The 57,671-nt window shown below is 57.7% G+C and carries 51 protein-coding genes (2 of these 51 only partly in view); 28 read left to right on the forward strand and 23 right to left on the reverse strand.

The genetic code is table 11. The features are described from left to right. The 5 genes in view from KK102_RS08970 to iolB are tightly spaced (at most 12 nt apart) and all read left to right on the forward strand, a layout consistent with a single transcriptional unit that may run on beyond the window. A protein-coding gene (locus tag KK102_RS08970; protein WP_028014045.1) for an ABC transporter permease crosses the window boundary here: on the forward strand, positions 1-677 show its 3' portion. Its footprint begins 352 nt before the window's first position; 677 of the gene's 1,029 nt are visible here — the last part of the coding sequence; its start codon lies off the left edge, out of view; the stop codon is at positions 675-677. An 8-nt stretch (positions 678-685) separates the two neighbouring features. Continuing rightward, on the forward strand, positions 686-1,819 hold the full coding sequence (locus KK102_RS08975) for a Gfo/Idh/MocA family protein (protein ID WP_032646810.1): 1,134 nt from the start codon (positions 686-688) through the stop codon (positions 1,817-1,819). Positions 1,820-1,831: 12 nt separating this feature from the next. Beyond that, on the forward strand, positions 1,832-3,736 hold the full coding sequence (locus tag KK102_RS08980; protein ID WP_216357409.1) for a bifunctional 5-dehydro-2-deoxygluconokinase/5-dehydro-2-deoxyphosphogluconate aldolase: 1,905 nt from the start codon (positions 1,832-1,834) through the stop codon (positions 3,734-3,736). A gap of 11 nt (positions 3,737-3,747) precedes the next feature. Continuing rightward, on the forward strand, positions 3,748-4,638 hold the full coding sequence (gene iolE / locus KK102_RS08985) for a myo-inosose-2 dehydratase (protein ID WP_126544270.1): 891 nt from the start codon (positions 3,748-3,750) through the stop codon (positions 4,636-4,638). Positions 4,639-4,647: 9 nt separating this feature from the next. Continuing rightward, the gene (iolB, locus tag KK102_RS08990) at positions 4,648-5,472 is read left to right on the forward strand and encodes a 5-deoxy-glucuronate isomerase (RefSeq protein ID WP_216357410.1); all 825 of its coding nucleotides are present in this window, start codon (positions 4,648-4,650) and stop codon (positions 5,470-5,472) included. A gap of 127 nt (positions 5,473-5,599) precedes the next feature. On the opposite strand, the gene KK102_RS08995 is transcribed toward iolB, so the two are convergent. Both KK102_RS08995 and KK102_RS09000 read right to left on the reverse strand, forming a co-directional pair. Beyond that, entirely contained in the window at positions 5,600-6,067 is a 468-nt protein-coding gene (locus tag KK102_RS08995; protein WP_216357411.1) for a DUF6130 family protein, read from the reverse strand. A 49-nt stretch (positions 6,068-6,116) separates the two neighbouring features. Further along, entirely contained in the window at positions 6,117-7,346 is a 1,230-nt protein-coding gene (locus KK102_RS09000) for an MFS transporter (protein ID WP_216357412.1), read from the reverse strand. Positions 7,347-7,443: 97 nt separating this feature from the next. Here KK102_RS09000 and KK102_RS09005 point away from each other — a divergent pair, with 97 nt between their 5' ends. Continuing rightward, positions 7,444-8,334, forward strand: a complete 891-nt coding sequence (locus KK102_RS09005) for a LysR family transcriptional regulator (RefSeq protein ID WP_216357413.1) — start codon at positions 7,444-7,446, stop codon at positions 8,332-8,334. Here KK102_RS09005 and KK102_RS09010 read toward each other — a convergent pair. Beyond that, complete coding sequence (locus KK102_RS09010) at positions 8,331-8,519, reverse strand: YfgG family protein (protein WP_042717858.1); 189 nt, start codon at positions 8,517-8,519, stop codon at positions 8,331-8,333. The genes KK102_RS09005 and KK102_RS09010 overlap by 4 nt on opposite strands. Positions 8,520-8,871: 352 nt before the next feature. Between KK102_RS09010 and KK102_RS09015 the strand changes: the two genes are divergently transcribed. Beyond that, a complete protein-coding gene (locus KK102_RS09015; RefSeq protein ID WP_216357414.1) occupies positions 8,872-11,112 on the forward strand; it encodes a bifunctional diguanylate cyclase/phosphodiesterase in 2,241 nt (746 codons plus the stop codon). Between the two features lie 4 nt (positions 11,113-11,116). Here KK102_RS09015 and ppx read toward each other — a convergent pair whose 3' ends face one another. From ppx to purM, 4 genes are all read right to left on the reverse strand, one after another. Then, a complete protein-coding gene (ppx, locus tag KK102_RS09020) occupies positions 11,117-12,655 on the reverse strand; it encodes an exopolyphosphatase (RefSeq protein WP_126544276.1) in 1,539 nt (512 codons plus the stop codon). 3 nt (positions 12,656-12,658) lie between these two features. Then, a complete protein-coding gene (gene ppk1 / locus KK102_RS09025) occupies positions 12,659-14,719 on the reverse strand; it encodes a polyphosphate kinase 1 (protein ID WP_126544277.1) in 2,061 nt (686 codons plus the stop codon). 207 nt (positions 14,720-14,926) lie between these two features. After that, entirely contained in the window at positions 14,927-15,568 is a 642-nt protein-coding gene (purN, locus tag KK102_RS09030; protein WP_216357415.1) for a phosphoribosylglycinamide formyltransferase, read from the reverse strand. Next, positions 15,565-16,602: a phosphoribosylformylglycinamidine cyclo-ligase gene (gene purM, locus KK102_RS09035; protein ID WP_032643593.1), complete on the reverse strand. Its 1,038-nt coding sequence runs from the start codon at positions 16,600-16,602 to the stop codon at positions 15,565-15,567. Before purM ends, purN begins: the two co-directional genes overlap by 4 nt. A gap of 266 nt (positions 16,603-16,868) precedes the next feature. On the opposite strand from purM, the gene KK102_RS09040 reads away from it, so the two are divergent. From KK102_RS09040 to KK102_RS09055, 4 genes are all read left to right on the forward strand, one after another. After that, positions 16,869-18,299 (forward strand): 6-phospho-beta-glucosidase, encoded by a 1,431-nt coding sequence (locus tag KK102_RS09040; RefSeq protein ID WP_126544279.1) that lies wholly within the window; start codon positions 16,869-16,871, stop codon positions 18,297-18,299. 216 nt (positions 18,300-18,515) lie between these two features. Beyond that, positions 18,516-19,142 (forward strand): uracil phosphoribosyltransferase, encoded by a 627-nt coding sequence (gene upp / locus KK102_RS09045; protein WP_003860560.1) that lies wholly within the window; start codon positions 18,516-18,518, stop codon positions 19,140-19,142. Positions 19,143-19,225: 83 nt separating this feature from the next. Continuing rightward, positions 19,226-20,515, forward strand: coding sequence for a uracil permease (uraA, locus tag KK102_RS09050; RefSeq protein WP_216357416.1), 1,290 nt, complete (start codon positions 19,226-19,228; stop codon positions 20,513-20,515). Positions 20,516-20,610: 95 nt separating this feature from the next. Then, positions 20,611-21,312, forward strand: a complete 702-nt coding sequence (locus KK102_RS09055) for a DnaA inactivator Hda (protein WP_211438414.1) — start codon at positions 20,611-20,613, stop codon at positions 21,310-21,312. A gap of 89 nt (positions 21,313-21,401) precedes the next feature. Here the strand turns inward: KK102_RS09055 and KK102_RS09060 are convergent, their stop codons facing one another. From KK102_RS09060 to celB, 3 genes are read right to left on the reverse strand one after another with little or no spacing between them, the layout of a single operon-like run. Continuing rightward, positions 21,402-22,820, reverse strand: coding sequence for a leucyl aminopeptidase family protein (locus KK102_RS09060; RefSeq protein ID WP_216357417.1), 1,419 nt, complete (start codon positions 22,818-22,820; stop codon positions 21,402-21,404). Beyond that, positions 22,820-23,776: a glycosylasparaginase gene (locus KK102_RS09065; RefSeq protein WP_216357418.1), complete on the reverse strand. Its 957-nt coding sequence runs from the start codon at positions 23,774-23,776 to the stop codon at positions 22,820-22,822. The genes KK102_RS09060 and KK102_RS09065 overlap by 1 nt, the downstream gene beginning before the upstream one ends. 3 nt (positions 23,777-23,779) lie before the next feature. Further along, on the reverse strand, positions 23,780-25,099 hold the full coding sequence (gene celB / locus KK102_RS09070; RefSeq protein ID WP_216357419.1) for a PTS cellobiose transporter subunit IIC: 1,320 nt from the start codon (positions 25,097-25,099) through the stop codon (positions 23,780-23,782). A gap of 147 nt (positions 25,100-25,246) precedes the next feature. Here celB and KK102_RS09075 point away from each other — a divergent pair, with 147 nt between their 5' ends. After that, positions 25,247-26,071, forward strand: a complete 825-nt coding sequence (locus tag KK102_RS09075) for a helix-turn-helix domain-containing protein (RefSeq protein WP_216357420.1) — start codon at positions 25,247-25,249, stop codon at positions 26,069-26,071. Here KK102_RS09075 and arsC read toward each other — a convergent pair. Together arsC and bepA are read right to left on the reverse strand one after the other, a co-directional pair. Next, positions 26,068-26,424, reverse strand: coding sequence for an arsenate reductase (glutaredoxin) (arsC, locus tag KK102_RS09080; RefSeq protein ID WP_126544283.1), 357 nt, complete (start codon positions 26,422-26,424; stop codon positions 26,068-26,070). The genes KK102_RS09075 and arsC overlap by 4 nt on opposite strands. Positions 26,425-26,439: 15 nt before the next feature. Then, the gene (bepA, locus tag KK102_RS09085; RefSeq protein ID WP_010433840.1) at positions 26,440-27,903 is read right to left on the reverse strand and encodes a beta-barrel assembly-enhancing protease; all 1,464 of its coding nucleotides are present in this window, start codon (positions 27,901-27,903) and stop codon (positions 26,440-26,442) included. Between the two features lie 221 nt (positions 27,904-28,124). Between bepA and KK102_RS09090 the strand changes: the two genes are divergently transcribed. Then, positions 28,125-29,189: an AI-2E family transporter gene (locus KK102_RS09090; RefSeq protein ID WP_126544284.1), complete on the forward strand. Its 1,065-nt coding sequence runs from the start codon at positions 28,125-28,127 to the stop codon at positions 29,187-29,189. A 138-nt stretch (positions 29,190-29,327) separates the two neighbouring features. Here the strand turns inward: KK102_RS09090 and bcp are convergent, their stop codons facing one another. Further along, complete coding sequence (gene bcp / locus KK102_RS09095) at positions 29,328-29,798, reverse strand: thioredoxin-dependent thiol peroxidase (protein WP_216357421.1); 471 nt, start codon at positions 29,796-29,798, stop codon at positions 29,328-29,330. After that, entirely contained in the window at positions 29,798-30,367 is a 570-nt protein-coding gene (locus KK102_RS09100) for a glycine cleavage system transcriptional repressor (protein ID WP_042715787.1), read from the reverse strand. The genes bcp and KK102_RS09100 overlap by 1 nt, the downstream gene beginning before the upstream one ends. A gap of 145 nt (positions 30,368-30,512) precedes the next feature. On the opposite strand from KK102_RS09100, the gene dapA reads away from it, so the two are divergent. From dapA to ypfH, 6 genes are all read left to right on the forward strand, one after another. Then, complete coding sequence (gene dapA / locus KK102_RS09105) at positions 30,513-31,391, forward strand: 4-hydroxy-tetrahydrodipicolinate synthase (protein WP_010433831.1); 879 nt, start codon at positions 30,513-30,515, stop codon at positions 31,389-31,391. 16 nt (positions 31,392-31,407) lie between these two features. Continuing rightward, a complete protein-coding gene (gene bamC, locus KK102_RS09110; protein ID WP_126544286.1) occupies positions 31,408-32,442 on the forward strand; it encodes an outer membrane protein assembly factor BamC in 1,035 nt (344 codons plus the stop codon). Positions 32,443-32,551: 109 nt separating this feature from the next. Then, a complete protein-coding gene (purC, locus tag KK102_RS09115; protein ID WP_010433825.1) occupies positions 32,552-33,265 on the forward strand; it encodes a phosphoribosylaminoimidazolesuccinocarboxamide synthase in 714 nt (237 codons plus the stop codon). A gap of 120 nt (positions 33,266-33,385) precedes the next feature. Then, positions 33,386-34,255, forward strand: a complete 870-nt coding sequence (ypfJ, locus tag KK102_RS09120; protein WP_029485160.1) for a KPN_02809 family neutral zinc metallopeptidase — start codon at positions 33,386-33,388, stop codon at positions 34,253-34,255. After that, the gene (locus KK102_RS09125; protein WP_216357422.1) at positions 34,255-36,201 is read left to right on the forward strand and encodes a tRNA(Met) cytidine acetyltransferase TmcA; all 1,947 of its coding nucleotides are present in this window, start codon (positions 34,255-34,257) and stop codon (positions 36,199-36,201) included. Before ypfJ ends, KK102_RS09125 begins: the two co-directional genes overlap by 1 nt. Before the next feature lie 73 nt (positions 36,202-36,274). Beyond that, positions 36,275-36,970 (forward strand): esterase, encoded by a 696-nt coding sequence (gene ypfH, locus KK102_RS09130; protein ID WP_126544288.1) that lies wholly within the window; start codon positions 36,275-36,277, stop codon positions 36,968-36,970. Positions 36,971-37,077: 107 nt separating this feature from the next. On the opposite strand, the gene KK102_RS09135 is transcribed toward ypfH, so the two are convergent. Genes KK102_RS09135 through KK102_RS09145 form a run of 3 tightly spaced genes read right to left on the reverse strand, consistent with a single transcriptional unit; the run spans position 37,078 to position 38,786 of the window. Beyond that, the gene (locus KK102_RS09135; protein WP_000383991.1) at positions 37,078-37,275 is read right to left on the reverse strand and encodes a YpfN family protein; all 198 of its coding nucleotides are present in this window, start codon (positions 37,273-37,275) and stop codon (positions 37,078-37,080) included. A 22-nt stretch (positions 37,276-37,297) separates the two neighbouring features. Continuing rightward, positions 37,298-38,425 carry a succinyl-diaminopimelate desuccinylase gene (gene dapE, locus KK102_RS09140; protein WP_216357423.1) on the reverse strand — a complete coding sequence of 376 codons (1,128 nt, stop codon included), beginning with the start codon at positions 38,423-38,425 and terminating at the stop codon, positions 37,298-37,300. 10 nt (positions 38,426-38,435) lie between these two features. Continuing rightward, a complete protein-coding gene (locus tag KK102_RS09145; RefSeq protein ID WP_126544290.1) occupies positions 38,436-38,786 on the reverse strand; it encodes an ArsC family reductase in 351 nt (116 codons plus the stop codon). 388 nt (positions 38,787-39,174) lie between these two features. Between KK102_RS09145 and ypfM the strand changes: the two genes are divergently transcribed. Beyond that, positions 39,175-39,234 (forward strand): protein YpfM, encoded by a 60-nt coding sequence (gene ypfM / locus KK102_RS09150; protein ID WP_015572204.1) that lies wholly within the window; start codon positions 39,175-39,177, stop codon positions 39,232-39,234. A gap of 106 nt (positions 39,235-39,340) precedes the next feature. Here the strand turns inward: ypfM and acrD are convergent, their stop codons facing one another. Beyond that, positions 39,341-42,454, reverse strand: a complete 3,114-nt coding sequence (gene acrD, locus KK102_RS09155) for a multidrug efflux RND transporter permease AcrD (RefSeq protein ID WP_216357424.1) — start codon at positions 42,452-42,454, stop codon at positions 39,341-39,343. A 142-nt stretch (positions 42,455-42,596) separates the two neighbouring features. Further along, positions 42,597-44,291: a nitrate/nitrite two-component system sensor histidine kinase NarQ gene (gene narQ, locus KK102_RS09160; RefSeq protein WP_216357425.1), complete on the reverse strand. Its 1,695-nt coding sequence runs from the start codon at positions 44,289-44,291 to the stop codon at positions 42,597-42,599. Positions 44,292-44,442: 151 nt separating this feature from the next. On the opposite strand from narQ, the gene aegA reads away from it, so the two are divergent. The 3 genes from aegA to KK102_RS09175 all read left to right on the forward strand — a co-directional run bounded on the left by aegA (position 44,443) and on the right by KK102_RS09175 (position 48,230). Further along, a complete protein-coding gene (gene aegA / locus KK102_RS09165; RefSeq protein WP_216357426.1) occupies positions 44,443-46,419 on the forward strand; it encodes a formate-dependent uric acid utilization protein AegA in 1,977 nt (658 codons plus the stop codon). Positions 46,420-46,486: 67 nt separating this feature from the next. Next, positions 46,487-47,077: a GDP-mannose pyrophosphatase NudK gene (nudK, locus tag KK102_RS09170; protein WP_126544294.1), complete on the forward strand. Its 591-nt coding sequence runs from the start codon at positions 46,487-46,489 to the stop codon at positions 47,075-47,077. 109 nt (positions 47,078-47,186) lie between these two features. Then, positions 47,187-48,230 carry a DUF1176 domain-containing protein gene (locus KK102_RS09175; RefSeq protein WP_126544295.1) on the forward strand — a complete coding sequence of 348 codons (1,044 nt, stop codon included), beginning with the start codon at positions 47,187-47,189 and terminating at the stop codon, positions 48,228-48,230. A 94-nt stretch (positions 48,231-48,324) separates the two neighbouring features. Here KK102_RS09175 and tkt read toward each other — a convergent pair whose 3' ends face one another. Together tkt and tal are read right to left on the reverse strand one after the other, a co-directional pair. Then, on the reverse strand, positions 48,325-50,313 hold the full coding sequence (gene tkt, locus KK102_RS09180; RefSeq protein ID WP_216357427.1) for a transketolase: 1,989 nt from the start codon (positions 50,311-50,313) through the stop codon (positions 48,325-48,327). A 19-nt stretch (positions 50,314-50,332) separates the two neighbouring features. Next, the gene (tal, locus tag KK102_RS09185) at positions 50,333-51,283 is read right to left on the reverse strand and encodes a transaldolase (RefSeq protein ID WP_126544302.1); all 951 of its coding nucleotides are present in this window, start codon (positions 51,281-51,283) and stop codon (positions 50,333-50,335) included. A gap of 246 nt (positions 51,284-51,529) precedes the next feature. Between tal and maeB the strand changes: the two genes are divergently transcribed. Further along, positions 51,530-53,809: an NADP-dependent oxaloacetate-decarboxylating malate dehydrogenase gene (gene maeB, locus KK102_RS09190; protein ID WP_216357428.1), complete on the forward strand. Its 2,280-nt coding sequence runs from the start codon at positions 51,530-51,532 to the stop codon at positions 53,807-53,809. Positions 53,810-53,906: 97 nt separating this feature from the next. On the opposite strand, the gene hemF is transcribed toward maeB, so the two are convergent. Then, entirely contained in the window at positions 53,907-54,806 is a 900-nt protein-coding gene (gene hemF / locus KK102_RS09195; RefSeq protein WP_216357429.1) for an oxygen-dependent coproporphyrinogen oxidase, read from the reverse strand. Continuing rightward, a complete protein-coding gene (gene amiA, locus KK102_RS09200; protein ID WP_126544305.1) occupies positions 54,806-55,681 on the reverse strand; it encodes an N-acetylmuramoyl-L-alanine amidase AmiA in 876 nt (291 codons plus the stop codon). The genes hemF and amiA overlap by 1 nt, the downstream gene beginning before the upstream one ends. Positions 55,682-55,893: 212 nt before the next feature. Between amiA and KK102_RS09205 the strand changes: the two genes are divergently transcribed. From KK102_RS09205 to KK102_RS09220, 4 genes are all read left to right on the forward strand, one after another. Next, positions 55,894-56,319 carry a GNAT family acetyltransferase gene (locus tag KK102_RS09205; RefSeq protein WP_003861292.1) on the forward strand — a complete coding sequence of 142 codons (426 nt, stop codon included), beginning with the start codon at positions 55,894-55,896 and terminating at the stop codon, positions 56,317-56,319. Then, positions 56,306-56,755, forward strand: coding sequence for a DUF2919 domain-containing protein (locus tag KK102_RS09210; RefSeq protein WP_216357430.1), 450 nt, complete (start codon positions 56,306-56,308; stop codon positions 56,753-56,755). The genes KK102_RS09205 and KK102_RS09210 overlap by 14 nt, the downstream gene beginning before the upstream one ends. A gap of 63 nt (positions 56,756-56,818) precedes the next feature. Then, positions 56,819-57,394 carry an RpoE-regulated lipoprotein gene (locus tag KK102_RS09215; RefSeq protein WP_216357431.1) on the forward strand — a complete coding sequence of 192 codons (576 nt, stop codon included), beginning with the start codon at positions 56,819-56,821 and terminating at the stop codon, positions 57,392-57,394. A gap of 92 nt (positions 57,395-57,486) precedes the next feature. Next, on the forward strand, positions 57,487-57,671 hold the beginning of the coding sequence (locus KK102_RS09220) for a Dyp-type peroxidase (protein ID WP_089597869.1). The gene runs 715 nt beyond the window's last position; the window shows 185 of its 900 coding nt (coding positions 1-185); the start codon lies at positions 57,487-57,489; its stop codon lies off the right edge, out of view.

The raw sequence follows: 57,671 nt of genomic DNA on the forward strand, positions 1-57,671 counted from the left end.
TTGGGCTGGGGATTTGTCTGGCGATGGGCACGGCGATTGGCTTCCTGCACGGTCTGGGCGTGACCCGCCTGCGCCTGCCGCCGTTCATCGTGACCCTCGGCGGGATGACCATCTGGCGCGGATTGACGCTGGTGATTAACGACGGTGCGCCGATCGCCGGTTTCGACCCTGGCTACCGCTGGTGGGGGCGCGGGGAGCTGCTCGGTATCTCCATTCCGATCTGGATCTTCGCCATCGTCGCCGTCGGCGGCTATCTGGCGCTGCATAAAACCCGCTGGGGCCGCTTCGTCTACGCCATCGGCGGCAACCCGGAGGCGGCGCGCCTGGCAGGGGTGAACGTCAAGCGCGTGCTGGTCAGCGTCTACGTGCTGATTGGCTGCCTGGCGGGGCTGGCGGGCTTCATCCTGAGCGCGCGCCTGGGGAGCGCCGAGGCGGTGGCCGGGATCTCCTTTGAGCTGCGCGTCATCGCCTCGGTGGTGATTGGCGGCACCTCGCTGATGGGCGGCTACGGGCGTATCGGCGGCACCATTATCGGCTCCATCATCATGGGGATTCTGATTAACGGCCTGGTGCTGATGAACGTCTCGGCCTACTACCAGCAAATTATCACCGGATTAATTATCGTTCTGGCGGTGGCGTTTGATACCTATGCCAAAAGCCGTCGCGGCGCACTGTGAGGATCGCAATGAAAGAGGTTCGTATTGGATTAATTGGCACCGGATATATCGGCAAGGCGCACGCTATCGCCTATGCCCAGGCCCCGACGGTGTTCAACCTGCGCGGCAGGCTGGTGCGCGAGATGGTGGCCGAAGTCACGCCGGAGCTGGCGGCAGCGCGCGCGCAGGCGTTTGGCTTCAACCGCTCCACCGGCGACTGGCGGGCGCTGGTGGCCGACCCGGCGATTGACGTGGTGGATATTTGCTCACCCAATCATCTGCATAAGGAGATGGCGCTGGAGGCAATCCGCCACGGCAAGCACGTCTACTCGGAGAAGCCGCTGGCGCTTAACGCCCACGACGCGCGCGAGATGGTCGACGCCGCGAAGCGGGCCGGGGTGAAAACGCTGGTGGGGTTCAACTACATGAAGAACCCGACGGCGCAGCTGGCGAAGGAGATTATCGCCCGCGGCGAGATTGGCGAGGTGATCCACTTCTACGGTACCCACAACGAAGACTATATGGCCGACCCGCGCTCGCCCATTCACTGGCACTGCTTCAAAGAGACCGCCGGGCTGGGGGCGCTGGGAGACCTGGCGGCGCATATCGTCAACATGGCCCAGTATCTGGTCGGGGAGATCGAGCAGGTCTGCGGCGATCTGAAGATTGTGGTCCCGGAGCGCCCGGCGAAGGCCGGCTCGTCGGACATGGTCGCCGTCGAAAACGAGGATCAGGCCCACGCGATGGTGCGCTTCGCGGGCGGGGCGCAGGGCGTGATTGAAACCTCCCGCGTTGCCTGCGGCCGCAAGATGGGGCTGTCGTACGTCATTACCGGCACGAAAGGCGCCATCAGCTTCACCCAGGAGCGCATGGCGGAGCTGAAGCTTTATCTGCATGACGATCCGGTGAACCGTCAGGGGTTCCGCACCTTACTCGTCGGCCCTGCGCACCCCGACTACGCCGCGTTTTGCATGGGCGCGGGCCACGGGATTGGCTTTAACGATCAAAAAACGGTGGAGGTGCGCGATCTGGTGGACGGGATAGCCGCCGACGCGCCGATGTGGCCTGACTTCGAAGAGGGCTGGAAGGTGTCGCGCGTGCTTGACGCGATCGCGCTCTCGCACCGGGAAGGCCGCTGGCTGAACGTGAACGACATTGTCTGATGAGGTATCAACGTGGAAAAGCAGTTTGATGTGATATGCATGGGCCGCGTGGCGGTAGACCTCTACAGCCAGCAGATTGGTGCCCGCCTGGAAGACGCGTCGAGCTTCGCCAAATATCTCGGCGGGTCGTCGGGCAACGTGGCGTACGGCACCGCGCGCCAGGGCCTGCGCTCGTCGATGCTGGCGCGCGTCGGCGATGAACATATGGGCCGCTTCCTGCGGGAAGAGCTTAACCAGGTGGGCTGCGATACCAGCCATCTGATTACCGATAAAGACCGCCTCACGGCGCTGGTGCTACTCGGCATTAAAGACCGGGACACCTTTCCTCTGATTTTTTATCGCGATAACTGCGCGGATATGGCCATTTCGGCCAGCGATGTGGACGAACGCTACATTGCCTCCGCACGCTGTCTTGCCATCACCGGGACCCATCTTTCTCATCCGCAGACCCGCGAGGCGGTGCTGACGGCGCTGGGCTATGCCCGTCGTCACGGCGTGCGCACGGTGCTGGACATCGATTACCGTCCGGTGCTGTGGGGGCTAACCGCCTTAGGTGACGGCGAAACGCGCTTTATCGCCGCCGATAGGGTCACCCGCGAGCTGCAGGAGGTGCTGCACCTCTTCGACGTCATTGTCGGCACCGAGGAGGAGTTTCACATAGCGGGCGGCAGCACGGATACCCTGCAGGCGCTGGGCCAGGTGCGTGCCGTGAGTGACGCTACGCTGGTCTGCAAGCGCGGCGCCCTCGGCTGCTCGGTCTATACCAGCGCCATTCCGCCCCGTCTGGACGACGGCCTGACGGTGACCGGCGTGCGCGTGGAGGTGCTGAACGTCCTCGGGGCGGGGGACGCGTTTATGTCCGGCCTGCTGCGCGGCTACCTGAACGACGAGGGCTGGGAGCAGGCGTGCCGCTATGCCAACGCCTGCGGCGCGCTGGTGGTCTCGCGCCACGGCTGCGCCCCGGCGATGCCGAGCAAAATCGAGCTGGACGACTATCTCTCCCGCGCCGCGAACGTGCCGCGCCCGGACCTCGACCCGCATCTTAACCATCTGCACCGCGTCACCACCCGCCGCTGCGAGTGGCCGGAGCTGTGCGTAATGGCCTTCGACCACCGCAGCCAGCTTGAGGATATGGCGATGCAGTGCGGCGCGTCGCTTAAGCGCATTCCGGCGCTGAAGCAGCTGATCCTGCAGGCCAGCCGCGAGGCGGCGAGCCGTGCCGGGCTGGAGGGCAAAGCCGGCCTGCTGTGCGACGGCACCTTTGGTCAGGACGCGCTGAACGCGATCACCGGGGAAGGGTGGTGGATTGGCCGCCCCATCGAGCTGCCGGGCTCGCGTCCGCTGGAGATGGAGCATGGCAACATCGGCACCCAGCTTATCAGCTGGCCGCAGGAGCACGTGGTGAAGTGCCTGGTCTTTTTCCACCCGGAAGATGCCCACGGCCTGCGCCTGGAGCAGGAGCAGAAAATCGCCGAGGTGTATCACGCCTGCTGCCGGTCCGGGCACGAGCTGCTGCTGGAGGTGATCCTGCCTGCGACCATGCCGCGCAGCGACGAGCTCTACCTGCGCGCCATCTCCCGCTTCTACAACCTCGGCATTTACCCGGACTGGTGGAAGCTGCCGCCGCTCTCCGCCGACGGCTGGACGGCGCTGAGCGAGATTATCGAACGCCGGGACCCGCACTGCCGCGGGGTGGTGATCCTCGGCCTGGACGCCCCGGCGGAACAGCTGCGCGCCGACTTTAAAGCGGCAGCGGGGCAGGCGCTGGTGAAAGGCTTCGCCGTGGGGCGCACGCTGTTTGGCGATGCCTCCCGCGCGTGGCTGAAGCACGATATTGACGATGCGCAGCTGGTGGCGCGCATCCGGGACAACTACCTGCAGCTTATCGCCTGGTGGCGCGAGCGCGGACACGCATAATGGAGACGACAATGAGTGTACAACTGGGCATTAACCCGCTGACGTGGACGAACGACGATCTGCCTTCTCTCGGCGCGGAGACGCCGCTGGAGACCTGCCTGAGCGAAGGGAAAGAGGCCGGTTTCGCCGGCTTCGAGCTGGGCAACAAGTTCCCGCGCGAAGCGCGCCTGCTCGGCCCCATCCTGCAGCGCCACGACCTGCAGCTGGTCTCCGGCTGGTACTCCGGCCGCCTGCTGGAGCGCAGCGTGGAGGAGGAGATCGCTGCCGTGCAGTCCCACCTGACGCTGCTGCGCGAGCTGGGGGCAAAGGTGCTGGTATTTGCGGAAGTGAGCGGCTGCATTCACGGCGAGCAGCAGACCCCGGTGCACCTGCGCCCGCGCTTCCCGCAGGCGCGCTGGAAAGAGTACGGCGAGAAGCTCACCGAATTTGCCCGCTATACGCAGCAGCAGGGCGTGCAGATTGCCTATCATCACCATATGGGCACGGTGATTGAGTCCGCCGAGGACGTGGACAACCTGATGGCCCACACCGGCGACGCGGTGGGGCTACTGCTGGATACCGGCCATCTGACCTTTGCCGGGGCCGATCCGCTGGCGGTGGCGCAGCGCTGGGCGTCGCGCATCAACCACGTTCACTGCAAAGACGTGCGCGCCGACGTGCTGGCGGACGTTAAAAACCGTAAAACCAGCTTCCTCGACGCGGTGCTGAGCGGCGTGTTTACCGTGCCGGGCGACGGCTGCGTCGATTATCCGCCGATTATGCGGCTGCTGAAGGCGCAGGACTATCACGGCTGGCTGGTGGTCGAGGCCGAGCAGGATCCGGCCATCGCCCATCCGCTGACCTACGCTCGTCTGGGATATAACAACCTGAGCCGCCTGGCGCGCGACGCCGGACTGATTTGAGGAGGTGACATGTCACGTCTGTTATCACGCTGGCAACAGCCGAACGCGGAGGGACGCACCCAGTCCGTCACGCCGGAAAGCGCAGGGTGGGGGTACGTCGGCTTTGAGGCGTATGAGCTGCAGGAGGGGCAGACGCTGACGCTGCCCGCCGTCCGCGAAGAGCGCTGCCTGGTGCTGGTCGCCGGACGCGCCTCCATCAGCACCCCTTCCGCGCAGTTTAACGACATCGGCGAGCGGATGAGCCCGTTCGAGCGCATCAAGCCGTGGGCGGTGTACGTCACCCCGCAGGAGACGGTGCAGGTGAAGGCGCTGACGACGCTTGAGCTCGCGGTCTGCGCCGCGCCGGGCAAGAGCACCTATCCGACGCGGCTGATTGCGCCGCAGGATATCGCCGGCGAAGCGCGCGGCAAGGGTCACAACCAGCGCTACGTGCATAACATTCTGCCGGAAGACAAGCCCGCCGACAGCCTGCTGGTGGTGGAGGTGTGGACCAACGAGGGCTGCACCAGCTCGTATCCGAGCCACAAGCACGACACGGATAACCCGCCCCAGGAGACGTATCTGGAGGAGACCTACTACCATCGCCTCAATCCGGAGCAGGGGTTCTGCATGCAGCGCGTCTACACCGACGACAGAGCGCTGGATGAGTGTATGGCGGTCTATAACCGTGACGTGGTCATGGTGCCGAAGGGCTACCATCCGGTGGCGACGATGGCCGGGTATGACAGCTACTACCTCAACGTGATGGCGGGGCCGGTGCGCAAGTGGATGTTCACCTGGGAGGAGGACCACGCGTGGATTAATCACGATTATCCCGCGGATAGGGGCGGCTGAGGCGGCCTTTCTTGTCGGGTGGCGCTGCGCTTACCCGACCTACGAAACCGTAGGCCCGCGCAAGCGCAGCGCCGCCGGGCAACATTGTGCTCACCGCATCCGCCCCGCCTGCTCAACTGACGGGTTCTTAAAAATGGTGGACCGCGGCGTGGGGCGGTACGGTGAATTCAAGGGTTTTGTGGTCGAGCGGCTTATGCGTCGGGTCGGCCAGAATAATCGTCACCTTGTGCTTGCCGGCGGGTAGCCCCACGAGGATCACCGGCTCTCCGCTGGCGTCAGCCCAGTGCCACGGCGCGTCGTCCACCACCACGTGAATGTGCCCGATGCGCGGGGTGACCTTGAGCGCGTCGGGGCCGAATACCGGCTCGATGCGCAGGTTTTCGGCACGGTACTGGATAAACACCGCGCCTTTGCTTAGCGGCCCGGCAAGCGGCGGATCGACGATCAGCTTTGCGGGGGGCTGCGGCTGCGCCAGCGGGGCAACGGCGGCGGGGCCGTTAACGTCCGCAGCGCTCAGGTTGTCCAGCGGTATGGCCCGGGCATGGGCTACAGATGCCAGGACTAGCAGGGGGAAAAGTGCATAGCGACGAATCATCGGTCTCTCCTCATCGGTTCTGAATGGCGACAGGGAAAGAAAACCATTTTTATGTATCGGAGATATTTGCCGGAGGCGGCGTTTTGTACCCGTTTGTCAGCGTGGCGCTTTGGATACAGTGCGATACACTTTGCCTGCCGGGACGGCGCACAATCGCTATCGCCAGCCCGGCAATCACCAGCGTCAGCCCCGTTGATACCCACATTGCTCCCGCGATCCCCAGCGTTTTATTCAGCCACGCATAGGCAAACGGCGAGGCTGCCGCCATCAGCTGGCCGGGGATAAGCAGCATGCCGGTACGGCGGGCATAGCTTTCGGTGCTAAACAGTTCCAGCGGCAGGGTGGCCTTCACGATGGTGACCAGCCCGTTGATGGCACCGTAACCCAGCACAAACCCGGCTGCGCACCAGACAAACTGGAAACTGCTTAGCCCAACCAGAAAGCAGAGCGGCATGGCGAGCGCGGTGAAAAGCGTGAGTCTGAAGGGGGTTAAGCGGGCACCCGCCAGCACTTCCAGCGAGCGAGCAGCCGTCTGGCCGATCCCCCACAGCATGCCGATGGCGACCGGCAGGCCGAAGTGGGCAATAAACTCCGGCAGATGGGTGGACGTGCCGTTCGAGACAAAGGTGATAAGGGCAATGAAGGCGGCATAAAGCCAGCCGTTACGGCGTTCATTGCTTTGAGGCGACGCGGTGGTTTTCGCGGTTACCGTCAACCGCTGGTGGGGAAGCGAGAGAATCAGCGACGCGCTCAGCAGGCCGAAGAGAGCATAGACGCGCAGCGCCTCCTGCCAGCCCATAACCTGAAGCAGAGCATCGCCCAGCGGCCAGAAGACGGCGGAAGCCAGCCCGCCCGCCAGCGTGACGCGTGAGATCGTTCTTCGCGCCTGCTGTCCGTAAAGATTCACCAGCGCGGCGAACAGCGCATCGTACAGCGACAGGCGCATCCCTATACCGGTGACAAGCCAGGCGCAGTACCAGCCAAAAAGCGTCTGGGTATACGCCATACCCGCGCAGCTAGCGGCAATCAGGAGCGTGCCGCTCATCACCACCTTCTTACCGCCAAAGCGGGCTAGCAGGCGGGCGACAAACGGCGAAACCGCCGCCATCACCAGCATCGCCAGCGTCAGGCCAAGGTAAATCTGCGGTAACGACCAGCCCCGGTCGGCTGAAATCGCCAGCGCAAAAGTGCCGGGCATATAAAACGAGATCCCCCAGTTGATGAGTTGATTGCACCCGGCAGCGAGGGCAAGGTGACGAGGCAGGGCAGGTGTTTCCATTGGCTTTCATTCCGTTATGCAGTTGTCCTGAGCATAACGGGCGCGGTATTGTGCTGGCAGGGCCGCAACCTTATGCGCGGTATAAGAGAAACTTTGAATGACGACGCTTAATCTGGGCTATCTCGCCACCTTCCGTCTGGTGATCCAGCGCGGCAGCTTTTCAGCGGCGGCGGATGTGCTGGGCATTTCCCAGCCCGCCGTCAGCCTGCAAATACGCCAGCTGGAGCAGTTTCTGCAAACGCGTCTGGTAGAGCGTACCGGGCGGGGGATTAAAGCAACGGCTGCAGGGCAGGCATTGCTGGTACACGGTGAGCGCATCGAACAGGCAGTCGATGAAACCCTTCGTTCCGTTAGCGCCTTCAGGCACGATGTCAGCGGCACCGTTACGCTTGGTACGGGCGCGACCGCCTGTATTCATCTTCTTCCGCCATTGCTGCAGCAGCTGCGCAGTGACTACCCGCTTTTACGCGTGGGCGTGACGACGGGCAATACGCTCGATATTGTTCGCGCCATTGAAGAAAACCGACTCGATATGGGACTGGTGACGCTGCCCGTCAGCGGGCGGGCGCTGGACGTGATGCCGGTGATGGACGAAGAATTCGTGTTTATCGCGTCTCTGGAGCAGCAGGGGATGTTTACAGACTTAAGGCCTGAGGCACTCCATACGCAACCGCTGATTGCCTTTGAGTCGGGCAGCGGAACCCGGGCATTGATTGACGGCTGGTTTGAGGCAAGTGGTTTAACGATTGCACCGGCTATGCAGCTCGGCAGCATTGAGGCTATCAAACGGATGGTGCGTTCGGGGCTTGGCTACAGCATCGTGCCGAAAATGGCGGTGGAGCAGAGGGCAGACCGTGAAGGATTATGCGTCAGTTCTCTCTCGCCCGTACTGCAACGGCAGCTGGCTGTGGTGATGCGTCAGGATAAGATCCTTAGCAAAGGGATTTCAGGCATTATTCGGATCCTGCAACGGCATCCGGAACGCTAGCGTTCGGGCGTTTCGACGGTCAGGCTGGTTTGCTGCGACTGGATTTTGTCCTGGTGGTGATACCAGGCGCCGATGGAGGAGTAAACAAAGCGGCCAAAGAAAAACAGGAAGCTGATGAGCAGTATGATGCGGGTCATCCGGGTGTTAAATCGGTGTCGTTTGTGCATACGCGTGGCCTGACTCACTGTGTTTTTCCTGGATATGCCCTTCAGGGCGATGCGGATATTAAGGCACAGCGGGAAGAAAGGGTCAATTCTGCGATGTGTAAATAACCGTCAATGTTTACATTAACTGATGTTATTAAAAATAATATATCTATTTATCGTATTGATAAGTTCAGGAAAAAGAGTCTCAAAAATCATAAGAAAGGTTTATTTGAATAAAGTAGTTTGATTTATGTCAACGGTTTCCCTGCGCCGATAATTAAAATCCCTCCTCCACTGCGTCCGTTCCGTGCATTGCCGGACGACGAGTATGTCAGGTTGGATGCCTGTCTTCTTATACCCTCTGGAGCGAAAGGGTTTTAAACGGGCATCTATGAAAATTCTTCCTCTCCTGATACAAAATAAAGATCGCTGGTGGGCTCTGCCGTTTATATTACCCATCACGCTATTGCCTGTGCTCAGTATGGTAAATACCTTCGCGCAGCTGGGCGACGGTATTGTGACACTCTACTATCTGCCTCTCTTTTTCCTGCTTTCACTGATGATGTTTTTTGGTCTGGAAGCCCTTCCCGGGATCGTGCTGGCGCTGTTTTTCCGTTACTACGCGTCTGTTGGGATGTTTGAAACGGTTGCCGGGATTTTCCACTTTATCATCCCTCTGGTGCTCAGCTGGGGCGGTTATCGCGTGTTTGCCCCACGTCGCAATATGACGGCCTATGGGGATATACGGCTGATGGCGCAGCGCACTTTCTGGCAGGTTTTCTGCCCGGCAACACTGTTTTTGCTGCTGTTTCAGTTTGCGGTTTACCTTGGCATCTATGAGAGCCGTCAAAGCCTCGCGGGATTAAACCCCCTTAACATTCGAACGCTCATTAACTATCAGGCGCTGCTGGTCAGCGGGCTGACCGGCGTTCCGCTGAGCTATCTGCTCATTCGCCTGATACGCCATCCCCGCTACTTTAACGGGCTTATGTCACAAATCCGCGCCCAGATAGACAAAAAAGTGACGGCCATTGAGCTGGTGATTTGGGCCATCGCACTGGTGGGGCTGCTTTCGCTGCTGCTGCAGCCGATGAATGAAAACAGCTCAATTTTCAGCACCAACTACACCTTATCGCTACTGATGCCCGTGATGCTCTGGGGAGCAATGCGTTTTGGCTATAAGCTGATGTCGATAATCTGGACGCCGGTGCTGCTGGTGTCGATTCACTTTTTCTACCGCTACATTCCGCTGCACCAGGCCTATGACATTCAGCTGGCCATCACCTCATCCAGCTATCTGGTCTTTTCGTTTGTGGTGATTTACATGGCGATGCTGGCGACACGCCAGCGTGCCGTGAATACGCGATCCCGCAGGCTGGCGCTGCTCGACCCGGTGGTGCACATGCCCAACCTGCGCGCGTTGTCGCGCGAGCTTGCTAAAAACCCCTGGTCGGCGCTGTGCCTGCTGCGCATCCCGGAACTGGAGGTGCTGGGGCGCAACTACGGTGTGCTGCTGCGCATTCAGTACAAGCAGCAGTTGGCGCACTGGATTAATGGCACGCTTCAGCACAATGAGCGGGTCTATCATCTGACCGGTTGCGACCTGGCGGTGAGGCTCAACGCCGAGTCGCATCAGCAGCGTATCGATACTCTGGATGAACATATCAAGCAGTTCCGCTTTCTCTGGGACGGCATGCCCTTGCAGCCTCAGGTGGGCGTCAGCTACTGCTATGTCCGCTCGCCGGTTAACCATCTTTATCTGGTTCTGGGGGAGTTGGGCGTTGTTGCCGATCTGTCGCTCTCGACCAACCATCCTGAGAATCTCCAGCAGCGTGGTGCCGTACATTTACAGCGCAGCCTGAAAGATAAAGTCGCGATGATGAGCCGCCTGCAAAGTGCGCTCGATAAAAACGCGTTTACTCTGATGGTTCAGCCCGTTCGCGGCCTGCGCGGCGATTGCTATCATGAAGTGCTGCTCAGGATGCCAGACGAGAACGGGGAATTAATTTCTCCCGATCGGTTCCTGCCCGTCGCGCAGGAGTTTGGGCTGTCATCACGCGTCGACCTGTGGGTACTGGAACATACGCTACGCTTCCTGGCAGAGCATCGTGACAGGCTGCCCGGTCAACGCTTTGCCATTAATCTGGCCCCTCCAACCGTGTGCAGGGCGCAGTTTCCGCTCGAGGTGAGCCGCCTGCTGACACAATACGCCGTGGAGGCGTGGCAACTGATCGTTGAAGTGACAGAGTGCAGCACTTTCGGCAGCGCGCAGCAGGCGGAACAGACCCTCAGACAGCTGCAAAAAATGGGGGTGCGCATTGCGATTGATGATTTTGGTACCGGCTACGCGAGCTATGCGCGGCTGAAAAGCGTGGACGCCGACATTCTCAAAATCGACGGTAGCTTCATTCGCAACATCGTTAACAACAGTCTGGATTATCAGATAGTGGCGTCGATTTGCCATCTGGCGCGAATGAAGAACATGCTGGTAGTGGCGGAATATGTTGAAACTGAAGAGATACGTAGCGCGGTGCACGCGCTAGGTATCGATTATGTACAGGGTTATCTGATCGGCAAGCCGGTTGCACTTGAATCCTTGCCTGAAGAAGAGGCGTCTCAGGCAGACGCCTGAGACATTACGCCGCGACGTCGGCGCTCTCTTCTTCAATTTTGAGCAGCCAGCCGGTGACCGCTTCCCAGTATTGCTGCTCTTTTTCCAGATCCAGCAGTACCAGCGCGTTCTGGCTAAACCAGTCGTGCGGGAAGCTCAGCGTCCAGTGGTGGTCGTCTGTTTTCAGCTTTAACGTTGGGGGCGTTGTCGTCGCCTGACGCTGGTTATTCAGCAGCACGCCCAGGCGCAGCAGCTGAATAAGCGGCAGGAACTGCTTTTTCTTGAACAGCGTAAAGCGCGGCAGATCGTCGAGCTTGATGGCTTTGCGATGGTAGCGAACCAGGGTGGCCATCATGGTTTGCTGCTCCTGGTTGAAGCCCGGCAGATCGCTGTTTTGCAGGATATAGGCCGAATGGCGATGCATCCCGCTGTGATTGATGTTCAGCCCCACTTCGTGCAGCATCGCGGCCCATTTCAGCAGGGCGGCAAGCTGCGGATGCGCCAGCTTAGGGTTCTGCTCCTGCCACTGATCGTACATCTGCTCCGTGGTTTCCAGTACGCGCTTCGCCTGCTCGCGGTCGATGTTGTACTGGTTTGCCAGGCTCTGGGCGGTGCGGCTGCGAATATCCTGATGGCGGAAGCGGCCCTCCATTTCGTACAGCACGCCTTCGCGCAGGGCGCCGTCAGAGAGACGCAGCTCCTTAATCGCCAGCGCATCAAACACGCCGCACAGGATCGCCAGCCCCGGTACGAAGACCGATTTCCGCTCATCGGACAGGCCCGGCAGGCTCAGGGCGTCGAAGTTTTTATGCTTCAGCACTTCTTCGGTGAGCAAAACCAGACGCTCAGGGGTAATAATTCCGTCTTTTTCACCCATCGCCAGCAGCACTTCATGGGCGGCTTTAATCGAGCCGGATGCGCCCAGCGCCACGTTCCAGCCCTGAATGCGATACTGCCACGCCAGGTTTTCCAGCTTCTGGATGGCGGCCATGCGCGCGCGCTGGAAGTTTTCGCGGGTAATGGTGCCGCCCGGGAAATACATCTGCGCGAAGCTGACGCAGCCCATGCGGCGGCTTTCCACCAGACGCGGCTCGAAGTCTTCACCAATCACCAGCTCCGTTGAGCCGCCGCCGATGTCGATCACCAGCTTGCGGCCTTTCTCCGGCTGCGTATGCTCCACGCCCATAAAAATCAGACGCGCTTCTTCGTTACCGGAAATAATCTCAATCGGGTAGGGGATAACCTTCTCTGCGCGCTTGAGAAACTCCGGCGCATTCAGCGCCTGACGCAGCGTATGGGTGCCCACGATGCACACGCTGGAGGGTGAAAAACCCTGCAGGCGTTCCGCAAACAGCGACAGGCAGTTTAAGCCGCGCTCCATCGCCTCTTCGCTGAGCATGCTGCGCGCGTCCAGGCCATCGGCCAGATGCACGCGCTGCTTCAGACGACCGATGATCTGTAACGCACCATCTACCTCACGGGCGATGACCATGTGGAAACTGTTTGAACCAAGATCGACCGCGGCGAACTCCTGCGGTCGTGGCGTATTATCATTTATCGGCATAGGTTAATCGGGTTGCTCGAGTGATTTGATGTAATCGTAAATCGCCAGCTGCGACCGCACTTTTCGGCGATTGCCGCGCGGTACGTAGCGATTACTGAGTTCTTTGTCGATATAACGTGCTTTCACCGTATCGCTAAACAAAATCTCGATAATATCGAGGATCCGCTGTTTCAGCCGCGGGTCCAACAGCGGAGCCGCGACTTCAATTCTGTAATCAATATTGCGCGTCATCCAGTCTGCTGAAGAAAGATAAACCCGCTTGTCGCCAGCATTATCGAAAATGTAGATCCGGTCATGTTCCAGATAGCGGTCAACGATGCTGATCACGCGAATATTGTCGCTGATGCCTTCCAGTTCCGGGATCAGCGAACACATACCGCGGATCAGCAGATTAACCGGAACGCCGGAGCTGGACGCTGCATACAGCCTGTCCACCAGACCTTTATCAACGAGGTTGTTGAGCTTCAGCGTGATGCCCGACGATAACCCGTTCTGCGCGTTGGCGATCTCTTTGTCGATCATATCGTACAGCAGGCGGCGCGAGTTCTGCGGTGACACCAGCAGATAGTCGAAGCTGACCGGGCGGTACGGGTTCTCGATAAAGTTGAACACCCGACGCACTTCGTTGGTAATGCGCGCATCGGCGGTTAAGAGCGAGTAGTCGGTATAAATACGCGCGGTTTTTTCGTTAAAGTTCCCGGTACCGATGTGGGCGTAACGCACCACGTCGTCACCCTCTTTACGGGAGATCAGGAACAGCTTGGCGTGAATTTTCAGCCCCGGCGCGGAGAAGATAACGTGCACGCCCGCTTCGGTCAGACGGCGCGCCCAGTGGATGTTCGCCTCTTCGTCAAAGCGTGCCTGCAGCTCGACCACGACCGTCACTTTCTTGCCGTTGTGCGCCGCGTGGATCATCGCGTCGATGATGCGGGAATCTTTTGCCACGCGGTAAATGTTGATTTTGATCGCCAGCACGTTGGGGTCGAACGACGCCTGACGCAGCAGTTCCAGCACGTGTTCAAAGGTGTGGTACGGATAGTAAAGCAGGACATCGCGCTCGCGGATGGCGTCGAATCCGTTACGGAATTTATCGAACCAAAGATGGCGCAGGCGCGGCAGCGGCTTGTTCACCAGATTGGCTTTGCCGACGTTCGGGAAGCCAATAAAATCTTTAAAGTTGTGGTAGCGCCCGCCGGGAATGATCGAGTCGTAGCGGGAGATGGTCAGCTTCTCGCGCAGCATTTCGACCATCGCGTCCGGCATATCGCGCTGATACACGAAGCGGACCGGCTCGGCCGTCAGACGCTGCTTGAGGCTCGAGGACATCAGCTCCATCAGGCTGGCTTCCATCTCGTGCACCAGGTCATATTCGGCGTCGCGGGTCATCTTCATTGAATAGGCATTTAACGCATCGTAATCGAAGAAGCCTTTGAAGATGTCGTCCAGGCAGTAGCGCAGGATGTTGTCCAGCAGGATCATCGGCTTGCGGCGGCGCGGGGTTTCCGGCGGTAGGTTCACAAAGCGCGGAACCTTATCGGACGGGATCTCCAGCAGCGCGTAGCTGATATTCTCACCGCGAATGATTTCGACCGCCAGGTAGGTGTAATCGTCCTTCAGGAACTGGACCAGATCGGTTTCGCGGTTAATCAGAATCGGGGTGATGTGCTGGCGCAGATAGTGTTTAAAGTAGTGGCGCAGCCATGTCTGTTGGTTGGCGGAGAGCTGGCGTTCGTTAATCAGAAAGATTTGGTTGCGCGCCATTTCCAGCAGCAGCTCGTTGTAGAGGCCATCAAATTCCTGATCGGCTTTCATGACGCGAGACTGGATTTTTCCAAGCAGATGGCGCGAGTGGGAATTTAATCCCTGCTCTTCGCTGATGATGATCCGCCGCTTCAGCTCGGCAAAGCGAACCTTGTAGAACTCATCCAGGTTGTTGGAATAAATGCCCAAAAAACGCATACGCTCGATCAGCGGGTTACTTTTGTCTGCCGCTTCCTGGAGTACACGCTCGTTGAATGCTAACCAGCTTAGCTCTTTCTCGATATATAACTTTTCCTGACCCATTACAGCTCACACTCCAGTTCAATCACAGGACGTGGTAAATCCGTCTCGTCCTTATTATGGCGAGCATTTCCACGATATGTCCAACAGTGCCAGAAAAGTATGACAGTTATTTTTTTTGTTGGGGAATTTAGAGGGTTGGAGAAGGGAATATCGGGTAATGCAATGTACAGGTCGGGTAAGCGCAACAGCGCCACCCGACATAACAAACTACTCTTCGGCCGCATAACCCTGCGGGGGTAATTTCACGCCGTCCAGCCACGCTGCGCCGTCGCGCATCTCCAGACGCCCCTCAACAAACCAGCTTACCACCAGCGGATAAATGGCGTGTTCCTGGGTCTGTACGCGTTCGGTCACGTCGTCTTCGCTGTCGCCGTCAAAGACCGGCACTTTGGCCTGCAGGATCACCGGGCCGCCGTCCAGTTCGTCGGTCACGAAATGGACAGAGGTGCCGTGCTCCTCGTCGCCGTTTTCCAGCACCTGACGATGGGTGTGCAGGCCGGGATATTTCGGCAGAAGAGAAGGGTGAATATTCAGCAGACGTCCGGCGAAGTGTTCGACAAAAGCTGGGCTCAGAATACGCATATAGCCCGCCAGCACGACTACGTCCGGCGCGTAGGCATCAATCTCATGAACCAGCTCGCGGTCAAAGGCTTCACGTCCGGCGAACTGGCTGGCCTCCAGCGCGTGCGCAGGAATGTTCGCTTCCCGCGCGCGCTCAAGGCCGAACGCGTCGGCCTTGTTGCTGAAAACTGCCCGAATGGTGCCATTGATTTTCTTCTGTTTGCAGGCGTCTATGATGGCCTGCAAATTGCTTCCGTTGCCGGAAATGAGCACCACGATGTTTTTCATTCAATGACCACACGCTGTTCGGAATCGGAAGCTTTAATCGTACCGATTTTCCACGCGTTTTCACCTTTTTCAGTCAGCAGCTTAACGGCTTTATCCGCTTCGCTTGCCGGCAGGGCGATAACCATACCCACGCCGCAGTTAAAGGTGCGGTACATTTCGTGAGAGCTCACGTTGCCTGCGGTCTGCAGCCAGTTGAAGACGGCCGGCCACTGCCATGAGGATTCGTCGATCACCGCCTGGGTGTTGTCAGGCAGAACGCGCGGGATGTTTTCCCAGAAGCCGCCGCCGGTCAGGTGGGCAATGGCGTGCACGTCGACGTTCTCGATCAGTTCCAGCACGTTTTTCACGTAGATGCGGGTCGGGGCCAGCAGGTGGTCAGCCAGCGGTTTACCGTCCAGCTCGGTGGTCAGCGGGTCGCAGCCGCTCACTTCGAGGATTTTACGTACCAGGGAATAACCGTTTGAGTGCGGACCGCTGGAGGCCAGCGCGATCAGCACATCGCCGTCGGCCACTTTGCTGCCGTCGATAATTTCTGATTTTTCTACTACGCCGACGCAGAAGCCTGCGACGTCATAATCTTCACCGTGGTACATGCCCGGCATTTCCGCGGTTTCACCGCCGACCAGCGCACAGCCGGACTGCAGGCAGCCTTCGGCGATACCGCTAATCACGCTGGCTGCGGTGTCCACGTCCAGTTTGCCGGTCGCGTAGTAATCGAGGAAGAACAGCGGCTCAGCGCCCTGAACTACCAGGTCATTCACGCACATCGCGACCAGATCGATACCGATCGTGTCGTGACGTTTTAAATCCATCGCCAGGCGCAGTTTGGTGCCTACACCGTCAGTTCCCGAGACCAGAACAGGTTCACGATATTTTTGCGGCAGTGCGCACAGCGCGCCGAAGCCACCCAGGCCACCCATCACTTCCGGGCGGCGGGTTTTCTTCACCACACCTTTGATTCGGTCAACCAGCGCATTACCTGCGTCAATATCAACACCGGCATCTTTGTAGCTGAGAGAAGTTTTGTTGGTCACGGCTTAAATCCCCACGCGATTGCATAGCTAGTAAGAAAAATCGGCGCAATTCTAACAGTCCAGGCAAACGTTTGCGAGCCTATTCTGGACGTGGGGATCTTTTTTTCTGTCAAGCCCGTGGATGCCGCCAAACTTGACTCTGTTCACGAAAATGAAACCGGTTTCTGAGAACTGCTTGCAACGGGTATTCCCTTTGCACATCATCGAACTGAAACCGGTTTCTGTAATTGTTTTTGCAGAAAATAACGCAGAATGAGGGAAAGCGAATGTCAGGATTTAAAGCAGATTTTCTGTGGGGCGGTGCGGTTGCGGCGCACCAGCTTGAAGGCGGCTGGAAAGAGGGCGGCAAAGGCGTGAGCGTTGCCGATGTGATGACCGCAGGCGCGCACGGCGTGCCGCGTGAAATCACCAACGGCGTGCTGTCGGGGAAAAATTACCCTAACCACGAAGCCATCGATTTCTACCATCGCTATAAAGAAGACATCAAACTCTTTGCCGAGATGGGCTTCAAATGTTTCCGTACCTCTATTGCCTGGACGCGTATCTTCCCGAAAGGCGATGAGCTTGAGCCTAACGAGGCAGGCCTGAAATTCTATGACGATCTGTTCGACGAGTGCCTGAAGCACGGCATTGAACCGGTTATTACGCTTTCCCACTTTGAGATGCCGTTCCACCTGGTCACCGAATACGGCGGCTGGCGCAACCGAAAGCTGATCGACTTCTTCGTGCGTTTCGCAAAAGTGGTTTTCCAGCGCTACCAGCATAAGGTGAAGTACTGGATGACCTTTAACGAGATCAACAACCAGGCCAACTTCCACGAAGACTTTGCGCCGTTCACCAACTCCGGGCTGAAGTACGCGCCGGGTGAAGACCGCGAGCCGGTGATGTTCCAGGCCGCGCACTATGAGCTGGTGGCCAGCGCCCTGGCGGTGAAGGCGGGGCGCGAGATTAACCCGTCCCTGCAGATCGGCTGCATGATTGCCATGTGTCCTATCTATCCGCTGACCTGCGCGCCGGACGATATGATGATGGCGATGAACGCCATGCACCGTCGCTACTGGTTCACCGACGTGCACGTGCGCGGCAGGTACCCGCAGCACCTGCTCAACTACTTCGAACGTCGCGGCTTCGCGCTGGATATTACCGAAGAAGATAAAGCGGCACTGACGCAGGGCTGCGTGGACTACATCGGGTTTAGCTATTATATGTCCTTCGCCACTAAGGCGACGGCGGATAACCCGCAGCTGGATTACGACGAGAGCAAAAGCCTGGTCTCTAACCCGTACGTGCAGAAATCCGACTGGGGCTGGCAGATTGACCCGGTGGGTCTGCGCTACTCCCTGAACTGGTTCTGGGATCACTATCAGCTGCCGCTGTTTATCGTTGAAAACGGCTTTGGCGCGATTGACGTGCAGGAGAGCGACGGCACGGTGAACGACCAGTACCGTATTGACTACCTGGCCGCCCACATCCGCGAGATGAAAAAAGCGGTGGTGGAAGACGGCGTGGATCTGATGGGCTACACCCCGTGGGGCTGTATCGACCTGGTGTCTGCCGGAACGGGCGAAATGAAAAAACGCTACGGCTTTATCTTTGTCGATAAAGACAACGAAGGGAACGGCACGCTGAACCGCAGTAAGAAAAAGTCGTTCGACTGGTATAAGCAGGTGATTGCGAGCAACGGAGAGCAGCTATAATTGCCCGGTGGCGCTGCGCTTACCGGGCCTACGGGATGTGTAGGTCGGGTAAGCGTTAGCGCCACCCGGCAGAACCCCGCACCCAAGCCGGAGCCCAACCTCCGGCTTTTTTGTTTTTGATTGATGTACGTCAAGCATGATGGGTATGGCGCAATCCGAAAAAAGCGGTATAATCCCGCGATTTTTTTGCGGATGCCACCTCAGAGGAGAAAGAGAATGAAGATTGTGGAAGTGAAACACCCACTCGTTAAACACAAGTTGGGCCTGATGCGTGAGCATGACATCAGCACGAAGCGTTTTCGCGAACTGGCTTCTGAAGTGGGCAGCCTGCTGACCTACGAAGCGACCTCCGATCTGGAAACGGAAAAAGTGACCATCGAAGGCTGGAACGGCCCGGTACAGGTTGAGCAGATCAAAGGTAAGAAAATTACCGTGGTGCCAATCCTGCGTGCCGGTCTCGGCATGATGGAAGGCGTGCTGGAGCACGTACCAAGCGCGCGCATCAGCGTGGTGGGGATCTACCGTAACGAAGAAACCCTTGAGCCGGTACCTTACTTCCAGAAGCTGGTGTCCAACATCGACGAGCGTATGGCGCTGGTGGTTGACCCTATGCTGGCAACCGGCGGTTCAATGATCGCCACCATCGACCTGCTGAAAAAAGCGGGCTGCAGCAGCATTAAGGTGCTGGTGCTGGTTGCGGCACCGGAAGGGATCGCGGCGCTGGAAAAAGCGCACCCGGACGTTGAGTTGTATACCGCATCTGTCGACCAGGGCCTGAACGAGCACGGGTACATCATCCCGGGGCTCGGCGATGCCGGCGATAAGATCTTTGGTACCAAATAATCGAATAACGATAAATAAGCCGACTTTGATAGTCGGCTTTTTTTTGAATAAAACACCAACAATACTACACAGAGGAAAACGCTATGACGCGCCGTGCTATCGGGGTGAGTGAAAGACCGCCGCTTTTACAGACTATCCCGCTTAGTTTGCAGCACCTGTTTGCCATGTTTGGCGCAACCGTGCTGGTGCCAATCCTGTTCCACATTAACCCGGCTACAGTGCTGCTGTTCAACGGCATCGGCACGCTGCTGTACCTCTTTATCTGTAAAGGCAAAATCCCGGCGTATCTCGGGTCGAGCTTTGCCTTTATTTCACCGGTGCTATTGCTGCTGCCGCTGGGTTATGAGGTCGCGCTCGGCGGCTTTATCATGTGTGGCGTGCTCTTCTGCCTGGTCTCATTCATCGTGAAGAAAGCCGGTACCGGCTGGCTGGACGTGATGTTCCCCCCTGCGGCGATGGGCGCAATCGTTGCCGTCATCGGCCTGGAACTGGCGGGCGTTGCGGCGAACATGGCCGGTCTGCTGCCTGCTGACGGCCAGTCACCGGATTCCAAAACCATCATCATCTCGCTGGTGACGCTGGGCGTGACGGTGTTTGGCTCCGTGCTGTTCCGCGGCTTTATGGCGATTATCCCGATCCTGATCGGCGTGCTGGCGGGCTACGCGCTCTCCTTCGTGATGGGCGTTGTAGATACCACCCCGATTGCCGAAGCGCACTGGTTCGCGCTGCCAACCTTCTACACCCCGCGCTTTGAGTGGTTCGCTATCTTCACCATTCTGCCAGCCGCGCTGGTGGTGATTGCGGAGCACGTCGGCCACCTGGTGGTGACGGCGAACATCGTTAAGCGCGATTTAATTCGCGACCCGGGCCTGCATCGCTCCATGTTTGCGAACGGCTTCTCGACCATTATCTCCGGTTTCTTCGGCTCTACGCCAAACACCACCTACGGTGAAAACATCGGCGTGATGGCGATTACCCGCGTCTACAGTACCTGGGTTATCGGCGGGGCGGCAATCATCGCCATTCTGCTCTCCTGCGTCGGCAAGCTGGCGGCAGCGATTCAGATTATCCCGGTGCCGGTGATGGGCGGCGTTTCTCTGCTGCTGTACGGCGTGATCGGTGCTTCCGGTATCCGCGTGCTGATTGAGTCAAAAGTAGATTACAGCAAGGCGCAGAACCTGATCCTGACCTCCGTTATCCTGATTATCGGCGTGAGCGGCGCGAAGGTGCACATCGGTGCGGCCGAGCTGAAGGGCATGGCGCTGGCAACCATCGTCGGCGTAGGCCTGAGCCTGATTTTCAAGCTGATCTCCGTGATCCGCCCCGAAGAGGTGGTGCTGGACGCTGACGAAAGCAAAAAAGCGTCACACTGATCCTCTAACCGGGCGGACGATCCGCCCGGTTCTCTCCTTGCAGGTTCCGTGTTAAACTCCATGCCGATTTTATGTCAGATCTGGTTGAGGTACTTCTGAACGGACCGGCACAGCTCTCTCTGCCACTTTATCTCCCTGACGACGAAACTTTCGCGAGTTTCTGGCCGGGTGATAACCCCTCTTTACTGGCTGCACTGCAAAACGTGCTGCGCCAGGATCACAGCGGATACATCTATATCTGGTCACGCGAAGGCGCGGGGCGCAGCCACCTGCTGCATGCTGCCTGCGCGGAGCTTTCAGCGCGCGGTGATGCGGTAGGTTATGTCCCGCTGGATAAACGTACCTGGTTCGTGCCTGAGGTGCTTGAGGGAATGGAACACCTCTCGCTGGTCTGCATCGATAATATCGAATGCGTGGCGGGGGATGAGCCGTGGGAAATGGCGATCTTTAACCTCTACAACCGTATTCTGGAATCGGGAAAGACCCGGCTGCTGATCACCGGCGATCGCCCGCCGCGTCAGCTGAACCTGGGGCTGCCGGATCTGGCGTCTCGCCTGGACTGGGGACAAATCTATAAGCTTCAGCCGCTGTCGGATGAAGATAAGCTTCAGGCGTTACAGCTGCGCGCAAAGCAGCGCGGCTTTGAGCTGCCGGAAGACGTGGGCCGTTTTCTGCTCAAGCGGCTGGACCGCGAAATGCGCACGCTGTTTGATACGCTCGATCAGCTCGATCGTGCCTCCATTACCGCCCAGCGCAAGCTGACCATTCCGTTTGTGAAAGATATTCTCAAGCTCTGAATTTGCTCGCCCGGTGGCGGCTACGCCTTACCGGGCCTACGAAAACCTGCCGCACTTTGTAGGCCGGGTAAGGCGCAGCCGCCACCCGGCTAAAGATCTGCCATCAGATGCTCAACCAGCAGTGGAATCGGTCTTCCCGACGCCACGCTCCGTCCGTTTTCGCGCCACAGCGCCGTACCGCTGATGTCCAGATGCGCCCACGGTATGGTCGGCGGGCAGAAGTGGTGCAGCAGCCATGCCGCCGAAGCGCTGATCGCCGCATTGTTGGTCGGCGTGTTGCACAGGTCGGCAATGGCGCTGTCGGTCTGTTTTTTCAGCCGGGCGTCCAGCGGCAGGGACCACACTTCGTCACCGCTCTGCTTACCCGCCAGCGTCAGCGCGGCGCGCAGCGGTTCATCCTGCGTCATTAATCCGCTCAATTCATACCCCAGCGCTTTGACGACTGCGCCGGTTAAGGTCGCCATATCAATGATATAGCGCGCCTGCGGATGGCGCTGGCTGGCCCAGGCGATGGCGTCCGCCAGCACCAGTCGGCCTTCGGCATCGGTGTTGTTGATTTCAACGGTGATCCCGTTGCAGGCGGTCGCCACCGTGCCGGGCTGCATGGCGTCCGGGCCGATGGCGTTTTCCGCCAGCGCCAGCACGCCCATAATGCGTACGGGCAGCGCCAGCTCTGCGACGGTCAGCAGCAGGCCCTGCACGTTAGCCGCACCGCACATGTCGTATTTCATGGTGTACATGCCCGCGCCTTCCTTCAGCCACAGGCCACCGGTATCAAAGGTAATGCCTTTACCCACATAGCAGCGCACCGGGCCGTCGCTGGCACCGTCATAATGAATTGCCAGCAGGCGCGGCGGACAGGTCGCCCCTTTGCCGACGGCGTGCAGCAGCCCCAGACCGTGCTCGGCAATAGCCTTTTCATTCAGCACTTCGCACCGTAGGGCAGGGAAGGCGGCACACAGTTTTTGCGCCTCTTCCACCACAAACTGCGGCGTGCAGCGGTCGGACGGGGTATCCGCCAGACGTCGCGCCGCGACCATGCCGTGGGCGATGGCCTGCTGCTGGCGGAAAATAACCGCCAGTCGGTCCTGCTGTTCGGGTAAGCAGAGCGCGGTGATGCGCTCAAGACGGACGCTGTCGCTGGTTTTCTTCAACTGCAAATCGCTTAGCCTGTGCGCCTGGTTAAACAGAAAGCGCAGCACCTGCGCCAGCACCACGTCGTCGATATCCGTCACGTCCAGTATCAGCTCGGGACTGACGGACGAGGCCAGCAGCGGCCGCAGCGCCGTCAGTAATCCTTCGGTCAGGCTGTCCTGCCAGAGCGCATCGGGCAGCAGGGTGATCCGGGCAAACGGGGCGCAGCCAAAGCGGGTGTCTGCGATTCCATCAGACTCGCGCATTTCTGCGATAAGCGCCGTTTCGGGCAAATGCGTACAGGAGGCGGAGGCAATCAAATGGCTCTGCGGCTTCGCGTCAGAAAGCGCGGTGATAAACTGATACGTAATCATCATGACTCCTCAATCGGCGCGCGGATCCGCGCGGCGTAGGCCTGCATCCACTCCTCGTCCACGGCGTGAAAGTGCGTCTTTTCCCGCAGGCGCTCGGTACGATAAACGGTGAGAGGCTGGCGAGCCGTCGCCACCACGAACGAGAAGGTTTTAATGTTGGTTGCCGCGCCGAACTCGCCCCTGTTATTCATGCACACCACGGAGAGATCGCCCACGCGGCCAAAGCGCGACATCAGCTTGTCCTCCAGTTCGAACACCACGGAATCTGCCGCCTGCTGCGGCGTCATACCCTGCGCCATGCGGCGAACGATTTCGTAGCTGGTGCAGCCTTTCATCAGATCTTCCCCGACGCCCGTGGCGGTGGCGGCGCCGGTTTCGCTGTCGCAGTAGAAGCCGGAGCCAATAATGGGCGAATCACCAATGCGGCCGCGCTTTTTCATAAACAGGCCGCTGGTGGAGGTGGCGACGCTCATCGAGCCCTGCTTGTCGAGGCCGATAATGCCGACGGTGTCATGCCCGTCGTAAGGGCTTAAGCCCTTATCCAGCGTCTCGCGGCAGCGTTTGCGGTAGTGCTGCGTGGCGCGGTCGGTGAGCATGGTTTTGTCGGCAAAGCCCTGGCTCAGCGCCCATTCCCGCGCGCCCTGGCCGACCAGCAGGCTGTTGTAGCGCTGGCGGCTGAGCGCGTGCGCCACGCGCACCGGGTTGGCGATATCCACCAGGTTGCCCACCGCGCCAAAGGCCAGCGTGTCGCCGTCCATATAGGCGGCATCCAGCTCCACCTCGCCGTTTTCGGTGGGCAGCCCGCCGTAGCCGACGGATTTATAAAACGGAAAGTCTTCGACGGCGGCGACGGCATCCACCACCGCTGCCGGGACCGGCTTCCCCGCAGCCAGCGCAGATGCAGACTCGGTGACGCCTTCAAGCGCCATTCGCCAGGTCGCGATAATTCCCCACATGCTTTACTCCTGTTTTGCAAGGGTGGTGTCGGTTTGCGTAACGCTGGCCATTTCCGCCGCGCGGTACTGTTTGTCCAGGATACGCATGAAAGGCAGGTACAGCATGGCGCCAATCAGCAGGTTGAGAAGCTGCATCACGCTGCCGCTCAGGTGCCCGGTGACGATAAAGCCGCTGATCACCGGCGGCAGCGTCCAGGGAATAAACACCCCGGTGGTGACGGCGACGGCACCAATCTTCATCGCCGCATACTGCACGGTAACCAGCACCAGCGGCACCAGGTTGAACGGGATAAGCATGATCGGGTTCATGATCACCGGCAGGCCAAACAGAATCGGTTCGTTGATGTTGAACACCGACGCGCCCGCGCCGAGGCGCGCCACTTCGCGCATGTTTTTACTGCGGGCGAAAATCAGCATCGCAATCACCAGCGACAGCGTGGCCCCCGCACCGCCCATCCAGATCATGTCAAAAAACTGTTCGGTGATAATGTGCGGCGGCGTTGTGCCTGCCTGAATCGCCGCGATGTTGTCGGTCTGGTTCTCCATCCACAGCGGGCGAATGATGCCGTTGATCATCGAGCCGGAGTTAATGCCCACTGACCACAGAATGGTGATGCTGAACACCGTCATCAGCGCGCCAAAGTATGAGGTGCCATAGTGGCGCACCGGCGTGGCAACCACTTCGTAAATAAACTGGTGGATGGTGTTGTAGTGGGTGTTTTCAAACACGATGCGGATACCCAGCACCAGAATCATCACCAGCAGGGCCGGGATCAGCGCGGCGAACGACTCCTGCACCGCCGGAGGCACGCCGTCCGGCATTTTGATCACCAGTTTTTTGCGCTTGAGCCAGCAGAACAGCTCCGTCCAGAGCAGAGAACCAATCATCGCCACGAACAGCCCTTTGCTGCCAATCCACTCTACCGGAATGACGGTGATACCGCCGTTCTCCGCCACTTTGATAAAGGGCGTCAGGATGAGAAAGGCGACCAGCGCCAGGATGCCGCAGGAGATACGATCCTCGCCATAGTGCTCCGCCAGGCGGAACGCCACCAGGAAGCTGATGAACAGCGACATGGTGGAGAACACCGCGTTGAATGGGATTTCAATAATCGCGCTCCAGCTCTCACCAAAGGCCTGAGACATAAACTGCTGATAGGCTTGATTCGGGAACGACGAGATCACCAGAAGAATAGAGCCGACGATAATAAACGGCATGAACGACACGTAGGCACCGCGAATGGCCCCAAGGTGACGCTGCTGGGCCGTTTTGGCCGCCAGCGGCATCAGTTTTGCTTCAAGAAATCCCAGAACATTGTTCATTGTGAACTCCGTACAAGATTGAGTGGCGTTGTTTATGTTATGTCTGTGGATTATCAGTGAAGCGCGGCGAACGAAAGGTGAAATCGGTCACAAAGCGTTCGCTGGTGTTATATAAATCTCATATGATTAGTTAATGGAATTGTCGGGATGGAAATTAAACTGCACGCTAATGCCACCACCACGCCGCGCATCCGTCGCTATCTTCAGCAGTCCGATAAAAGCGACAGAGAGCTGGCCACTGAGCTGGGTATCTCGGTCACGACCGTCAGGCGCTGGCGTAACCGCGAGCAGGTTTCAGATAATCAGACGACACCGAAAGTGATACACAAAGCGATGAGACAAGAGCAGATCGCACTGGTGAATGCCCTGCGTGACGTCTCGGGCGCGCCGTTAGATGAACTGCTGCAGATGGTCAACGGCGTGCTGGGGATCCCCGTTTCCCGGGCGACTTTGAACCGCTATCTCAAACCGGCCTCTGCGAAACAAAAAGGGGCGCCGTTGCAGGGGAAAAAGGCGCTGAAGGCAGGCATTATACCGCACGCGCTGACGCTGCATCATCTGCCTTTGTCGCTTCACATGGACGATGGCGGGGAGCAACACCTGCTCTGGGCGCGTGAACCGGTGAGCGGCTGGTGCTATGCCCGGCTTTATGCGGGACTCTCGCCTCAGCTCTTTAACACCTGGACGCAGGCGCTGCTTGACGCCTGCCCGGCTGATATACAATCTATTGAGACTTTTGGCTTCGAGGTGACGCTAACGGTGCAGAACGTGGCTGTGAAAACGCATCCACATAAACACAATGCGCTTCAGGTGGCGGTGCCGTTACGCGATATTATTCCACGCGTGAATGATGAACCCGCAGGCGCGGTGCTGATCGCGCTGTGCGAGTTTTACAACCGGGGGAAAACGCAGAAAAAGCTGGGGGAAAGTACGCCGCAGGCCTTTCTGGAGGCGCTGCGGCATAAGGGCTAGAGGATCTCGAGCACGTCTTCCGGCGGGCGTCCAATGCGCGCCTTGCCGTTCACGACCACAATCGGGCGTTCAATCAGCTTTGGATTCTCAACCATTGCCTGCACCAGCTGGTCCTCTGACAAACGTGAGTCGTCCAGATTGAGCGACTTATACAGATCTTCTTTCTGGCGCATCAGCTCTCTGGCGCTGCCCATTCCCAGCATGTGCAGCAACTGACGAAGGGTTTGTGCATCCGGCGGCGTTTCGAGATACAGCACCACCTCTGGTTCAACACCGTTAGATTTCAACAGGCTGAGAGTATCCCGGCTCTTGGAGCAGCGAGGGTTATGGTAGATTTTTACCGCGTCTGTCATGTTTTTTCTTCCTTATTACATCTTTTCGTACGGCTTGAAGCGTTGCTGCAGAGCGCGCAGCTGATCGATGCGCGCATCGTAGCGGGCCTGCTGCAGGCTGCCGAGTTTGACCTGCGAGCTGGCGCTGCTCAGCATAGAAATGGCTTGATCGAGACGACCGACCAGCGCAAAGCCTTCGGCACGTGCCGCCAGCTCCTGATCGCGGTTACCGAGCTGGGCTTCAACCTGCGCGAGCAGATCCCAACCGTTTTGATCGTCTTTATTGTTAAAGGTGTAGCGGTTCAGAATGGTCGCCGCTTCGGCAGGCTGACCGCCCTGTAAGTAAGCGTTCGCCAGGTTAAGCTGCAACACCGGGTTGGTGCGCACGTCTTTTGCCCCTTTCAGGCGGTTGATGGCGTCGGTGGCTTTTTTCTGTCCCAGATCGATATCGGTTGAGAGGTCGAGATACCACGGGTTGTTTGGCTCGGCGGCCAGCAGCGGCTGCAGCGCCTTACGCGCCTCGTCGTATTTGCTGGCTTCCATCGCCTGGAGCGCCTGACCATACTGAGCCGCGTTTTTCTCCCGCACGTTGCCTTTGGAGAGCGCGTCCAGCAGATCGCTGGTGAGCTGGTTACGCCCGGAATTGTACATCCCCAGGGTTCTTACCTTCGCCATGTAGAAATCCTGCGAAGACTGGACCACGACCGGGCGCATCTGGTTGGCACGGTTACGCGCGTCCGACAGACGGCTTTCAGGTAACGGGTGCGTCAACAGAATTTCCGGCGGACGGGAAGAGTAACGCGCCTGATCGAGCAGTTTTTCGAGGAAGCTCGGCATGGCCTGCGGGTCAAAGCCTGAACGCTGCAGCACCTGAATCCCGATGCGGTCCGCTTCCTGTTCGTTTTGCTGGGTAAAGCTGATCATCCCCTGACGCGTTCCCGCCAGCGTACCGGTCAGTGCCGCCATCCCGGCCTGCGGGCTGGCCATCGCCAGCAGAATGGAGCCCAGCGCACCCACCCAGGTCAGCGGAGCGTTGCGTTTCTGATCTTCCATCGCACGCGCCAGATGGCGCTGGGTAACGTGCGAAATTTCGTGCGCCATGACGGATGCCAGCTGGCTTTCGTTATCGGAATAGCGGAATAGCGCCGAATGCAGCACCACGTTACCGCCAAAGAAGGCGAAGGCGTTGATTTCGTCGTTATTAATTAAATAAAAGTGGAAAGGGGTTTTTACCGAGTCGGCGTGCGCGACCAGCCGCATGCCCAGACCATTGATGTACTGTACCAACAGCGGGTCATTGATCAGCGGCGCGCTGCCGCGCAGCTGGCGAACGTAGTAATCCCCCATCTGCATCTCCTGACCGATGGAGAGCGTGCTTCCTGCTGTGGTACCCATGTCCGGCAACGAGTCGGCCGAATCAGCGAAGGCGGGTGCAGCCTGACCGACAGTCAGTGCGGCGATAAGTGTCGCAACCAGTGTTTTTCTCAACTGCCTGAACATAACCACTGTCCTGTATTTTGGATGTGTCAATTTGACCGATGAACCGGCATATCGTTCATCTCCACTGACCTGCGAGTGTAGCCGTGTTGCGACATGAAGAAAATCCCATTCATCAGGCTTTTGCGAATCGTTACAGTGATACAAAAAGCGAAAGTCTTTTTTGTGACAGTTAGATACAATTCAGCTTCTCACTCCCGCCATTCGATTCAGGGAAGGGTTGTATGCTCGAAATGTTAATGCAGTGGTATCGGCGTCGTTTTAGCGACCCGGAAGCCATTGCTTTGCTGGTTATTCTGGTTGCCGGGTTCGGTATTCTGTTCTTCTTTAGCGGCCTGCTTGCGCCGCTGCTGGTGGCGATTGTGCTGGCGTATCTGCTGGAGTGGCCAACGGCGCGTCTGGAAAATATCGGCTGTTCCCGCCGCTGGGCGACCAGCATCGTGCTGATACTGTTTGTCGGCATAGTGTTACTGATGGCGTTTGTGGTGATGCCGGTTGCCTGGCAGCAGGGGATCTACCTGATCCGTGATATGCCCGGCATGTTGAATAAACTCTCTGATTTCGCCGCCACGCTGCCGCGTCGTTATCCCGCGCTGATGGATGCCGGGATTATTGACGCGATGGCCGAAAACATGCGCGCCCGCATCATGACGATGGGCGACTCGGTGGTGAAATACTCTCTTGCCTCGCTGGTCGGCCTGCTGACGCTGGCGGTTTACCTTGTGCTCGTGCCGTTAATGGTCTTCTTCCTGGTAAAAGATAAAGAACAGATGCTGAACGCCGTCAGGCGCATTCTGCCGCGTAACCGTGGTCTGGCAGGGCAGGTCTGGCAGGAGATGAATCAGCAAATCACCAACTACATTCGCGGCAAGGTGCTGGAGATGATTGTGGTGGGCGTCGCGACCTGGATTGGCTTCCTGATTTTCGGCCTGAACTACTCGCTGCTGCTGGCGGTGCTGGTGGGGCTGTCGGTGCTGATCCCGTATATCGGTGCCTTCGTGGTGACCATCCCGGTGGTGGGCGTCGCGCTGTTCCAGTTTGGTCTGGGTACCGAGTTCTGGAGCTGCTTCGCGGTGTACCTGATTATTCAGGGGTTGGACGGTAACCTGCTGGTGCCGGTGCTGTTCTCGGAAGCGGTAAATCTGCATCCGCTGGTGATTATTCTGTCAGTGGTGATTTTCGGCGGGCTGTGGGGATTCTGGGGCGTGTTCTTTGCCATTCCGCTGGCGACGCTGATTAAAGCCGTGGTCCACGCGTGGCCGGATGTGCCGGCGGTGGAGGAGCAGTAGTTTTTGTGCGGCCTGATGCCCTCACCCCGGCCCTCTCCCGCGGGGAGAGGGGGAAAACACGAAAAACGGCAACCAGGTTGCCGTTTTGCATTTATCTTGTAGGTCGGGTAAGGCGAAGCCGCCACCCGACACTCACTTTCAGGCACTTTCTTTCAGCCAGTTCAACACCACGTCGTGGTGGTTGCTGGTTTTGAAGTCGTCAAACACGTGTTCAACTTTGCCGTCAGCGTTAATCAGGAAGCTGATGCGGTGAATGCCGTCGTAGGTTTTACCCATAAACGTCTTCTCGCCCCAGACGCCGAACTGCTCGCACACCTGATGGTCTTCATCGGAAAGCAGCGTGAAGTTCAACAGCTCTTTTTCAGCAAATCGTGACAGCTTTTCTGGTTTATCCGTGCTGATACCCAGCACTTCCACGCCGACTTTTTTCAACTCGTCCATGTTGTCGCGTAAGCCGCAGGCCTGTACGGTGCAGCCGGGGGTCATGGCTTTCGGGTAGAAATAGACCAGAACACGCTGTCCCTGGAAGTCGGTCAAATTTACTTGCTCGCCGTCTTGATCCGGCAAGCTAAATTTCGGTGCGATGTCACCGGCTTTCAGTGGATTCATTACTCAACTCCATCCTGTTCGTGCTGCGAATAATTTACGACGCTTATACTGCCTTGCGCGTTTAATTCTGTACAGAGGGCTTTAAACGCTTGCTCGATATTTGACGCATCCTGTGATGCAGGGCTGTGTGCGGTAATTTGAATAAACAGCACCGGAAGAGCATGGTCATCGCTTGGCTGCGTACGGGAAACCAGTTCGGCAATGTTCATCTGATGGCTGTCAAAAAGCGCCGTGAAACGCTCAATCAGATGCGGTGAATCAGGCACTTCAACCTGCACCCAAACGGTGGACGGCAGTGCCGGACGCGGACGCGCGGTGGTGCGCTTCATAACAATCAGCAAATCCAGCTCGGCACCTTTCAGCGGCAGGGTGGATTCAATCAACGTAATGGCGTTCCATGTCCCGGAAAGCAACATAATAAACGTGAACTCATCGCCAAGCATAGCCAGACGGCTGTCTTCGATATTACAGCCGCAGCTGCTTACGTGGCGGGTGATGGTGTTCACGATACCCGGCCTGTCAGCACCCAGCGCAGTGATAACCAGGTAATGTTGTGATGAGGTTGTCAAACCTGTTCTTCCTTTGCTTGGTTAAGTCTTCCTAAGGAAAGCATAAAAAAAACATGCATACAACCGCCTGAGCGCCTCAGGTCGCTTGCTTTTATTACAGTTCCAAACGTAACATTGAGGCTCTTGTTCGCACAGAGGATGGCTCATGTTCACGGGAAGTATTGTCGCGCTTGTTACACCGATGGATGAAAAAGGTAATGTCTGCCGGTCAAGCATGAAGAAGCTCATTGATTACCATGTCGCCAATGGAACCTCGGCGATCGTTTCGGTAGGGACTACCGGTGAATCCGCAACGCTGAGCCACGAAGAGCACGGTGATGTGGTTATGCTGACCCTGGAGCTGGCTGACGGACGCATCCCGGTCATCGCAGGAACTGGGGCTAACGCAACCGCAGAAGCTATCAGCCTGACTCAACGTTTTAACGACAGCGGCATCGTTGGCTGTCTGACCGTCACGCCTTACTACAACCGTCCAACTCAGGAAGGTTTGTTCCAGCATTTCAAAGCCATCGCAGAACATACTGACTTGCCACAAATTCTGTATAATGTGCCGTCCCGTACCGGTTGCGATATGCTGCCGGAAACCGTTGGCCGTCTCTCGAAAGTAAAAAATATTATCGGGATTAAAGAGGCGACAGGGAACTTAAGCCGCGTTCATCAGATCAAAGAGCTGGTTTCAGACGACTTTATCCTGTTGAGCGGCGACGATGCGACCGCGCTGGACTTTATGCAGCTCGGTGGTCATGGCGTGATCTCCGTAACGGCTAACGTTGCGGCCCGCGATATGGCGGAAATGTGCAAACTGGCCGCGGCCGGTCATTTTGATGAAGCTCGCGTGATTAATCAGCGTCTGATGCCATTGCACAATAAATTATTTGTCGAACCCAATCCGATCCCAGTGAAATGGGCGTGTAAGGAATTGGGACTTGTAGCATCCGACACGCTGCGTCTGCCAATGACACCGATTACCGACCACGGTCGTGAAATTGTCGCTGGCGCGCTGAAGCATGCCGGTTTGCTGTAAAGTTTAGGGAGATTTGATGGCTTATTCAGTACAGAAGTCGCGCCTGGCGAAGGTTGCGAGTGTTTCGCTTGTTATGCTGCTCGCTGCCTGTAGTTCGGACTCGCGCTACAAGCGCCAGGTGAGCGGTGATGAATCCTATCTGGATGCGGCGCCGCTTGCTGAACTTCATGCACCGGCTGGTATGATCCTGCCGATTCAAAACGGCGATTATAATATTCCCGTCACTAACGGCAGTGGTCTTGTCGGTAAAGCGCTTGATATTCGTCCACCTGCCCAGCCTCTGGCGCTGGTGAGCGGGGCGCGTACCCAGTTTACCGGTGATACGGCATCCCTGATGGTTGAAAACAGCCGCAACAGCACGCTGTGGCCGCAGGTTGTCAGCGTTATTCAGTCGAAGAACTATACGATTGATAAACGTGATGATGCCAGCCAGACGTTAACAACGGACTGGATCGAGTGGAACCGCCTGGATGAAGATCAGCAGTACCGTGGTCGTTATCAAGTCTCCGTTAAACCGCAGGGTTACCAGCAGGCGGTTACCGTTAAGCTGTTAAACCTGGAGCAGGCGGGTAAACCGGTTGCTGATGCTGCCTCCATGCAGCGTTACAGCACCGAAATGCTGAACGTCATTGCAGCGGGCCTGGATAAGAACGCGACTGACGCCGCTAACGCAGCGCAGAACCGCAGTGGTTCTTCCTACGACGTGCAGAGCGCGGCGGATGACACCGGCCTGCCAATGCTGGTGGTGCGTGCACCGTTTAACCAGACCTGGCAGCGTCTGCCAGCGACGCTGGAAAAAGTGGGCATGAAAGTGACCGACAGCACGCGTTCAACCGGTAGCATGACCGCAACCTACAAGCCGCTGTCTGACAGCGCATGGCAGGAACTGGGCGCGAAAGATCCTCAGCTTGCCTCCGGTGACTACAAAATTCAGGTAGGTGACCTCGATAACCGCAGTAGCCTGCAGTTTATCGATCCGAAAGGTCACACGCTGACCCAGTCGCAGAACGATGCGCTGGTCGCCGTCTTCCAGGCGGCATTCAGCAAATAAATACGAGGGCTGGTGAATCCAGCCCTTTTTATTTTCGTGCTACGCAAACGTGTGCGTGGCATAATATCCCCAGTTTTGAACACAAATCATCACACCAGGAGTAATGAAGATGCAGAAGCAAGCTGAGTTGTATCGTGGCAAAGCGAAGACCGTATACAGCACGGAAAACCCGGATCTGTTGGTGCTCGAGTTCCGCAATGATACGTCAGCAGGGGATGGCGCACGCATTGAGCAGTTCGATCGTAAAGGCATGGTGAACAACAAGTTCAACCACTTCATTATGAGCAAACTGGCCGAAGCGGGCATCCCGACCCAGATGGAAGCGTTACTGTCCGATACGGAATGTCTGGTGAAAAAACTGGACATGGTTCCGGTTGAGTGCGTCATTCGTAACCGTGCGGCGGGCTCCCTGGTGAAGCGTCTCGGCATTGAAGAAGGTATCGAACTGAATCCACCGCTGTTTGACCTGTTCCTGAAAAACGACGCCATGCACGACCCGATGGTCAACGAATCTTACTGCGAAACCTTCGGCTGGGTGAGCAAAGAGAATCTGGCGCGTATGCAGGAGCTGACCTACAAAGCGAACGACGTGCTGAAAAAACTGTTTGATGACGCAGGGCTGATCCTCGTCGACTTCAAGCTGGAGTTCGGTTTGTTCAAAGGCGAGGTGGTGCTGGGCGATGAGTTCTCCCCGGACGGCAGCCGCCTGTGGGATAAAGAAACCCTGGATAAAATGGACAAAGACCGTTTCCGTCAGAGCCTGGGTGGCCTGATTGAAGCGTACGAAGCGGTTGCTCACCGTTTAGGCGTTAAGCTCGACTAATCTCCTCAAATGCCAAAGGATATTCACATCCTTTGGCCTCTTACCCTTGTTTACTATGGTAATCCTGTCATTAACCGCCTACGATCATAGCTATTATTAATGGAATAGTTCGAGGTGGTTATGCGCTGGCAAGGGCGTCGTGAAAGTGACAATGTAGAAGACAGGCGCAGCAGTGGCGGTGGCGGTCCTTCAATGGGCGGTCCCGGCTTCCGGTTGCCCAGTGGAAAGGGCGGTATCATCCTGCTGATTGTGGTGCTGGTCGCGGGGTATTACGGTGTGGATCTCACCGGTTTGATGACCGGAGAGCCTCTCCAGCAACAGCAATACTCTCAGCGCTCCATCAGCCCGAACGAAGATGAAGCGGCCAAATTTACCTCCGTTATTCTCGCGACCACAGAAGAAACCTGGGGCCAGCAGTTCGAGAAAATGGGGCGTACCTACCAGCAGCCGAAGCTGGTGATGTACCGGGGGGCAACCCGCACCGGATGCGGCACCGGACAATCCGTGATGGGGCCGTTCTACTGCCCGGCGGACAGCACTGTCTATATCGATCTCTCATTTTACGATGATATGAAAAGCAAACTGGGTGCCGACGGCGATTTTGCCCAGGGCTATGTGATCGCGCATGAGGTCGGCCACCACGTGCAAAAATTGCTCGGCATCGAGCCTAAAGTGCGCCAGCTTCAGCAGAATGCGTCACAGGCTGAAGTGAACCGCCTTTCTGTTAAAATGGAGCTGCAGGCAGACTGCTTCGCCGGCGTCTGGGGCAATAGCATGAAACAGCAGGGCGTTCTGGAAACGGGCGACCTTGAAGAAGCGCTGAATGCCGCACAGGCGATTGGCGATGACCGTCTCCAGCAGCAAAGCCAGGGGAGAGTGGTGCCAGACAGCTTCACTCACGGCACATCGGAGCAGCGTTACAGCTGGTTTAAACGCGGCTTCGACAGCGGTGACCCTGCGCAATGTAATACCTTCGGCAAAGCGATGTAATGTTGCCGTTTGAAGATCTGATTAGCCAGCTCAGGCGTAAAGGTCATCGTCGTTTGGTTGTACTCAGCGGCGATGCCCACTGGACATTGACGCAGGCGGTCGCCCTGCGCGATGCCCATCCCGGGGACTGGCTGTGGCTGGATGAACACCCGTCGAAAGCCATCAGCGGGCTGCTGGGGCGTGAGTTTCAGCACGCGGTTTTTGATGCTCGCGCCGGGTTCGACGTCTCGGCCTTTGCCGCCCTCAGCGGCACGCTGCGCGCCGGGAGCCTGCTGGTGCTGCTGGTTCCGCCTTTCTCCGCCTGGGCGGAAACGCCGGACAGCGACTCCGTTCGCTGGAGCGATAGCGCCGAGCCTGTCGCCACGCCGCATTTTGTGCACCATTTCCAGCGCACCATCGCCGCCGACCCTGACACCATCCTGTGGTGCCAAAACCAACCGCTAGCGCTTCCTCCGTTTCCTGATATCCCTGACTGGCAGCCAGCCAGCGGCGACCCGCAGCGTGAGCAGGCGGACATCCTGCGCACGCTCCTGGCCATGAATGGCGGCGTTGTGGCGGTCACGGCACCTCGTGGACGCGGAAAGTCAGCGCTTGCAGGAATGTTGCTAAAGCGTATTCAGGGCACAGCGGTAGTGACTGCTCCGGCGAAAGGGGCAGCGGATGTCATCGCCCGTTTTGCGGGCGAGCATTTTCACTTTATGGCACCGGATGCGCTGCTCGCTTCGACGCTGCAGGCCGACTGGCTGGTTGTCGATGAGGCGGCCGCCATTCCGGGACCGCTGCTGGAAAAGCTGGCCGAGCGTTTTCCCCGCGTTTTGTTGACCACCACCGTTCAGGGTTATGAAGGAACTGGCCGGGGCTTTCTGCTGAAGTTTTGCGCCCGGTTTAGCGGGTTGCAGTCTTTCAGCCTATCAACGCCGGTTCGCTGGGCCGCCGGGTGCCCTCTGGAGCGGGTGGTGTCTGACATTCTGCTGTTTGACGATGCGCTCATCGAACAGAAACCGGAAGGTGACGTGCGTTTAACGTCTCTGGATCCGCAGATGTGGGAAAGCAATCCGGCCCGTGTCGCGGGCGTTTATGAGCTGTTATGTGCCGCGCATTACCGCACGTCCCCGCTTGATTTACGCCGGATGATGGACGCGCCGGGCCAGCGTTTTACCGTTGCTGAAACCGACTCAACCCTCGCCGGCGCTCTCTGGCTGGTGGAGGAGGGCGGCCTATCACCGGAGCTTAGCCGCGCGGTGTGGGCGGGTTTTCGTCGGCCGCGTGGGAATCTGGTGGCGCAGTCTCTGGCTGCCCACGGCGGTTCGCCTCTGGCGGCGACGCTTAAGGGGCGACGGATCACGCGTATTGCCGTTCATCCCCACCGTCAACGGGAAGGCATTGGTCGTCGGCTTATCCGTAGCGCCAGCGGAGAGGATTATCTCTCCGTGAGTTTTGGCTATACCGATGAGCTGTGGCGCTTCTGGCAGCAGTGCGGCTTTGTGCTGGTGCGGATAGGCAGCCACCGCGAAGCGAGCAGCGGCTGCGTCACCGCGATGGCGTTGCTGCCGCTTAGCGAGGCGGGGCATCAGCTGTGCGCGCAGGCGCATCAGCGTCTGCGGCGTGATGCCCGGGTGCTCTCGGCCTGGAATGGCGAAAAGTTCCCGGTATCAGACGGCTGGGAAGCTACCCTTAATAATGACGACTGGCAGGAGCTTGCGGGGTTTGCCTTTGCGCATCGGCCGTTTGCGACCTCCGTTGCCGCGTTAACCCGCTTGCTGTTAAACGTGGACATGCCGCTCCCGCTTTTGCGCAGTAAATTGGCGGGGGAGGCGGATAACGCCGGGCGAAAATCCTTGCTGGCGAACCTGCGCAAAGAAACAGCACAAGCGCTTGAAAGTCTTGATGAAACGCGCTGCCAGCAGTTGAAAGACGACATTTTGCAATGGCAATTTTTTCAATGACTTCATCAGTAAAGTGGCATGGTCATTACCCCACAGAGGCGTAGAATCCTGCTCATCACTTAAGGAGATCGCCATGAAACACGACCATTTTGTTGTTCAAAGCCCTGACAAACCGGCTAAACAGTTACTTCTGCTGTTTCATGGTGTTGGCGATAACGCCGTCAATATGGGACAGATTGGCAGCTGGTTTGCGCCCGTTTTCCCGGATGCGCTGATTGTCAGCATCGGTGGCGTAGAGCCATGCGGCCCTGAAGGCCGCCAGTGGTTTTCGGTGCAGGGCGTGACGGAAGAGAACCGTCAGGTGCGCATTGATGCCATCATGCCGACCTTTATCGACGTCGTCCGCTACTGGCAGCAGCAGAGCGGCGTAGGAGCCGATGCGACCGCGCTGATTGGCTTCTCGCAGGGGGCAATTATGTCGCTGGAGAGCGTAAAGGTGCAGCCGGGGCTGGCTTCACGGGTGATCGCATTTAACGGCCGTTTTGCGACGTTACCGACAAGTGCTACCACGCAGACGACGATCCACTTAATACACGGCGGTGAAGACCGGGTGATTGAGCTCTCGCATGCGGTTGCCGCCCAGGAAGCGCTGATTCGTGAAGGTGGCGATGTCACGCTGGATATCGTTGACGATCTGGGGCACGCGATTGACGACCGCAGCATGCAGTTTGCGCTCGATCGTTTGCGTTATACCGTGCCGAAGCACTACTTCGACGAAGCGCTCAGCGGCGGTAAGCCGAATGAAGATGATATTGTAGAGTTTATGTGAGGATTCCCCTCACCCCGGCCCTCTCCCCACAGGGGCGAGGGAGAAAGACTGCACCGACCGGTTCCCTCTCCCCTGTGGGGAGAGGGTTAGGGTGAGGGGGTTAACAATTACTTCTTCTGGTCCTTTTTCGGCCAGTCGTCTTCATCGTCCCACTTGTCGTTAAAATCACGATGTGGCGGAAGATCCGGTTTGTTGGCGAGAAACTTCTTATGGTCAACGCGCTTCAGATCTTTAATCACGTTCAGCAGCACGCCTACCAGAAACACCAACACCAGAATCCACCAGTACTTTGAAAGCCAGTCCATTCGCTAATCCTCTAAGCAGTCGTCAGGCGACGAGCTGCTCCATAATACGTTGATACATACGGGCCAGCAGTTGTAAATCAGCCGCGTTGACACATTCATTGATTTTGTGAATGGTCGCGTTTACTGGACCCAGTTCGACAACCTGTGCACCCATACGGGCGATAAAGCGTCCGTCAGAGGTGCCGCCGGTCGTCAGCAGCTGTGGCTTAATTTCATTATAGTGTGCGATGGCGTTCACTACCGCATCCACCAGTTTGCCGCGCTGCGTCAGGAACGGCTGGCCGGAAAGCCACCACTCCACGGTGTAGCGAAGTTGATATTTTTCCAGCAGGGCGATAACGCGCGCCTTGATCATCTCATCGGTCAGTTCAGTGCTGAAGCGGAAGTTGAACTGGACGAAGTAATCCCCCGGTATCACGTTATTACTGCCGGTCCCGGCTTTGACGTTTGCTATCTGCATGCTGGTCGGCGGGAAGAACTCGTTGCCCTTATCCCACTCAATCGCCACCAGTTCGCTCAGCATCGGCGCGGCGCGGTGCACCGGGTTGTCGGCGAGATGCGGATACGCGACGTGCCCCTGAACGCCGTGAATCGTCAGGTTACAGGTCAGCGAGCCACGGCGCCCGTTTTTGACGACGTCACCCACCACTTCGGTACTGGAAGGCTCCCCCACCAGGCAGTAGTCCAGACGTTCGTTACGCGCCATCAGCGCGTCAACGACCTTCACGGTACCGTTATGCGCGCTGGCTTCTTCGTCGGAGGTGATCAGAAACGCGAGACGATTTTTGTGGTTCGGATGCTGTGCCACAAAGCGTTCTGCGGCCACGACCATGGCCGCCAGTGAGCCTTTCATGTCTGCCGCACCGCGGCCAAACAGCATACCGTCGCGGATGGTGGGTTCGAACGGTGGATTGATCCAGCGGTCTGCGTCACCCGCGGGAACCACATCCGTATGTCCGGCAAACGCCAGCGTTTCCCCCTGACCGCGCCAGGCCCAGAAGTTCTGCGTATCGCCAAAATCCATGCGCTCAACGGTAAAACCGATGGCACGCAGACGCTCAATCATTAATGCCTGACAACCTGCATCGTCCGGGCTAAGGGAAGGACGGCGGATAAGCTGCTGAGTCAGCTCAATGACCGGGCATGACATAGACTACACCTCAACGAAAAAAGTCAGAATAAAGGGTTTCACTGAAACCCAGCAGCATAGGCTGACCTGGCTTGCAGAGCAATGGGCGTTTGATCATTGCTGGCATTTCAAGCATCAATTTTGCCGCCTTGTCCGCATCGGTGATACCGGCGCGGACGGATTCATCCAGCTTACGCCAGGTGGTACCCCGGGTATTGAGCAGCGCTTCCCAGCCCAGTTCGCCAATCGCGGTATGCAGAAATTCTGCATCCAGACCGTCGGCACGGTAATCGTGAAAGCGGTACTCCACGTTGTTTGCTTCAAGCCAGCGGCGCGCTTTTTTGATGGTGTCGCAATTTTTAATACCGTACATCACAACCATGGTGAATCCTTTTGTTCTTATGTAGAAAGAATGTTCAATAAATTCGAAGATATATCCTTAAGTGGAATATAACACATTCAGGAATTCTCTTGATTTACAATTCTCCTTAATTCAACTCACACCTGTAAGCTGAATATTCTTTCATCATTTAAGCATAGATGTCTATCAGGTTTAAATCTCTAATAAAGTCAGTGGTTAAATATCTTCTCGCCTGCTCGTATGGTTATTTCAAAATATTGCTGGCGGTCACACAAAATTTAAGGGCGTACGTTCATATTTATCATAAATCCACCGGTGATAGCGGGGTATAATCACTGCAATTGGTTAAATAGTCTTCACAATGATGATACGTTTCCGTAGAATGCGCATAATAATAAGAGAGGTTGTTATGATTGAACGTGAACTGGGGAACTGGAAAGATTTTATCGAAGGCATGCTTCGTAAATGACATTCAGTAAGAATTGCAAGCGCACTTAAATAAGTAAAATAACCATAGTGTGAATGAATCACACAATAAAAAGGCGGCTACGAAAGCCGCCTTTTTATTTCATTGGTTACTCCGGCTTTTCCTTCAGCGGGAAGCGACGTCGCACCAGCACAAAGAACAGCGGCACGAAATAAATAGCCAGAATCGTGGCTGAAATCATCCCCCCCATCACCCCGGTACCGACCGCATGCTGGCTGCTGGAACCGGCGCCTGAACTGGTCGCCATCGGCAGCACCCCGAAGACAAACGCCAGAGAGGTCATCAGAATCGGGCGTAAGCGCTGGCGGCAAGCGTACAGCGTTGCGGCTAGCAGGTCCTGGCCTTTCGCATTCATCTCATTGGCAAATTCCACGATCAGAATGGCGTTTTTGGCCGACAGGCCAATAACGGTCAGCAGCCCCACCTGGAAGTAAACATCGTTCTCCAGGCCGCGCATCCAGGTTGCCAGCAGCGCACCGATGACGCCCAACGGCACTACCAGCATCACCGAGAACGGTACTGACCAGCTCTCATACAGCGCGGCAAGGCAGAGGAAGACCACCAGCAGCGACAGGGCGTACAGCGCAGGGGCCTGTGCACCGGAGAGCCGCTCCTGATAGGACATCGCCGTCCACTCCAGGCCAAACCCGGTTGGCAACTGCTGCACCAGTTTTTCCATAATATCCATCGCGGTACCGGTACTGACGCCCGGCGCGGCTTCACCTACGATCTCCAGCGCCGAGTAGCCGTTATAGCGTTCCAGGCGCGGTGAGCCGGTTTCCCAACGCGACGTGGCGAAGGCGGAGAACGGCACCATGCCCCCTGCGTTATTACGCACATACCAGCGGTTAATATCGTCCGGCAGCATACGGTATTTGGCGGCAGACTGAACGTAGACCTTTTTCACGCGGCCGCGATCCATAAAGTCGTTGACGTAGCTTGAGCCCCAGGCCGTTTGCAGCGTGTCGTTGATGTCATCAATGGATACGCCGAGCGCCTGCGCTTTACGCTGGTCGATATCGACCTGGAGCTGCGGGCTGTCATCCAGGCCGTTGTGACGCACGCGGGTCAGCTGTGGATCCTTGCCGGCCAGATCGAGCAATTTATCGCGCGCAGCCATTAACGCGTCATGTCCGGCTCCCGCGTGATCCTGCAGTTCCATATCAAACCCGGCGGAACTCCCCAGACCGCTGATGGCCGGAGGGCTGCTGGCAAATACGCGCGCTTCTTTGATATGGCTGAAGGCTTTCGTTGCGCGTTCAATAATGGCAAACGAGGAGCCTGTGTCGCTGTCGCGCTGATCCCAGTCTTTCAGGCGCACGAACATGCGTGCGACGTTCTGCCCGTTCCCGCCCGGGCCTGAGCCGACGGTGGAGAAGACGGAAACAACGTTATCTTTCTCTTTGGTGTGGAAATAGTTCTCAACCTTCTGCACCACCTTCAACGTTTGCTGCTGCGTAGAGCCGCTCGGCAGCTGAACGGAGGTGATAAACATGCCGCGATCTTCCAGCGGCAGGAAGGAGGTTGGCAGACGCAGGAACAGGAAGACCATTCCGCCTAACAGCAGGACATAAATCCCCATCCAACGCGCGCTGCGATGCAGGATCTTACCCACGCCCGCCTCATAGCGCGCCGCGTTGCGGTTGAACATGCGGTTAAACCAGCCGAAAAAGCCTTTTTGCCCGTGTTGCTCGCCTTTATGTAACGGCTTGAGGAGGGTGGCGCAGAGGGCAGGGGTGAGGATCATCGCCACCAGCACCGAGAGCACCATCGCGGAGACAATCGTGATGGAAAACTGGCGGTAGATCGCACCGGTGGTGCCGCCAAAGAACGCCATCGGGATAAACACCGCTGAGAGCACCATTGCAATACCGACCAGCGCGCCCTGAATTTGCCCCATCGATTTTCGCGTGGCTTCGCGCGGCGAGAGTCCTTCTTCGCTCATAATGCGTTCGACGTTTTCCACCACCACGATGGCGTCATCCACCAGCAGACCAATCGCCAACACCATCGCGAACATGGTTAACGTATTGATACTGTAGCCAAAGGCATACAGCACGGCGAAGGTGCCGAGTAGCACCACCGGAACGGCAATGGTGGGAATAAGCGTGGCGCGGAAGTTTTGCAGGAACAGGTACATGACCAGGAACACCAGCCCGATCGCTTCCAGCAGGGTTTTCACCACGTCTTCAATAGAGGCTTTAACGAAGGAGGTGGTTTCGTAGGCGACTTTGTATTCCAGCCCGTGCGGGAAATAGTGCGACAGTTCGTCCAGTCGATCTAATACCAGCTGCGCGGTAGCCATTTCGTTCGCACCGGAAGCCAGTTTGACCCCTAAACCGGATGCCTGGTTGCCGTTAAAGCGGCTCAGGTAGTCATACTTTTCCGCGCCCATTTCCACGGTCGCGACATCGCCCAGCCGCACTTCAGAGCCGTCCTGATTGACCCGCAGGGTGATATTACGGAACTGATCGGGCGTCTGAAGCAGCGACTGAGAGTTAATGGTCGCGTTCAGCGCCTGGTTATCGACAGAGGGTGTACCGCCCAGCTGACCGACGGCGATCTGGGCGTTCTGCGATTCGATGGCGTCAGTCACGTCCTTGGCCGTCATCTGCACGCTGTTCAGCTTGTTGGGATCCAGCCAGATGCGCATGGAATACTGCGAGCCGTAGGCGTCGATGTCCCCCACGCCGTTAATACGGCTGAGCGGATCCTGGATATTACTCGCCACGTAGTCAGCGATATCCTGCTTATCCATCGAACCATCGGTGGAGACAAACGCGATGGTCAAAATATTGGTGTCACCGGTTTTACGTACGGTCACGCCCTGGTTCTGTACCGCCTGCGGTAGCTTACGCAGGGCCGACTGCAGCTGGTTTTGCACCTGCTGCACCGCTTCGTCCGGGTCGGTACCCGCCGTAAAGCTTAGTGTCACCGTGGCCTGACCGGTGGCGCTGCTCTGTGAGGACATGTACATCAGGTTATCGAGACCCGTCATGTTCTGCTCGATCACTTGGGTGACGGTATTTTCCAGCGTCTGGGCTGATGCGCCCGGATAGTTTGCCGTGACGCGCACGTTTGGCGGCGCCAGATCGGGGTATTGCTCAACAGGAAGTGAAGTAATTGCCAGAACACCCGTCAGACATAACAGAATGGCAAGTACCCAGGCAAAAATGGGGCGATCGATGAAGAAATTCGCCATGAAAGTGTGACCTCGTTTTGCTGCACGTCATTATTGTTTATTGCCCGCATAACTTTAGCGGTTAGGCCCAGGCCAAACGTGGAGAAATAAAGGAGATAATGTAAATTATCATGCGCTTTTCCCTGCGCGTTCCCCTTTACCGTTATTTACCCGCCAGCGCTGCGGGCGTGCGGAAGGTGACGGTGACCTCCGTTCCGCCGTTTTTTGGCTGCGAAAAGCGCAGCGTTCCACCCAGCCGTTCAGCACGTTCGCGCATGATGTTCAGCCCGTAATGGCCCGGCGGTTCGTTCGCCTCGCCAATGCCAATTCCGTTATCGCGTACAGCCACGCAGTGCGTACCGTCAGCGGCGGTAATGCAGCTGACGATGATCTCGCTCGCGTCGGCATGTTTGATGGCGTTCAGCACCGCTTCACGCACAATCTGCAGCAAATGCACCTGTTTTTGCGCATCCAGGGCCAGGGATGAGAGTCGACAATCGAGAACCAGCTTCGCCTTCGTCTGGGTTTGCAATCCCTCGAGAGACTCCTGCAGCGCGGCGGGCAGGTTTGCGTGGTTGAGCGTCAGGCGGAAGGTGGTGAGCAGTTCACGCAGCTGGTGCCAGGCGTTGTTAAGCTCGCGCGAGAAGTCCGTGATGATGGTCTGCGCCTGCGCATTCTCTTCCGGGACGGCGCGTTTAAGCAGGGCAAGCTGAATGCGCAGATAGGACAACACCTGCGCCAGCGAATCGTGCAGCTCGCGGGCGATGGTGGCGCGCTCCTCCATCAGCAGCAGCTGCTGATAGTGTTTTTGCGCCTGGTTGAAGTAAAGCCCGCGCCCCAGCATCGTCGCCACGCTCTTCATCAGCGGGAGTGACACGCCCCCGGTCTCGCTCTGCCAGCGCAGTTCGCCATACAGGGTGTCTTGCATCAGAACTGGCAAACTGTGCAGTTCCGCGCCTTCGGCTTCGCTGCCTTCGAACAGTTGCCAGTCGTCGCTGGTCCGCAGCGCCAGATAATTTATCTGCGTGTACTCATGCACGATCTGCAAAATATGCCTGAAACAATGGCTGTCGATCTGTCCGGTATTCAGCGCCTGAGAACATTTGAACAGCATTTCGAGCTGCTGGTGCGCCTCGTTCAGGTGCTGCGTCTTTTCCGCCACGGATTGCTCCAGCGAGCGATAAAGCGAATGCAGTTCCGCTGACATATGGTTAAACGCGCGGGAAAGCTGGCCCAGCTCGTTGGGCAGGGCTATATCCGGTGCGGGCGTATCAAATTGTCCCTGTTCGATACGCTCGCTGGCCGCGACCAGATTGTTCAGCGGCAGTACCACCTGACGGCGGATCCGCCGCAGCGTCGCCAGCGCCAGCAGCAGAATGCTCAGTCCGCCCGCCAGCGACATCAGGATCGCCAGCTGAATTTTATGTTCGGTATAGTGCTGAAGCGCCAGCACAAAGGCATCAATACGGCCGACGAAATCCTCAATGTGGGCCTGATACCATGCGGTGTCGCCGCTGGCGATGCGCTGGTTCATCTCTTGCCAGGCAAGATGCAGCTGGTGGTAGCGCTGTTTAACATCGTCCGGCACATACCAGCGGTTCAGCGTCTGCAGCGCAGGGGCGCTCAGCGTCTGCTGCCAGGCTTCACGGTGTTCCATCAGTGACGGGCTGGCGCGCTGCATCTCGTAGCCCAGGCGGTAGCTCTGCATACGCAGCGAGCCCGCGATGTTGATCGCCTCCGCGTCTCGCTGGCTGCTGGCGAGGGTCATCAGCGCGATGGCGCTGGTCATAACGGATAACACAATCATCGAAAAGAAAGCCCGAGCCAGGCTCCCGGAAACAGGGCGTTTAACGGTCACAAATCAGCTTCCTGAATAAATTGATCTGCCACAGGTTCACTGGAGATAGTTCGGCTTTCTGGGCATTTGAACATTGCCTGAACACGTCACCGTGGCTAAATACAGTACATATAGAAAGAATAAGGTTATTGAACCAAAAACAGGTGTCGTTATGAATCGTTTTATTATGGCCAACAGCCAGCAATGCATAGGGTGTCGTGCCTGTGAGGTCGCGTGTGTGATGGCGCACAATGATGAACAGCATGTTCTGAGCGAGCGCCATTTTCATCCCCGTATTACGGTCCTCAAATCAGAGGGGAAGAACAGTCCCGTTACCTGCCACCACTGCGAAAATGCCCCCTGTGCGCACAGCTGCCCGAACGGGGCTATCAGCAAGCACAGCGACAGCGTACAGGTGAATCAACACAAATGCATTGGTTGCAAAGCCTGCGTGGTAGCCTGCCCGTTCGGCACGATGGACATCATCGTTACGCCGCTGGATAACGCGAGCGTGAAGGCGTCGGCGCACAAATGCGATCTCTGCCTGGCGCGGTCTCAGGGGCCTGCCTGTATTGAAAACTGCCCCGCTAACGTGCTCACGCTTGCCACTCCCGCCGTGCTGGATAATCTGTCGAAAGCGCGGCGCACGCGCACCGCGCGACTGGAAGCGCAGCCGTGGCACGGCGAGGCGGTGCAGCAGGCTCAGCCGCAAACCAAACTACAGCAGTTGCACAATACTCCTCCACGGGGCGAGCCGGACAAGCTGCCGGCGCAAGAACGCGCCTGCCATTTCAACGAAATCTATCTGCCGTTTCGGGCTGAACAGGCCAGACGTGAGGCGTCCCGCTGCCTGACCTGCGGAGAGCACAGCATCTGCGAGTGGATCTGCCCGCTGCACAACCACATTCCGCAGTGGATTGCGCGCGTCAACGCGGGGGATATCACCGGTGCGGCAGAACTCTCCCATCAAACCAACTGTTTACCGGAAATTACTGGCCGCGTTTGCCCGCAGGACCGCTTATGCGAAGGTGCCTGCACGCTGCGCGATGAGTCGGGTTCCGTGACAATTGGTAATATCGAGCGCTACATCTCAGACCAGGCGCTGGCGATGGGCTGGACGCCGGACATGAGCGACGTCCTCCCGGTGGGCAAGCGGGTGGCCATTATCGGCGCAGGCCCGGCAGGTCTGGCGTGCGCCGACGTGCTGGTGCGCAGCGGCGTGAGCGTGACGGTGTATGACCGCCATCCGGAAATCGGCGGACTGCTGACGTTTGGCATTCCCGCCTTCAAGCTGGATAAATCCCTGCTCGCGCGGCGCAGAGAGATATTTACCGCGATGGGGATCCGGTTCGAACTCAACTGCGAAGTGGGACGCGATGTCTCTCTGACGCAGCTGCAGCGTGATTATGATGCCCTGTTTATTGGCGTAGGCACCTACCGCTCCATGAAGGCCGGCATCCCTCATGAAGATGCGCCGGGTGTCTATGACGCGCTGCCGTTCCTGGTGGCGAACACCCGCCACGTGATGGGGCTTGAACCGACCGCCTCGGAGCCGTTTATCGACACGCAGGGGCTGAATGTGGTGGTACTCGGCGGAGGGGATACGGCGATGGATTGCGTACGAACCGCGCTGCGGCAGGGGGCCGCCAAAGTGACCTGTGCCTATCGCCGGGACGAGGCCAACATGCCGGGGTCAAAGAAAGAGGTGAAGAACGCGAAAGAGGAGGGGGCGGCGTTTGAATTTAACGTCCAGCCCGTCGAGCTGACGCTTGCTTCGGACGGGAAGGTCAACGGTATCCGGATGCTGCGCACCGAACTGGGTGAACCGGATGCGCAGGGTCGTCGTCGTCCCGTTCCGGTTGCAGGCAGTGAGTTCGTCCTGCCTGCCGATGCGGTGATCATGGCGTTTGGCTTTAACCCGCACGCGATGCCCTGGCTGCAGGCCCAGGGCGTGGAAACGGATGACTGGGGGCGCATCATTGCCTCTGTCGAAGGACGCTATCGGTACCAGACCAGCAACCCGCAAATTTTTGCCGGAGGTGACGCTGTGCGCGGTGCCGATTTAGTGGTCACTGCGATGGCTGAGGGGCGCCATGCGGCGCAGGGAATTCTCGACTGGCTTGAGATAACAGCGCCAAAGGCGCACTAAATCCGACCGGCGACAAAGTGCGCTCCACGGCGTAGTATATCTGCACTCATTATGTCGTGGAGCCCGTATGACCCTCAAAATTGACGTTATTAAAGACAAAATCCTGTCCGAAAATTACTTTGTCCTGCGTAACATCACCTATGATTTAACGCGTAAGAATGGTGAAGTGATCCGCCACAAGCGCGAGGTCTACGACCGTGGCAATGGCGCCACCATTTTGCTCTACAACCGTGAAAAACAGAGCGTGGTATTGATTCGCCAGTTCCGCGTGGCGACATGGGTGAATGGCAATCCTGACGGACGATTAATTGAAACCTGCGCGGGCCTGCTTGACGATGATGAGCCTGAAGTGTGTATCCGCAAAGAGGCCGTTGAAGAAACGGGCTTCGAAGTGGGTGAGGTGAAAAAGGTGTTTGAACTGTTCATGTCGCCGGGCGGCGTGACGGAAATTGTCCACTTCTTCATTGCGGAATACAACGATGCGCAGCGCATTCACCGGGGCGGTGGCGTTGAGGACGAGGATATTGAGGTGCTGGAAATGCCGTTTTCTCAGGCACTCGCAATGGTGAGAAGCGGAGAGATCAGGGACGGTAAGGCTGTAATATTGTTGCAGTACCTACAAACGAGCGGGATCATGAGCCCCTCTTTCGAACGGTAATAGATTACATTTCAGATAAATCTATCCGATAAATCCGATTGAGCAAGCCCGGTTCGGACACGAAGATACTGCCCAGTTTGACGTTTTCGTTTCCGGGATTGTGCCATCCATGCGCTACTGCGTTTTTATTCTCTTCCTGTTTTGCGTGCTACCCGCGCCATTGGTGTGGGCTGCTCCCGCCCAGCAGTCCTTCTCTGACTGGCAGGTCACCTGCAATAACCAGAATTTTTGCGTTGCGCGCAATACCGGTGAGCATCGCGGTCTGGTCATGACGCTCAGCCGCAGCGCGGGCGCGAAAACGGACGCCACGCTGCGGATCGATCTTGGTGGGCTTTCTGCCCCCGCCGTGAAAGAGCCTGATATCGCGCCGCGACTGCTGCTGGATGACGTACCGCTTAAGCTGTCGCCTCAGCACTGGCAATTAACGCCCTGGCATCTAAAGACTGACGATGCCGCCACCATCACCGCTTTTTTGAAAAACATTCAGGAAGGGCACGCTCTGACGTTGCAGGGTGGTAAACAGGTCATCTCACTGGATGGCCTGAAAGCGGCACTGCTGTTTATCGACGCCCAGCAAAAACGCGTCGGCAGCAAAACAGCCTGGATAAAAAAAGGGAACAGTCCGCCGCTGAGCGTACCGCCCGCTCCCGCATTAAAAGAGGTCGCGGTCGTCAACCCGACACCGACGCCGCTGACCCATGAAGAGTTGAACGACCTGCTGGATTATGGCACCTGGCGGATGAATAACAGTCAATGCTCGCTTGACCCGAACCGCCGTGAAGTCCGCGTTACCGCGTTAACCGATGACAAAGCGCTGCTGATTGTCAGCTGTGAAGCAGGGGCGTACAACACCGTCGATTTGGCGTGGCAAGTTTCGCGCAAAAAGCCGTTTGCAGCCCGTAGCATCAGGCTGCGTCTGCCGTTTACCCCGTCAAGCGACAGCAGTGAGATGGAGCTGATGAATGCCAGCTTTGATGAGAAGACGCGCGAGCTGACAACGCTCGCGCTGGGACGCGGTATAGGCGATTGCGGGATCCAGACGCGCTGGCGTTTTGACGGCCAGCGTTTCCGCCTGGTGCGCTACGCCGAGGAGCCCAGCTGCGATAACTGGAACGGGCCAGACGCCTGGCCCACGCTGTGGATTACGCGGTAGCTTTTCTGCCGGGTGGCGGCTTCGCCTTACCCGGCCTACGACACTTCGAACCGTAGGCCCGGTAAGCGCAGCGCCACCGGGCACGCAGGCCGCACTAGATCACGCTCAGCGCCTTCTCCACCACGTTCTCAACGGTAAAGCCGAAGTACGGGAACAGCTTATCGGCAGGGGCGGATTCACCGTAGCCCCGCATGCCCACAATCGCCCCTTTGAGCCCGACATACTTGTACCAGTAGTCGGCGATACCAGCCTCCACCGCCACGCGTGCCGCGACGTTAGAGGGCAGCACCGACTCCCGGTACGCCTCTTCCTGAGCGTCAAAAATATCCGTAGAAGGCAGGGACACCACGCGCACCGCGTGGCCTTCAGCGGTCAGTTTTTCTGCCGCTTTCACCGTGATTTCCACCTCGGAACCGGTCGCAATCAGGATCACGTCCGGCTTGCCGCCGCTGTCTTTCAGGATGTAGCCGCCGCGGGCGATGTTTTTCACCTGTTCCGGCGTGCGCTCAATCTGCGCCAGATTCTGGCGTGACAGAATCAGTGCCGTTGGGCCATTGTGGCGTTCTACCGCCAGCTTCCAGCCTACCGCCGCTTCGACCTGATCGCATGGACGCCAGGTGCTGAAGTTAGGCGTCAGGCGCAGGCTTGCCAGTTGTTCAACCGCCTGGTGCGTGGGGCCGTCTTCTCCCAGACCGATGGAGTCGTGGGTATAGACCATAATCTGCCGCGCCTTCATCAGCGCTGCCATGCGCGCCGCGTTACGGGCGTACTCGACGAACATCAGGAAGGTGGCGGTGTACGGCACAAACCCACCGTGATGGGCGATGCCGTTGGCAATGGCGGTCATCCCGAACTCGCGCACGCCGTAGTGGATATAGTTCCCGGCAATGTCCTCTTTCAGCGATTTCGAGCCGGACCAGATCGTCAGGTTGCTTGGCGCCAGGTCCGCCGAGCCACCGAGCAGTTCGGGCAGAATAGGGCCGATTGCGTTCAGGGTATTTTGCGACGCCTTGCGGGTGGCGATTTTCGCCGGGTTGGACTGCAGGTTTTCAATCAGCGCCTGGGTTTTATCGTCCCAGTCCTCCGGCAGACCGCCGCTCATGCGGCGGGAAAACTCTGCCGCCAGTTCAGGGTGCGCTTTTTTATAAGCGGCAAACTTCTCGTTCCAGGCGTGCTGGGCTTTCTCGCCGTCTTCACGGGCATCCCAGGCTCTGTAGATCTCTTTCGGGATCTCAAACGGCGGGTATTTCCAGCCCAGCTTCTGCCGGGTCAGCGCCACTTCCTCCTCGCCCAGCGCAGCGCCGTGCGCCTCCTCTTTGCCCGCCTTGTTCGGCGAGCCGAAGCCGATGACCGTGCGGCAGATAATCAGGGACGGTTTGTCCTTCACGCTCTGTGCTTCCTGAATCGCTTTTTTCACCGCCTCAGGATCGTGGCCGTCGATCTCATGCACCACGTGCCAGTGGTAGGCCTCGAAGCGTTTTGCCGTGTCGTCGGTAAACCAGCCTTCGGTTTCCCCGTCGATGGAGATGCCGTTGTGATCGTAAAAACCGATCAGCTTGCCGAGCCCCAGCGTGCCCGCCAGGGAGCAGACCTCGTGGGAGATCCCCTCCATCAGGCAGCCGTCACCCATAAACACGTAGGTGTAGTGGTCAACAATCTCGTGATCCGGCTGGTTAAACTGTGCCGCCAGCGTACGCTCGGCAATCGCCAGCCCGACCGCATTGGCCAACCCCTGACCGAGCGGCCCGGTGGTGGTCTCCACGCCCGGCGTATAGCCAATCTCCGGGTGCCCCGGCGTTTTGGAGTGCAGCTGGCGGAAGTTTTTCAGCTCCTCAAGCGGCAGATCGTAGCCGGAAAGGTGCAGCAGGCTGTAGAGCAGCATTGAGGCGTGACCGTTGGAGAGAATAAAGCGGTCGCGATCGTACCAGGTGGGGTCATTCGGGTTGTGCTTCAGGAAGTCGTTCCACAGCACTTCGGCAATATCGGCCATGCCCATCGGTGCGCCGGGGTGGCCGGAATTGGCTTTCTGCACGGCATCCATGCTGAGGGCGCGAATGGCATTGGCGAGCTCTTTACGGGACATAGTTCACTCCGTGGCAAGGTTAAAGTTTGGCGGCAAGAAGATCTTCGAGTTTGCGCTGGTCGACGGCGAACAGGCGGATGCCTTCCGCCAGTTTATCGACGGCCATCGCGTCCTGGTTGTGCTCCCAGCGGAACTCCGCTTCGGTCATGGCTTTCGGTTTTGGCAGAACGGTGGAGGTGGGCACCAGCTTACGGATCACCGTCTCTTCTTTGTCCTGTAGTTCCTGGAGCAGGTTAGGGGAGATGGTGAGACGGTCGCAGCCTGCCAGGGCGAGGATCTGCTCGGTACGGCGGAAGCTGGCCCCCATCACGATGGTTTCGTAGCGGTGCTGTTTATAATAGTCGTAGATATTACGCACCGATTTCACGCCCGGATCCTCATCCACCACGTACGGATCCATCGGCTGTTTTGCCTGATACCAGTCGTAGATGCGCCCGACAAACGGCGAGACGAGGAACACGCCCGCTTCGGCACAGGCCCGCGCCTGGGCAAAGGAGAACAGCAGCGTCAGGTTACAGTGAATGCCCTCTTTTTCCAGTACCTCTGCCGCGCGGATGCCTTCCCAGGTGGAGGCGAGTTTGATCAGAATGCGTGATTTATCGATCCCCTGCTCCTGGTAGAGTTCCACCAGGCGGCGGGCTTTGTTAATGCTTTTTTCTTTATCGAACGAGAGGCGGGCGTCCACTTCGGTCGACACGCGCCCCGGAATGCTTTTCAGAATTTCTGCACCAAAATTAACTGCCAGCTTGTCGCTGGCTTCGGCGACCTGCTGTTCCTGCGTTTTCCCGCGCTGCTTACCGTAGGCAATGGCGTCATCAATCAGATGATTAAAATGGGTAAGCCCGGCTGCCTTGAGCAGCAGCGAAGGGTTGGTGGTCGCATCTTCCGGCTGATAGTGGCGAATCGACTCGATATCGCCGCTGTCTGCAACCACGGTGGTGAATTGTTTTATGCCGTCTAGCTGGTTCATAAATGATTACTCCTTGGAAATAAAAGCGTTAGCTGAGTGCGTTAGTTCACACTTCTGAGAAAATCATGATGGACTTAACAAAAAAGCATAGCAGACGGGGGAGGCATTGCTTTTGAGACGGGTAACATGGCTGTTATAAATTGATAACAATTTTTAATGTGTGATGGTGAGAGTTTGGCAGCCTTCAAAGTTTATGCGCTGTCCTGCGGCGATACTATCTGACCGATACGTAAAAGGAATAACAAGATGGACGATCAGTTAAAACAGAGTGCCCTTGATTTTCACGAGTTCCCCGTCCCCGGTAAAATCCAGGTTTCCCCAACCAAGCCGCTGGCAACCCAGCGCGATCTGGCGCTAGCCTACTCGCCGGGCGTCGCTGCGCCGTGTCTGGAGATCGAAAAAGATCCGCTGGCAGCCTACAAATACACCGCGCGCGGCAACCTTGTCGCCGTGATCTCTAACGGTACGGCGGTGCTGGGACTGGGCAACATTGGCGCGCTGGCCGGTAAGCCGGTGATGGAAGGGAAGGGCGTTCTGTTCAAGAAATTCGCCGGTATCGACGTGTTCGATATCGAGGTGGATGAACTCGATCCCGATAAATTCATCAACGTGGTGGCCGCGCTGGAGCCGACCTTCGGCGGGATTAACCTGGAAGACATCAAAGCGCCGGAATGTTTCTATATCGAGCAGAAGCTGCGCGAGCGTATGAACATTCCCGTGTTCCATGATGACCAGCACGGGACCGCGATTATCAGTACCGCCGCCATTCTGAACGGCCTGCGCGTGGTAGAAAAAAATCTCTCCGACGTGCGCATGGTGGTTTCTGGCGCAGGCGCGGCGGCGATTGCCTGTATGAACCTGCTGGTGGCGCTGGGTATGCAGAAACACAACATTGTGGTCTGCGACTCCAAGGGCGTTATCTATAAAGACCGCGAGCCGAACATGGTGGAAACCAAGGCGGCGTACGCGGTAGAAGACGACGGTAAACGCACGCTTGAGGACGTTATTGACGGCGCGGATATCTTCCTCGGCTGTTCCGGCCCGAAAGTGCTGACCCAGGAGATGGTGAAGAAGATGGCGCGTGCGCCAATGATCCTGGCCCTGGCGAACCCGGAACCGGAAATCCTGCCGCCGCTGGCGAAAGCGGTGCGTGAAGATGCCATTATCTGTACCGGCCGTTCGGACTACCCGAACCAGGTGAACAACGTGCTCTGCTTCCCGTTCATCTTCCGCGGCGCGCTGGACGTCGGCGCAACGGCGATCAACGAAGAGATGAAGCTTGCCGCCGTTCGCGCCATTGCGGAGCTGGCCCACGCCGAGCAGAGCGAAGTGGTTGCCTCAGCCTATGGCGATCAGGATCTGAGCTTTGGCCCGGACTACATTATTCCAAAACCGTTCGACCCGCGTCTGATTGTCAAAATTGCTCCCGCGGTGGCCAAAGCGGCGATGGACTCCGGCGTGGCGACGCGTCCGATTCAGGATTTCGACGCTTACGTCGATAAGCTCACCGAGTTTGTCTATAAAACCAACCTGTTCATGAAGCCGATCTTCTCCCAGGCGCGCGCCGACGCGAAGCGCGTGGTGCTGGCGGAAGGGGAAGAGGCGCGCGTGCTGCACGCCACCCAGGAGCTGATCACCTTAGGCCTGGCGAAGCCGATCCTGATTGGTCGTCCGAGCGTGATTGAGATGCGTATCCAGAAGCTGGGCCTGCAGATTAAGCCGGGCGTCGACTTCGAGATCGTTAACAACGAATCCGATCCGCGCTTCAAAGAGTACTGGAGCGAATACTACGCGATCATGAAACGGCGGGGGATCACCCAGGAGCAGGCGCAGAAAGCCGTCATCAGCAACACGACGGTGATCGGCGCGATCATGGTGCATCGCGGCGAGGCGGATGCGCTGATCTGCGGCACCATCGGCGATTACCACGAGCACTTTAGCGTGGTGCAGGAGATCTTCGGCTATCGCGACGGCGTCCATACCGCCGGGGCGATGAACGCGCTGCTGCTGCCGAGCGGCAACACCTTTATTGCCGATACCTACGTTAACGACGATCCGACCCCGGACGAGCTGGCGGAGATCACCGTGATGGCCGCCGAGACCGTGCGTCGCTTTGGTATCGAGCCGAAGGTGGCGCTGCTGTCGCACTCGAACTTTGGTTCGTCTAAATCCGCGGCGGCCTGCAAAATGCGTCAGACGCTGGCGCTGGTGCGCGAGCGCGCGCCGGAGCTGATGATTGACGGGGAAATGCACGGCGATGCGGCGCTGGTGGAGAGCATCCGTAACGAACGCATGCCGGACAGTCCGCTGAAGGGATCGGCCAACATCCTGATTATGCCGAACGTGGAGGCAGCGCGTATCAGCTATAACCTGCTGCGCGTCTCCAGCTCTGAAGGGGTGACCGTAGGACCGGTACTGATGGGCGTGGCAAAACCGGTGCACGTGTTAACGCCGATTGCCTCCGTGCGCCGTATCGTGAACATGGTGGCGCTGGCGGTAGTTGAGGCGCAGACGCAGCCGCTGTAAACCCCTCACCCTAACCCTCTCCCCATAGGGGAGAGGGAACTGCACCGAGCCGTCTTTCACCCTCTCCCCTATGGGGAGAGGGCCGGGGTGAGGGGAGTTACACCCAATCCCGCACCTGAATAAACTCTTTTAAGGCAGCCTCCGGGCTGCCTTCTTTTGGCTCGTAGCTGTATTCCCAGCGCACCAGCGGCGGCATCGACATTAAAATCGACTCCGTGCGCCCGCCGGTCTGCAGGCCGAACAGCGTCCCGCGATCCCATACCAGGTTGAACTCCACGTAGCGCCCGCGGCGGTAAAGCTGGAACTCACGCTCGCGCACGCCGTAGTCGGTATTTTTACGGCGTTCGACGATGGGCAGATAGGCGTCGGTATAGCCTTCACCTACCGCGCGCATAAAGCTGAACGCGGTATCAAAATCCGGCGTGTTGAGATCGTCAAAGAAAAGCCCGCCGATGCCGCGCTGTTCGTCGCGGTGCTTCAGGTAAAAGTAGTCATCACACCACTTTTTAAATTTCGGGTAGACGTCTTCGCCAAACGGCAGACAGAGATCGCGCGCGGTAGTGTGCCAGTGCACGGCATCCTCTTCGAAGCCGTAGTAGGGCGTTAAATCGAAACCGCCGCCAAACCACCAGACCGGATCGGCCCCCGGTTTTTCGGCAATGAAAAAGCGCACGTTGGCGTGGCTGGTCGGCACAAACGGGTTGTGCGGATGCACTACCAGCGAGACGCCCATCGCTTCGAAGCTGCGGCCCGCCAGCTCGGGACGGTGCGCCGTCGCAGACGCGGGCATCGCGTCGCCGTGAACGTGAGAAAAATTGACGCCCGCCTGTTCGAAGATGCCGCCGTTACGCAGCACCCGGCTGCGCCCGCCGCCGCCGGCTTCGCGCTGCCAGTTATCCTCCTGAAATTCACCGCCGTCTACGGCGGCCAGTTTCCGGCAAATATCATCCTGCAGCTGCAGCAGGAATTTTTTGACCAGCTGTGCATTGGGTTTCATCAACGTTTCCTGGAGTGCGCTTTTTGGTTATCGAACCAGTTGAAGTAGCTGATAATGCCGGAGGCGATAGCGTTGGCGATCTTCTGGCGAAACGCCGCGGTGCCGAGGAGTCGCTCCTCTTCCGGGTTGGTAATAAAGGACGTTTCCACCAGCACCGACGGAATCGACGGCGATTTCAGCACCACAAACGCCGCCTGCTCGGTGCCTTTACTGTGCAGACGATGCACCGGCTTAATCTTCTTCAGGATATGCGAGCCGAGCGTCAGGCTGTTTTTGATGGTGTCCGTCTGCACGAGGTCGAACAGCACCTGCTGCAACAGATGGTCTTTATCGGTGGCTTTCTTACCGGCGACCTCATCCGCCCGGTTTTCGCGATCGGAAAGGTATTTTGCCATGGCGCTACTGGCGCCGCGGTTGGAGAGCGCAAACACCGATGCGCCTGCTGCCGAAGGGTTGGTAAAGCCGTCGGCGTGGATCGACATAAACAGATCCGCTCCGTGCTGGTGGGCGATCTCCACGCGGTCGTACAGCGGAATGAAGGTGTCGCCGGAACGCGTCAGGCGGGCGTCAATACCGTTGCTGCGTAAAATCGATCGCACATTTTTTGCAATCGCCAGCACGACGTGTTTTTCTTTCGACCCGTTTTTGCCGATGGCGCCGGTATCAATGCCGCCGTGGCCCGGGTCGAGCATTACCAGACGCTTCGCGCCCGGCTTTTTGGTTTTCGGTTTACTGTGCCCGTTGCTGGTTTTAAGCGTGCTCTCGTCTTTTGCCTGAGCCTGCTTAGCGATGCCCGTTAACGTTAAGGCCGCCAGCCCCGCTTTGAGAACCTGACGACGCGATGTGAGTGCTTTTAATGGTTTGAATGTGCTCATGCGGCCTGAATAGTAAAAATTGCGATCCTGGTGTTATATCGTATCGTGATTACCGTTACGACAGTCCTTATTGATAATTGTTTTACTTTTCATTTCAATACGTGACAAAGTGACATTATGCCAAATTTTGGCGAGATTTTCCCCGGTTATTGGCTAAACGCAGGGTTCACGCCATAATCACTGTTTTTAAACCCAAAAAGGCGGTTAATACCATGGAGATACGCGTTTTTCGCCAGGAAGATTTCGAAGAGGTGATTACCCTTTGGGAGCGCTGCGATCTGCTGCGTCCGTGGAACGACCCGGAAATGGACATCGAACGTAAGGTGAATCACGACGTCAGTTTGTTTCTGGTCGCGGAAGTGAACGGTGAGGTTGTCGGTACGGTGATGGGCGGTTACGACGGCCACCGCGGTTCGGCCTATTATCTGGGCGTGCATCCGGAATACCGGGCGCGCGGCATTGCCAATGCGCTGCTCAATCGCCTGGAAAAGAAACTCATCGCCCGCGGCTGTCCGAAAATTCAGATTATGGTGCGAGAAGATAACGACGTGGTGCTGGGCATGTATGAGCGTCTGGGCTACGAGCACGCTGACGTGCTGACTCTGGGCAAGCGTTTGATTGAAGATGAAGAGTACTGAGATCCATCCGGCTGACTATGACGCGCAGGGGCGCGTCAGGCTGCCCTTTTTATTCTGGTGCGTTCTGCTGCTCCAGGCCCGGACCTGGGTGCTGTTCGTGATGGCCGCCGCGTCGCGCGGGCAGGGCGACACGCTGCTGACGCTCTTTTATCCCGATCACGATGCCTTCTGGCTCGGCTTGCTGCCGGGCGTACCGGCGGTGGTGGCTTTCTTGTGCAGCGGCCGACGGCATGCAATCCCGCGTTTGTGGCGCGCGCTTCGCGGGCTGCTGATCCTTGCCCAGATTGCGCTGCTCTTCTGGCAGCCGGTACTCTGGTGGTACGGTGAACCGCTGACGGGCATCGGCGTTGCGCTGGTGGTTGCCGATATTGTGGCGCTGCTGTGGCTGCTGACCAACCCGCGCCTTCACGCCTGTTTTGCGCCGCAGGATGATTAATGCGGCACTTTTTGCCGATGTCGCACTCCAACAAGCGTTGATTTAACACGTAAGGACGTTTCAATGAAATCGCTGCGTTTACTCTTATGCGCTCTCCCGCTGGCATTGACCGGCTGTTCGACGCTCTCCTCCATTAACTGGTCCGCCGCGTATCCGTGGAACTGGTTTGGCTCATCAACGGAAGTGACCGAGCAGGGCGTGGGGAAAATTACCGCCGCGACGGCGCTGGATCAGAATGCTATTCAGGATGCGCTCAGCAGCGATTACCGCCTGCGCAGCGGCATGAAAACCGAAAACGGCAATATTGTTCGCTATTACGAAGCGCTGAAGGGCGACACGCTGGCGCTGGTGATTAACGGTGACAAAGGCACGGTAAACCGGATTGCCGTCATGGATGAAGATATTCCGACCGCCAGCGGCGTGAAGGTCGGGACCCCGTTTAGCGATCTTTATAAGCAGGCCTTTGGCAACTGCTCCAGCGCGCCATCCGACGATGAAGTGGCGGTGGAGTGTAAGGCTGAAGGCAGCCAGCACATCAGCTATGTTTTTACCGGCACCTGGAGCGGTCCGGAAGGGTTGATGCCGTCTGACGACACGCTGAAGAGCTGGAAAGTGAGCAAAATACTCTGGAAGCAGTAATTTGCGCCTGAACAAACCGTCTTGCTGAAATCCGGGTATAATAGCCGCCATCAATGCCACGCTGACGTGGCATCTTTATTTCAGGAGGAGCGATGTCTCAGGTTCAGAGTGGCATTTTGCCAGAACATTGCCGCGCGGCGATTTGGATTGAAGCCAATGTTAAAGGGGACGTGGATGCCCTGCGTGCGGCCAGTAAAGTGTTCGTTGATAAACTGGCGACCTTCCAGGCTAAATTCCCGGAAGCCCACCTCGGTGCCGTTGTCGCCTTTGGCAATAA

Origin of the sequence: Enterobacter quasimori, from assembly GCF_018597345.1 — a bacterium.
Taxonomy (GTDB): domain Bacteria; phylum Pseudomonadota; class Gammaproteobacteria; order Enterobacterales; family Enterobacteriaceae; genus Enterobacter; species Enterobacter mori.

What these genes read in the sequence shown, in the direction of transcription:
- KK102_RS08975 (WP_032646810.1), top strand. Translation starts at nt 686, where the DNA reads ATGAAAGAGGTTCGTATTGGATTAATTGGCACCGGATATATCGGCAAG.
- iolE (WP_126544270.1), top strand. Translation starts at nt 3,748, where the DNA reads ATGAGTGTACAACTGGGCATTAACCCGCTGACGTGGACGAACGACGAT.
- iolB (WP_216357410.1), top strand. Translation starts at nt 4,648, where the DNA reads ATGTCACGTCTGTTATCACGCTGGCAACAGCCGAACGCGGAGGGACGC.
- KK102_RS08995 (WP_216357411.1), bottom strand. Translation starts at nt 6,067, where the DNA reads ATGATTCGTCGCTATGCACTTTTCCCCCTGCTAGTCCTGGCATCTGTA.
- KK102_RS09000 (WP_216357412.1), bottom strand. Translation starts at nt 7,346, where the DNA reads ATGGAAACACCTGCCCTGCCTCGTCACCTTGCCCTCGCTGCCGGGTGC.
- KK102_RS09005 (WP_216357413.1), top strand. Translation starts at nt 7,444, where the DNA reads ATGACGACGCTTAATCTGGGCTATCTCGCCACCTTCCGTCTGGTGATC.
- KK102_RS09015 (WP_216357414.1), top strand. Translation starts at nt 8,872, where the DNA reads ATGAAAATTCTTCCTCTCCTGATACAAAATAAAGATCGCTGGTGGGCT.
- ppx (WP_126544276.1), bottom strand. Translation starts at nt 12,655, where the DNA reads ATGCCGATAAATGATAATACGCCACGACCGCAGGAGTTCGCCGCGGTC.
- ppk1 (WP_126544277.1), bottom strand. Translation starts at nt 14,719, where the DNA reads ATGGGTCAGGAAAAGTTATATATCGAGAAAGAGCTAAGCTGGTTAGCA.
- purN (WP_216357415.1), bottom strand. Translation starts at nt 15,568, where the DNA reads ATGAAAAACATCGTGGTGCTCATTTCCGGCAACGGAAGCAATTTGCAG.
- KK102_RS09040 (WP_126544279.1), top strand. Translation starts at nt 16,869, where the DNA reads ATGTCAGGATTTAAAGCAGATTTTCTGTGGGGCGGTGCGGTTGCGGCG.
- upp (WP_003860560.1), top strand. Translation starts at nt 18,516, where the DNA reads ATGAAGATTGTGGAAGTGAAACACCCACTCGTTAAACACAAGTTGGGC.
- uraA (WP_216357416.1), top strand. Translation starts at nt 19,226, where the DNA reads ATGACGCGCCGTGCTATCGGGGTGAGTGAAAGACCGCCGCTTTTACAG.
- KK102_RS09060 (WP_216357417.1), bottom strand. Translation starts at nt 22,820, where the DNA reads ATGATTACGTATCAGTTTATCACCGCGCTTTCTGACGCGAAGCCGCAG.
- KK102_RS09065 (WP_216357418.1), bottom strand. Translation starts at nt 23,776, where the DNA reads ATGTGGGGAATTATCGCGACCTGGCGAATGGCGCTTGAAGGCGTCACC.
- celB (WP_216357419.1), bottom strand. Translation starts at nt 25,099, where the DNA reads ATGAACAATGTTCTGGGATTTCTTGAAGCAAAACTGATGCCGCTGGCG.
- KK102_RS09075 (WP_216357420.1), top strand. Translation starts at nt 25,247, where the DNA reads ATGGAAATTAAACTGCACGCTAATGCCACCACCACGCCGCGCATCCGT.
- arsC (WP_126544283.1), bottom strand. Translation starts at nt 26,424, where the DNA reads ATGACAGACGCGGTAAAAATCTACCATAACCCTCGCTGCTCCAAGAGC.
- bepA (WP_010433840.1), bottom strand. Translation starts at nt 27,903, where the DNA reads ATGTTCAGGCAGTTGAGAAAAACACTGGTTGCGACACTTATCGCCGCA.
- KK102_RS09090 (WP_126544284.1), top strand. Translation starts at nt 28,125, where the DNA reads ATGCTCGAAATGTTAATGCAGTGGTATCGGCGTCGTTTTAGCGACCCG.
- bcp (WP_216357421.1), bottom strand. Translation starts at nt 29,798, where the DNA reads ATGAATCCACTGAAAGCCGGTGACATCGCACCGAAATTTAGCTTGCCG.
- dapA (WP_010433831.1), top strand. Translation starts at nt 30,513, where the DNA reads ATGTTCACGGGAAGTATTGTCGCGCTTGTTACACCGATGGATGAAAAA.
- bamC (WP_126544286.1), top strand. Translation starts at nt 31,408, where the DNA reads ATGGCTTATTCAGTACAGAAGTCGCGCCTGGCGAAGGTTGCGAGTGTT.
- purC (WP_010433825.1), top strand. Translation starts at nt 32,552, where the DNA reads ATGCAGAAGCAAGCTGAGTTGTATCGTGGCAAAGCGAAGACCGTATAC.
- ypfJ (WP_029485160.1), top strand. Translation starts at nt 33,386, where the DNA reads ATGCGCTGGCAAGGGCGTCGTGAAAGTGACAATGTAGAAGACAGGCGC.
- KK102_RS09125 (WP_216357422.1), top strand. Translation starts at nt 34,255, where the DNA reads ATGTTGCCGTTTGAAGATCTGATTAGCCAGCTCAGGCGTAAAGGTCAT.
- ypfH (WP_126544288.1), top strand. Translation starts at nt 36,275, where the DNA reads ATGAAACACGACCATTTTGTTGTTCAAAGCCCTGACAAACCGGCTAAA.
- KK102_RS09135 (WP_000383991.1), bottom strand. Translation starts at nt 37,275, where the DNA reads ATGGACTGGCTTTCAAAGTACTGGTGGATTCTGGTGTTGGTGTTTCTG.
- dapE (WP_216357423.1), bottom strand. Translation starts at nt 38,425, where the DNA reads ATGTCATGCCCGGTCATTGAGCTGACTCAGCAGCTTATCCGCCGTCCT.
- KK102_RS09145 (WP_126544290.1), bottom strand. Translation starts at nt 38,786, where the DNA reads ATGGTTGTGATGTACGGTATTAAAAATTGCGACACCATCAAAAAAGCG.
- acrD (WP_216357424.1), bottom strand. Translation starts at nt 42,454, where the DNA reads ATGGCGAATTTCTTCATCGATCGCCCCATTTTTGCCTGGGTACTTGCC.
- aegA (WP_216357426.1), top strand. Translation starts at nt 44,443, where the DNA reads ATGAATCGTTTTATTATGGCCAACAGCCAGCAATGCATAGGGTGTCGT.
- nudK (WP_126544294.1), top strand. Translation starts at nt 46,487, where the DNA reads ATGACCCTCAAAATTGACGTTATTAAAGACAAAATCCTGTCCGAAAAT.
- KK102_RS09175 (WP_126544295.1), top strand. Translation starts at nt 47,187, where the DNA reads ATGCGCTACTGCGTTTTTATTCTCTTCCTGTTTTGCGTGCTACCCGCG.
- tkt (WP_216357427.1), bottom strand. Translation starts at nt 50,313, where the DNA reads ATGTCCCGTAAAGAGCTCGCCAATGCCATTCGCGCCCTCAGCATGGAT.
- tal (WP_126544302.1), bottom strand. Translation starts at nt 51,283, where the DNA reads ATGAACCAGCTAGACGGCATAAAACAATTCACCACCGTGGTTGCAGAC.
- maeB (WP_216357428.1), top strand. Translation starts at nt 51,530, where the DNA reads ATGGACGATCAGTTAAAACAGAGTGCCCTTGATTTTCACGAGTTCCCC.
- hemF (WP_216357429.1), bottom strand. Translation starts at nt 54,806, where the DNA reads ATGAAACCCAATGCACAGCTGGTCAAAAAATTCCTGCTGCAGCTGCAG.
- amiA (WP_126544305.1), bottom strand. Translation starts at nt 55,681, where the DNA reads ATGAGCACATTCAAACCATTAAAAGCACTCACATCGCGTCGTCAGGTT.
- KK102_RS09205 (WP_003861292.1), top strand. Translation starts at nt 55,894, where the DNA reads ATGGAGATACGCGTTTTTCGCCAGGAAGATTTCGAAGAGGTGATTACC.
- KK102_RS09210 (WP_216357430.1), top strand. Translation starts at nt 56,306, where the DNA reads ATGAAGAGTACTGAGATCCATCCGGCTGACTATGACGCGCAGGGGCGC.
- KK102_RS09215 (WP_216357431.1), top strand. Translation starts at nt 56,819, where the DNA reads ATGAAATCGCTGCGTTTACTCTTATGCGCTCTCCCGCTGGCATTGACC.